Genomic DNA, 53,337 nt, shown 5'->3' with positions numbered 1-53,337 from the left:
TCTCGTCACCGCCCACATAGGAACCGGAATAGTCTGGTTCCGATATGCCGCACCCTGCCAGCATCAAGCCAAAAGCGACCGGAAAAAATTGCCGAAACATGCGCACCTCCGCTGCCATTCGATCAGTCGGAATTAGCGGGAAAACCTTAATATGATGGATATATCCAGTGGTTTTATATCCTTCAAATACTGTCCATCATGCCCATGCAAGGGCGGAAACTTGTCGGGCAAAACTTGAAGCGCGTTCGCGTTGCCCAAGCTGTTTCGCAAGAGCAGCTTGCCTTCGATGCTGGCGTTGATCGCTCCTATCTCGGCGGCATCGAACGCGGGGAGGAAAATCCGAGCGTCGATACGCTGGAGAAAATCGCCCGCATATTGGGCATCGAATTGCTCGAATTTTTCCAGCCGGTGAATGACGCTGGCCAGCAAAAGGGATTGCGGCCCGGTCGGAAGCCCGCCAGCTAGACCAACTGGGCCACAACCCGTGCTAGCTGTGGCGACAGGCGGCAAGCACCATCTTTGCGCAAGATGAAATCGGCCCCGGTGAACGTGCGGGATTGCACAAAATCCAATATGGCGGCGTCAACGCGAGGGCGTTCCGGTTCCAGCATGTCGAGAATATAGCTGACGCTGGTTCGCTTTTGCCGGTGCATGATGCCGAGAAGCGGGCTGTAGCCATCGGCGATGGCTATGACCTGCAATTTGCTGTGTATGACCGCATAGCCATAGTTGAGCATGGCGTTAATCGGGTCGGTAGCGCGGCGATTTTCCGGTTTGCATTCGTGGACCGAACTGCGACCCCGATAGGTCAGCCAGCTATCCGGCACCGGATATCGTTTCGAGATTTTCCATTGCGGACGCAGGTGCCGCCAAGCGCGAAAATAGAGCGAGGCGCATTCGCCCTCAATCGCTCGCACCTGCTGTAAATCGTCCAGTGGCCTCCCAAGCTCCGCAATCCCGCGTTCGGCCCTCGCGATAGCGGCATCGGTATCCACGGTTTGCGGCAAATGCCCCGAAAGGGTGGCGATGCTGTTCCTCAGCTTCCCCGCGATCAAATCTTGCACGAACGCCATGCGCCGTTTCGGGCAGGCCAATGTTTCGCGTTGCCAGTCGATCTTGGTTTGATCCGCAGCAAAGCCATCGCCGCTCGCCACAATTGCCACGTCGCCGGAAGCCTTGATCCGGGCGAGCGCAATGGATTGCTCGGCCAGCCAATCCAGCACGTCGAAGGATAGCGAGCCGCTGCCGTCCAAAAGGACAATGATACGCGGCAATTCCAAATCGCCTTTGAAATAGCGACGGCATTCCTGCTTTTGGGGATAATGGGTGAACCCATGTTTGATAATCAGCGCGCCTTTTTCGACGCGAAGGGAATTGCCGTGACCGGCCAATATCAGCGAATTGGAATTGCGTTCGCGAAGCCGTCGCGGCTTTTGCAATTCCTCCAATTCGGCAAGCCAGTTTTCGGCGCGAATTGCCCATTCGTCGGCAACGTCGCGGGCGTGAATATTGGCGGCATATAGCATTCACGATTTTTAGCAGAATCGCGTGTAATTGTCGCTGGAATTAACCTGTTTTCTGGGCGTTAAATGCACATATTCGACCCTAATTCTCCGCTCAGGACCAATTGGCAAAACGCTGATGACGTGGCCTTTGCCGCGTGGGAATCGGCGGGCCATGAACATCGGGAAAAATATCGCGATAGCGGTCAATCGCCTGCTCGATCAAAGTGGCTGGAACGCGAGCGGCTTGGAATATTGACGGATGCCTTAGCAGACGGCGAATTCATCGCTTTGGGCATTTCACCGGATGACAATTCTCTCGATATTCGAGAAATTCCCCAAAATCTGTTCTTGTCGGCAGAATTGGAAATTGATGCCGTTAATTCGGCAATAGGGGGCTTGGGCCGTGAATTCCGCGATGTCCGAATTTGCCGTGCGCCGCCTGCAAATCCTTTGGAAGCATCGAAGGCAAACTCTTCGGGTCGTCCCACCCTGATAATGATAGCGAAAGTTGCATGGGACGCTTTGAAATCGGCAAATCCCAATTTTCTAAACGTGCCTAAATCGACGCAAAACATCGAGATTCAGGAAATGGCGGCGACGATGTTTCCGGCGCAATTTCCCGGCAAATGCAGAATTGGCGAAAGCACAATCCGGCGTCATCGCAGGACGCATCCCGATCTGTTCACCTGATCGAAACAGACCATAATCATTTGAGCAATTTCGGACTCTCCTAACGGCCCCGGCAACGGCCGCAAGCTCCCAGAAGTGCAGCGAATGATTCGCTGCGAAGTAGGGAGTCTAACGTGGCCAGAACACGAGATTTTCGTGCAGAATATCGGCGCCGCATTGCCAATGCGGCCAAGCGCGGTTTGAGCCGGTCACAGGCGCGAGGCCATGCGCGCGCCAACGAAGCGCCAGTCCGATTGACGTGACCCCCTGATTTTCCTCCACGAACGATTAGAGTCTGGCCTGAAGGAAGGACAGACGATGAAGCGTGCAAGGTTTTCAGAAGAGCAGATCATTGGGGTGCTGAAGGAGGCAGAAGCGGGCGCGAAGACCGCTGATCTCGCCCGGCGGCACGGTGTGTCTGAAGCGACGATCTATAACTGGAAGGCCAAGTATGGCGGCCTAGAGGTATCCGAGGCCCGGCGCCTGCGAGAGCTCGAGAGCGAGAACGCCAGGCTCAAGCGGCTTCTGGCCGATGCAATGCTGGACCAGGCTGCGTTGAAGGATCTTCTGGCAAAAAAGTTTTGACGCCCGCCGCGAAGCGGGAAGCTGTCGCTCATCTGCAGGCGTGCCACGGGATGAGCGAACGGCGGGCGTGCCGTGTCATCGATGCCGATCGCAAGAGCGTGCGCTATCGTTCCACCCGGGACGATGACACTGCTCTGCGCGAGAAGCTGCGCGGGCTGGCCAACCAGCGTCGACGGTTCGGCTATCGCCGTTTGCATATCCTGCTGCGCCGGGAAGGCGTGATGATCAACCGGAAGAAGACCCAGCGGCTCTACAAGGAAGAAGGTCTGGCGGTGAGGCGGCGACGCAGCCGCAAGCGTGCTGTCGGCACGAGGGCACCTGCTCCGGTGCTGGCACTGGCGAACCAGCGCTGGAGCCTCGACTTCGTTCATGACCAGATGGCGTCGGGCAGGCGATTCCGCGTTCTCAACGTGGTCGATGACGTGACCCGGGAGTGCCTGGCAGCGGTGCCCGACACCTCGATCTCGGGGCGCCGTGTCGTGCGCGAGCTGACCGAGCTGATCGCACAGCGCGGCAAGCCGGGGATGATCGTCAGCGATAATGGCACCGAGCTCACCAGCAATGCCGTGCTCGCATGGTGCGGCCAGAGCGGCGTGGAGTGGCATTACATCGCCCCGGGCAAGCCGATGCAGAACGGCTACGTGGAAAGCTTTAACGGTCGCATGCGCGACGAGCTGCTGAATGAGACCCTGTTCATGAGTCTTGCCCATGCTCGGGTCGAGATCGCTGCCTGGGTCGAGGATTACAACCGGGAGAGACCACACTCGTCCCTTGGCTACGCAACCCCGGCGGCGTTCGCCGCTGAACTGAATAAGCAATGGCCTGCTTCGCTACGCCCTCCGGGCTCCGCTACGCAGCCCATTGCTTCAACCGCGCTGATGCGCAAAACAACCGCCCGGCTCTAATCTCAGCTGGAGGAAAGCTGGGGGTCACGTCACGCTCAAGAAATGAGCGATTCGGGTGCCGCCGAACGAGGTTTGCCGAGACGGTGTGGTCAGCAGCGATAATTCCGGCGGCAATCACTATACCCCCCGGATGAAGTCCGGGGTGACGAGACTGTTGAAGACTGGCGCGGGGTCGATACGTGCGGTAGTCGCAATCGGGCATGACGCTGACCCGCCTTTCGCTGACCGATTTTCGCAATCATGCCGGCGCGGACATGGCGGCGGGGGCGGGGCTGGTGGCGCTGCACGGCGACAATGGCGCGGGCAAGACGAACATATTGGAAGCGATCTCGCTGCTCGCGCCCGGCCGCGGGCTGCGCCGCGCGCCACTGTCCGACATGGTGCGCGATGGCGCGAACGGCGGCTTCGCCATTTTCGCCGAGGTTCTCGCCGGGGCCGACCTGCCGCCGGTGGCGCTGGGGACGGGGATTGAGCCCGCGCATCCGGGACGGCGGATCGTGCGGATCAACGGCGCACCGGCCGCGGCGGCTTCGCTCGGCGAGTGGATCGCGATCCTGTGGTTGACCCCGGCGATGGACCGGCTGTTCGTCGAGAGCGCGGGCAACCGGCGGCGTTTCCTCGATCGCCTCGTTCTCGCGCTCGACCCGCGCCACGCGCAGCACAGCAACCGCTACGAAGCGGCGCTGCGCGCGCGCGGCAAGCTGCTCGCCGATCCGGGGCAGGCCGATCCGCAATGGCTCGCCAGCCTCGAGGCGCAGCTTGCCGAGCATGGCGCCGCGATCGACGCCGCGCGGCTGGCGACGCTCGCGGCGCTGTCAGGCGAACTCGCCGACCAGCCCGACGCGCCGTTCGCGCGGCCGCTGCTGACATTGGTCGACGGTGAGGGACGCGCGCGAGAGATGCCCCACGATGTCGAGGCGCTCAAAGCCCTGTTCGCTGCGCGCCGCCGTATCGATGCTGCCGCGGGCCGCGCGACCGCGGGGCCGCACCGCGACGACCTCTCCGCCGTCCACGCCGCGACCGGGCGCGCGGCGGCGCGCTGCTCGACCGGCGAGCAGAAAGCGATGCTGCTGTCGCTCGTCCTCGCGCACAGCGACTGCGTCGCGCGCGGGCGCGGGGCGCGGCCGGTGCTGTTGCTCGACGAGGTGGCGGCACACCTCGACCCCTCGCGCCGCGCGGCGCTCTACGAACGGCTCGCGGGGCAGGGCGGGCAGGCGTGGCTGACCGGGACCGAGGCGGCGCTGTTCGCCGACATGCCGGGGCCGGTGACGCGGTTCCGGATCGCCGGCGGGCGGATCAGTCCTTCGGCTTGACCGTGACCCAGATGCTGATCGGCGCTGCGAATTTCCCCGGCGCGGGTTTGCCGACGTCGATGCGTTCGGCAGTGACGAGCTCGCCGGTGGCGAGCGTGAAGCTGGCCCATGGTTTCGGCATCCGGTTGAAGCTCATTTTCTGGAGTGGCCCGCCGGTGGCGGTGTTCATGATCGTTGCTGTGATTCCCATGCCGCGCGGGTAGCGAGGGGGAAGCGATTCTGTCCAGCGCGAAGGAAAGGAATGACGGGAGACGACCGGAAGCTGACAAGATATCCTCCCCGGCACGGGGAGGGGGACCATGCGAAGCATGGTGGAGGGGCACCCTCGGTTTACGTTTCGATCCAGAAAAGGCGCGCCATGACCCACCTGCCCCTCCACCACCTTCGGCGGTCCCCCTCCCCGTGCCGGGGAGGAGCGGCATCGTCCGCTTCCCACCCCAAAGCCGCCGTCGCGGTCAGAGAATCTCGCGCACCCGGTCCTGCGGGCGGCAGTAGCGGACGCCCTTTTCGGTCTCGACGAAGGGGCGGTCGACATAGGCGGGGTTGCCGGTCATCGCGGCGATGATTGCGTCCTCGCTCGCGTCCTTCAGTCCGCGCTCCTCGGCGTCGGTGCCGCGCAGGCGAAGCGCCTCGCGTGCGGTCAGACCGGCGTCGCGGAAAAGCTGGCGCAGCTTGTCCGCCGTATAGGGGGTCTTCAGATATTCGACCACCTCGACCTCGACGCCGGGGGTCTCTTCGAGAATCGCCAGCGTCTTGCGCGAGGTGCCGCAGGCGGGGTTGTGCCAGATGACTGCCTTCATGCCCCCGCCCTAACGACAGCTTACCGCAGCGTAAACCCGCTATTCATGGCATATATGGCACATCTGCCCGCATGAAGGGGAACCACCAGCTTGCCTTTCCCGGCCCGGATACGATCTATGAGCGGATCGAGGGACCGCCAGAGGCGGCCAATGCGGGGTTGCTACTCAAGTGAATGAACTGATCGATCGGCGGACATTGCTGGCTGGCTTGGCGGGCGCGGGGGCGCTCGCCGCGACGTCGGCGCGGGCCGCCCAATTGCCCGACTGGATGGCGCAGCCGTCGACGCCGGGAACCATGCCGCCTCCGGCGCCCGTACAGGCGCCGGTCGACTATCTTGCCGTCGCGCGCAAGCAGTTGGCGCTGCAATCGCGCTCCATCCACCAGACCGACCGCGTCGGTATCGTCGATTTCGGCCTGCCCTCGTCGCGCCCGCGCTTCGCGCTGATCGACATGGCGGCGGGCAAGATCGAGATGTTCCCGGTGACCCACGGGCGCGGCTCGGACCCGCAGCACGACGGCTGGCTCAAGCGTTTCTCGAACGCGCCGGGTAGCCTGGCCTCGTCGCGCGGTGCCTATCGCACCAGCGATTATTATTGGGGCGCGAACGGCTCCTCGATGCGGCTCGCGGGGCTGGAGGCCGACAACAGCAACGCCGACATGCGCGCGATCGTCATCCACGGCGCCTGGTATGCCGAACCGGCGCTGATCGCGACGCAGGGCAAGCTGGGGCGCAGTGAGGGCTGCTTCGTCTTCGGTGAGGAATTGCTGCCGATGGTGCTCTACAAGCTGGGGCCCGGGCGGCTGCTCTTCGCCGACAAGCTGAGCGCGCCGCCGCCGATGCCGAGCTTCCCGATGCCGACAGAGCCGCTGCCGGGGACCGAGAATATCATCCGCACCAGCGCGAGCAGCGGGACGATGCCGAAGACGGCGGATTAAATCACAGGATCGTCATTGCGAGCGCAGCGAAGCAATCCAGAGCACGCGTAAACCGCTCTGGATTGCTTCGCTGCGCTCGCAATGACGAGGCTAATCAATAAATCCCGCTATCGCCCAGCTTGCCGGCCTGTGTCGCCGCCGGCGTCACCGGCGCCGTCGGCACCACGACCGGCGGATTGGGCGAGATCACCACCGCCGCGGCGCGGCCGGGTTTGGCGAAGCTCGCGACGACGGGGGCGTCGCGGCCATAGATGTCGGCGAGCTTGGTGATGCCGCCCTTGGCGCCCGGAACCACCGTCCAATAGGCGACATAGACGGGGAAGGGGTCGTCGAAGCTGAACTTCGTCGTCTTGCCGCTGGCGATCGCCTCGCCGAATTCCTCGGGGCTCTTGCCGGCGAAATAGACCGCCATCAGGCCCGAGAAATGCAGCGCGCGCTCGGTGCGGATGCAGCCATGGCTGAAGGCGCGCGCGGCGGCGGCGAACGCGCCCTTTGACGGCGTGTCGTGAAGATAGATGGCGTGCGGGTTGAGCATCTCCATCTTCATCACGCCGAGCGCATTGTTCGCGCCCGGCTGCTGGACGACCGACAGCGTCTTGCCGCTGCCCGTCCAGGTATAGCCCTGCGCGCGGGCGCGCGCCGGATTGTTCGCGATCGTCGCGCCGATGCCTTCGGCGATAATGCTCTTGGGCAGCGTCCAGGTCGGGTTGACGATGATGCCGGTTGCCATCGGGTTGAGCTGCGGCGTCGGGGTCGACGGCTTGCCGACGACCGCCTTGTGCGTCGCGATCACCGTGCCGCCATGGATGACGCGGGTCAGATATTCGGGGACGTTGCTGACGACATAGCGCTCGCCGAGATCGCGGGGCATCCAGCGCCAGCGTTCCATGTTGACGCGGATCGCATTGGCGTCGGCGGGGGTTTTCGCGCTCTTGAGCGCGGTCTTCAGCACCGCGAAATTAGGATGCACCGGGTCGAGCCCGGCGAGCGCCGCGGGGACCGAATTGGAGGTCAGCGCCGAGGTCAGCAATGCGACCAGCGGCTCGGTCTCTGCGTCGCTGTCGGTCATGAACCACTGCTTGCGCGCCACGTTCGGCGTGCGGCCGTCGCGCAGGTGCGTCGCAAGTAGCAGGAAGCTGTCGGTCGCGACCTGATCGAGCTTGTCCTGATCGCCGCCGTCGATCGCGGCCTGCAGCGCGTCGGGATTATAGTCCTTGGCGAAGAGTCCTTCGTCGCCGACGGTCTGGATGAAGCCGAGCAGCGCCTTGGCGTTTGCCTTCGACCAGTCGGGCAGGTTGGCCTGTGTCATCGTTTCGACGACGGGGGCGTCGTCCTTGACCTTGTCGGGCTGCAGGACGACCGAATCCTCCTTGACGTTGGTCTGCGCGACCGCGGGGGCAGCAAGCAGCGTCAGGGGGAGGAGCAGCGCCGCGGGGTGGCGCAGGGCGAGGGGGGAGTTTTTGACCATGGCGAAGGCCATAGCCAAAAACTTTCCCTAGTTAAAGTGAGCTAGGGCACACGCAACGGGTGGTAGGACGAATTCGGTCGCAAACGTTCGTCATTCCCGCGAAGGCGGGAATCCAGCTTTGCGCCAGCGCCGGAACGAGCTGGATTCCCGCCTTCGCGGGAATGACGGAAATGGGTGGATGCGGAGGGTAGGCTTTAAGCCTGGCCCTCTTCATCCTGTCGTGCGAGCCATTCCTCCAGCCATTTGATCGTGTAGTCGCCGTGGATCACGTCGGGGTCGGCGAGCAAAGCCTGATGCAGCGGAATGTTCGTCTTGACCCCGCCGATCACCATTTCCCCGAGCGCGCGGCGCATCCGCATCATGCAGCTTTCGCGGCTGCGGCCATAGACGATCAGCTTGCCGATCATGCTGTCGTAATAGGGCGGGATCGAATAGCCGGCGTAGAGCCCGCTATCGACGCGGACGTGCATGCCGCCCGCGGCGTGATAGCTTGTCACCTTACCCGGCGAGGGCAGGAAGCTGCGCGGATCCTCGGCATTGATGCGGCATTCCATCGCATGGCCGCGGAATTCGAGATCCTCCTGGCGGACCGACAGGCCCGCGCCGCCCGCGATGCGGATCTGTTCGCGGACGAGGTCGAAGCCGGTGATCATCTCGGTCACCGGATGCTCGACCTGGATGCGCGTGTTCATCTCGATGAAGAAGAATTCGCCATTTTCCCACAGGAATTCGATCGTCCCGGCGCCGCGATAACCCATCTTCGCCATCGCGTCGGCGCAGATGCCGCCCATGCGCGCGCGCTCCTCGGCCGAGATGATCGGCGAGGGGGCTTCCTCGAGCACCTTCTGATGGCGGCGCTGGAGCGAGCAGTCGCGCTCGCCGAGATGGATCGCGTTGCCGTTGCCGTCGCCGAAGACCTGAAATTCGATGTGGCGCGGATTGCCGAGATATTTTTCCATGTAAACGGTCGGATCGCCGAAGGCGGCCGCCGCTTCGCTCGACGCCTGGCCCATCAGGCTTTCGAGGCTGTCCTCGTCGGGAACGACCTTCATGCCGCGCCCGCCGCCGCCCGACGCGGCCTTGATCAGCACCGGATAGCCGATGTCCTGCGCGAGCTTCTTGGTCTCCTCGCTGAACGTCACCGCGCCGGGCGAACCCGGAACCACCGGCAGGCCGAGCTTGACCGCGGTGCGCTTCGCCTCGACCTTGTCGCCCATGGTGCGGATGTGCTCGGGCTTCGGCCCGACGAAGATCATGTTGTGCGCTTCGATGATCTCGGCGAAGCGCTCGTTCTCCGACAGGAAGCCGTAGCCGGGGTGGATCGCGTCGGCGCCGGTGATCTCGGCCGCCGAGATGATCGCCGGAATGTTGAGATAGCTGTCCTTTGCCGCGGGCGGCCCGATGCAGACGGCTTCGTCGGCGAGGCGGACGTGCATCGCGTCGGTGTCGGCGGTCGAATGGACCGCGACCGTCTTGATGCCCATTTCGTGGCACGCACGGTGGATGCGCAGCGCGATCTCGCCGCGGTTGGCGATCAGGAGTTTTTCGATAGCCATCGGGTGAATCAGCCGATGGTGAACAGCGGCTGGTCGAACTCGACCGGCTGGCTGTTCTCGACATGCACGGCCTTCAGCGTGCCCGCGGCGGGGGCGACGATCGGGTTCATCACCTTCATTGCCTCGATGATCAGGATCGTGTCGCCGGCCTTCACGGCCGATCCGGGCGCGGCGAAATTGGGGGCGCCGGGTTCGGGCGCGAGATAGACGGTGCCGACCATCGGCGACTTCACCGCGTCGGCGAAAGCGTCGGCGGCGGGGGCCGGTGCGGCCGCAGGGGCCGGAGCCGCGGGGGCGGCAGCGGCAGGCGCTGCGACGGGAGCGGGCGCATAGGCGACGGGCGCCGCGGCGGCGGTCAGCGTGCGCGCGACGCGCACCTTGCGGTCGCCGTCCTCGACCTCGATTTCCGAAAGCTGCGTGTCGTCGAGCAGCTCGGCGAGCGCGCGCACGAACGCCGGATCGATGTTGATGCCATTGTCTTTATGGTCACCCATGAGAATTTTCCTGTTGTTGCGGCCCCGGTCTGGCGGTGCCTGACCCCTGTTCTGATGGCGCCCCTCTTGTCAGAGACGGGCGGCGGCGTCCAGCGCCAGCGTATAGCTTTGCGCGCCATGGCCTGCAAAATGCGCGGCGGCGGCCATGCCGACATAGCTCACATGGCGGAACGGCTCACGCTGCATCGGGTCCGACAGATGGACCTCGATCACCGGCACCTTGATCGACTTGATCGCGTCGTGGATCGCGATCGAGGTGTGGGTATAGCCGCCCGCATTGAGCAGCACCGCCTTGGCGCCCTCGACATAGGCCTCGTGCAACCAGTCGATCAGCACGCCCTCGTGATTGGTCTGCCGACATTCGACGCGGAGCCCGAGTTCGGCGGCCCGCGCCTCCAGCCGCGCGTGAATGTCGTTCAGCGTATCATGGCCGTAAATCTCGGGCTCGCGGGTGCCGAGCAGATTGAGATTGGGGCCGGAAAGGACATAGACGAGCGGCGTTTCGGACAAGATGTGGCCTTTCGGAAAGGGACGGATCAGCGTTCGCGATCCTGATAGCGAAAAACACCCAATATCGCGATCCGGTCCTCGTGAATCTCGTATGCGATCTTGAAATGATATTTGATCGTCACGATGCGCCGGAACGGCCGGTCCGGAACCTGCATGCCCGAGCGCGGATAGTGCCCGAGTTGGTCGATCGTGCGATATATGTCCGACAGGATGTTCGGAAGCGACTCCGGGGCGATATTTTCATAATGATCGACGATGGCGCGCAGATCGGCTTCCGCCTCCTTGCGGAAAAGGATCGCCGTCATGCCGAGAAGGGGCGGCCAAAAATCCTGGCAATGTCGTCGGGGTCCGAAAATTCGGGCGCCGGATCAGCGGCACGGCGATCGATTTCGGCGAGTTCCCCGTTGGAGAAATCGAAGCGTTCCGACATCGAATCCATCAGCGCGGCCAACGCCTGCTCGACCGTTTCAAGCTGATCGGCGGGCAGTCGCTGTGCGAAGGAAAAGAATTTTTCGAGCGATGTCATACCATGATCATAAAGGAAAAAAGCTGCGCCGGATATGGCGTTTTCCGCGAAAGCCGGTAAGCGGTGCGCCATCATGTCCCTCATCACCATCATCCTCAACGGCGAACCGCGGCAGGTGCGCGCAGGCAGCATCGCCGACCTCGTCGCGTCGCTGGGGCTCGACGTGAAGAAGGTCGCGGTCGAGCGCAATCGCGAAATCGTGCCGCGCTCGACGCTGGCCGATGTCGCGCTCGCCGAGGGCGATGTGCTGGAAATCGTTCATTTCGTGGGCGGCGGCTAATGGCCGTCGCGCGCATCATACCCAATCGCTACACGGATGATCCGAAGGCGGGGGCGGGCTTCTTCAACGAGGTGCTGGGGCTGGAGACCGCGATGGCGATGGATTTCATCACCATCTATCGCTCGGCCGCGCAGCCGATGGCGCAGATCAGCATTCTCAGCGAAGACCCGTCGGGGCTGCGTCCCGCCTATTCGGTCGGCGTCGACGATGTCGACGCGGTCCATGCGCGCGCCGTCGAAGCGGGGCACGAGATCGTCTATGCCCTGCGCGACGAGCCATGGGGCGTCCGCCGCTTCTTCGTTCGCGACCCGCTCGGCGACATCGCGAATATCGTTCAGAACAAGGATTGAATGTGGACAAGATCGACAGTTGGAGCGTTGCCGGACGGACCTTCACGTCGCGGCTGATCGTCGGTACCGGTAAATATAAGGATTTCGAGCAGAACGCCGCCGCGGTCGAAGCCTCGGGGGCCGAAATCGTCACCGTCGCGGTGCGCCGGGTCAATGTGTCGGACCCGAATGCGCCGATGCTCACCGACTATATCGATCCGAAGAAAATCACCTACCTGCCCAATACCGCGGGCTGCTTCAACGCCGACGATGCGATCCGCACGCTGCGGCTGGCGCGCGAGGCCGGCGGCTGGGATCTGGTGAAGCTGGAAGTGCTGGGCGAGGCGAAGACGCTTTATCCGAACATGCGCGAGACGCTCGAGGCGACCGAGGTGCTCGCCAAGGAAGGCTTCCTGCCGATGGTCTATTGCGTCGACGACCCGATCGCCGCGAAGCAGCTCGAGGATGCGGGCGCGGTCGCGGTCATGCCGCTCGGCGCGCCGATCGGGTCCGGCCTCGGCATCCAGAACCGCGTGACGATCCGCCTGATCGTCGAGGGCGCGTCGGTGCCGGTGCTCGTCGATGCCGGCGTCGGCACCGCGAGCGATGCGGCGGTCGCGATGGAACTCGGATGTGACGGCGTGCTGATGAACACCGCGATCGCGGAAGCCAAAGACCCCATTCGCATGGCGCGCGCGATGAAGCTCGCGGTCGAGGCGGGGCGCGACGCCTATCTGTCGGGCCGCATGGGACAGCGGCGCTATGCCGATCCGTCGAGCCCGCTCGCGGGGTTGATCTGACCTTCTATCGTCATCCCGGCGAAGGCCGGGATCCCGCCGGTGCGTCAGGACGCGAGGGTGAGATCCCGGCCTGCGCCGGGATGACGGATGAGAGCTAGGGCACCCGCTTGACCGGCGGCGCGATCCAGCTTCCTTCGAGCGCCGGGCGGCGCGGGAGGTAGAGGCGCAGGTTCATGCTGAACGGCCCGTCGGGGGCGGGCAGCCAGTTGGCTTCCTTGTCGGCGCCCGGATTGTCCTTTTGAATATAAAGGTCGAGCGAGCCGTCGGCGTTGAAGGTCAGCTTGTCGCGGTCGCCGATCGCGAAGCGGTCGATCGGGTTGGCGACGAAGAACTGGTCGGCGCCATACATGGTCAGCGACCAGAAGGCGTCGGCGGGCGGAATCTGATCCTTGTCGAAATGGAGGACATAGCGCGACGCGCCGGTCAGCGGCTTGCCGTCGCCGTCGAGCGGCGCCATCGGATAAATGGCTTCCTCGGGCGGCAACGCGCCGAGACCGGCAAAGGCGACGAAGGCGCGCTGGAGATAATCATTGCCATAGACGCCGAGCGCATTGCCCATCGCGACCCAATTGTTGCGGGTGAGCGCGACGCCCTTTCGCCGGTTCACGATCCGCTGCCACGCATCGGCGGCGGCGCGCGTCAGCCCGCGCTGCACCGCCGGATCGGCGGCGGCGAGGTCGAAGCTCTGCCCCGGAACCAGCCCGACGCGCTCGATCCGCGCCAGTACCGCATAGTCGCTGGCGTGCGGCGGATTGTGCTTCAGCGTTTCGGCGAACAGCGCGAAGAAGGCGGCGGGGGTCATGTTCGCGACCTGCTCGACCGGCGGCGTCTTCATGTCGATCGTCGGATCAGACTTCAGCGCCGCGGGCGCCTGCGGCTTGCCCCAGCCCGACAGCGGCGTCGCGGCATAGCTCGCCTGGAGGGCGTGAACATGGTCGTAATCGGCGGCGCCGTTGGTCTGGATGCGGCCGATGATCCAGCCCATCTCGGTCGGGCTGCGCACCATCCGCATGCCCTTCGGCAGCGTCCCCTGCCAACGCGGCCCGACGAGCGCGACGATGCCGCCGTCATTGCCGGTGGTGCGCGTGCCGAGCGCGGCGAACACGTCGGTCCACATGTCCATGATCGGCACGACATGATAACGGCCCGCCGTTTTCGGCAGGGTGATGATCAGCGGCTCCTTGCCGACATCGAACCACAGCGGCGAATAGAGCGTGTCGGCATTGGGGCGCACGACGTCCTTGAAGGTCGCGTCGGGATAGGTCCGCATATGCCCGAACCGGTTCATCGGCGCGCGCATCCGGCCTTCGCTCGCGTTGGTCGACACGCGGCGCGTGGTTTCCATCAGCACCATCGGATAGGCGTAGGTATAGGCCTCGAGGCCGATGGCATAGGCGTCGTCCTCGCTGACCGGCGCGGCATAGGCCGCGCCGGTCACGAAGGCGGCCGCCATTGCCAGAAGGGCAAGCAGGCTTTTCATCGAATCACGCTCCTGTGGAATGTTGATGAGCGGGCCATAGGGGCGGGTGGTTCATCAGTCTGTCATCGCGCCGACAATCTCTTGGGGAACTTGCGGTTCGCGTTTAGACCGGGGCGGCAATAACAAGGCTCGTCATTGCTTCGCTTCGCTCGCAATGACGAATTAGGGGGTGCGTGCATGGTAGCGAGCCAAGGAGCATGGTCGCGCGAGGACCGTCTCGCCGCGCTTCGCCTCTGCCCGCTGTTCGCGGGCTGGCCCGAGGCGCGGCTTGCCGAGGTCGCGGCGATCGCGCGCGCCGAGCCATATCGGCGTGGCGCCGAAATCTTCGCGCGCGATCCCGAACGGCGCGAGGCGTTCGTCATCGCCGCGGGCGAGGTCGAGGTCAGCCGCGCGTCGGCGGCGGGCAAGAAATTCGTGCTGAGCCTGCAGGGGCCGCACGAAATCCTTGCGATCGTCCGCCTGCTTGCCGAGCCGCCGATCCATTATGTCTATACCGCTTATGAGGACAGCGTGCTGCTGCACCTGCCGTGCGACGGGCTGGCGGCGATCCTCGATGCCGATCCCATTCTCTGGCGCGACATCGCGTTGTTGATGTGCGCGCGGCACGGCGACAGCCTGCGTCAGCTCAACAATCAGAAGCTCGGCTCGCTTGAACAGCGGATGGCGGCGACTCTCGCCGATCTTGCGCGGATTCACGGTGTTGCGGGCCCCGCGGGGATCGAACTGGCGCTGCGCCTGCCGCAGGAACAGCTCGGCGCGATGCTCGGCGTGACGCGACAGAGCATCAACAAACTGCTGCGCGGGTTCGAGGCGGCGGGGCTGATCGCGGTCGACTATAATCGCGTCACGATCCTGAGCCCGGCGGCGCTCGACGACATCGCCGCGAGCGGATGATCCCTGCTTCGGGGCCGTTGGTCCCGCAAGGGGGAACAAGCGGGGCGCTGCCTCGTTGATCCGGCAAGAGGCGCACCCCTTTCGCCTCTGAAAAACCAAGGAGAAACCCCGTGGGTGAACTGACGGACAAGGCCAAGGGCCTCGCCAACGAAGCTGCCGGCAATGTGAAGCAGGCGGTCGGCAAGGCGACCGACAACGAACGGCTGCGCGCCGAAGGCGTGGCGCAGGAGCGCAAGGGCGAAGCCCAGAATCTGAAGGGCAAGGTCAAGGGCGCGCTCGGCGACAAAATCTGACGATCGCGTATCGTCACGCAGCGAAAGGCCCCGGAGTTCCGGGGCCTTTTATTCTAGGGCAGAGTAGCATTTTCTTCGTCACCCCGGACTTGATCCGGGGTCCCGCTCAGCGACGGTGACAAGCGGGACCCCGGATCAAGTCCGGGGTGACGAAGATGTCTCAGGACACGGATTTAACGCTCGATGTGCCCGCGTCTTATTTCCCGCCTGACGCGACCAGATCGACGTCGGTCATGCCGCCGTCGCGGCGCGCGAAAACGACATAGGCGAGGTCGCCCTTGGTGCCGCCGAGCATATGCTCGTTGCCGCGCACGCGGTGGTCGCTGGTGTAGCCGGCGCGCACCGCCATCGTGTGATAATAGTCGAGCACGCCCTGGATCGAGGCGGCGGTCTGGAAATTGACGACGCGGATGTTGCACTTGCCGCCGGCAACCCCCGCGGCCTCGCGCAGCGTTGCGCGCGGATAGACTTTGAACGCAGCGGGCAGGCGGTCGGCCCATGCATTGCCATAAGTCAGCTTGGCGTCGCAGCTTCCCTTCTGCTGCTCGCGTGCCAGCGCGCCGATCGTGACCGGACGCTTCGCGGCGCAATCGCCATTGCAGCCTTCCTCGAACGGCAGAGCTTTCGGCGCGGCGAGCAATTTGCCCGCGGCCTGCGCCGCCGCGGCTTCGGCGGCGGCCGCCGCCTTGCCCGCCGCGATGCCGGGGACGCCGCCGTCGACGGGCCGGTTGCCCGGCGCCGCGGCGTTGCGGTTCGCCTGGCCGGTCAGCTTGGGGTCGACCATGATCTTGTCTTCGAGCGCGCCCTTGACCGCCGGGTCGCTGTCGGTCAGCCCGTCGTCGAGCGGCTGAAGATCAGCCTTGGCGGCCGGATTGTCGCGGCAGCCCGCCAGCGGCACCGTCGCCGCCACCATCAGGCCCGCGATCAGCCATTTGCCCCGCACGATCATAGCTAACACTCCCTTAATATCTCGCCCGGAATGCCCGATCCTGGTTAAAAAGGCCCAAATAAAATGCGTTAACGGGTAAGACTTTGTTAGCCCAAAACTGTGCCGGAGCGAGACGGAATCTTTCGTTCCCCGTCACCCCGGCGAAGGCCGGGGTCTCGCCGCTGCTGTAGGACGCGATGGTGAGATCCCGGCCTTCGCCGGGATGACATGGGAAGAGATTCAATCGGCGAACTGCCCCGATCCGGTCTCGCGCGGCGCCGTGCGGATCAGCCGCGAGGTTTCGACCGCGGCCTGGCGGTGGACGACCGCCAGGCGATAGACCGGGTCGGTCACCATCGCCATGAAGGCGCCGCTGTTCGGATATTCGGCGACGAACATCGCGTCCCAATGTTCGCCGTCGGGGCCGATCACCATCGCCTCCATCGCGCCGCGCCAGACGATGCGGCCGCCGAGCCGCTCGAACACCGCCCCGCTGTCGCGACCGTAGTTCGCATAGGCCTCCGCCCCGCTGAGGTTCGCGCCTGCGAGCGGGTGATCGGCGGGATAGGTCGCCTTGTCCTTGAAGCGGACGAGGTTGAGCATGTGGATCACCGTGTTGCGCGGCAGCGCCTTGAAGGCGTCGAACTGCGCGCGCTCTGGGTCGACGTGGCGGTCGGTCATGGCTGGAACTCCTTGCGTTTCGCGCGCCAGGCGTCGGCGCTTTGCGTCCAGGCGTCGACCGGGGCATTCTCGAACGGGGCGGGGAGGCGGGTCGGGCCGCTGTTCGTCGCGCCGAGCCGCTTCGCCAGCGCCTGCGAGCGCGTGTTGGCGGGATCGATGCTATGCATCAGTTCGGGCCATTTCAGAAATTCGACCGCGAAGTCGCACGCCGCGACTGCGCCCTCGAAGGCATAGCCCTTGCCGGCGAATTTCGCCCGCACGCCATAGCCGATTTCGGGCGCGGGCCAGCCGTCGGGCTCCCACGGGCCGAGGCGGCCGACCCATTCGCCGCTGTCGCGCTCGATCACTGAGAACATCGAAAAGCCGCGAATGTGCCATGCGCCGGCCAGCGTGCACCATTGGCGCCATGCCGCCGAGCGCGGGCAGGTGCCGCCGATGAAGCGCATCGTCTCTTCTTCGGCGCACATGCCGGCAAAGGCGTCGAAATCCTCGGTTGCGGGCGGGCGCAGGATCAGCCGCTCGGTCACGAGCAGGGGGCCGTTCAACATGTCTCTTCTCCCGCAGCGATGGACCGCTGTTTGTGCGGCAAGCGGGATCGCGGGGCAAGGCCCACGAAAAATTTGAGGGCGCCGGTGGTTAGACCGGCGCCCTCTCCATCACGTGGTGCGGGCGGAGGGGTCTCGGACCCACACCCGCGACGGGTTCCTGTCGCTTAGCGGCAGCGATATTTGTCCTTGTCGATCTCACGGCCGAGCAGCGCGCCGCCCGCGGCGCCGAGCACGGTGCCGAGCAGCTTGTCGCCATTGCCCGCGATCTCGTGGCCGGCGAGGCCGCCGACCGCGCCGCCGATCAGGAGGCCGGTCGTGCCATTGTCCTTCTTGCAGCGGTAACGGCCGTCGCTGCCGCGCCAGATGCGCGTGTTGCTGTTCACGCGCTGGTCGCGCGAGGCGTAATAATTGCGGTTATGCTTGCGCTTCTTGTAATAATCCGCCGACGCCTCGGCCTGATGATAGCCGGGGACGGCCGTCGACACGCCGGCATAGGCGGGCGCGGTGCCGACGACGCTGGCCGCGACGAACAGGCCCATCATGCCTTTGGTCAAGATACGCATTATTCAAATCCTTTCCTGGTCTCGGCGCCTCCGTTCCGAACGGAACCGGGCGCTTCGAGGAGAGAACGAGCCGGGTCCGAAAGCCGTTGCATGAACCTGAGGCAACGAGACGAAGCGAGGGAATCCATCGACGAACCGAAAGGGCCTTGAAGGTGGCGCGCGGCCATGCGACATCTAGAAACATGCTGAACATCGCCTCGATCGTCATCGGCGTCATCGCGCTGATTCTCGCCATTCCCGCCTTCATTCCGCTGCTCGGCTGGGCGAATTGGGTGGTCGTGCCGATCGCGGTCGTCGGGCTGGCGCTCGGAGCGATGTCGAACCGGACCAGCGGGCGCAATCTCAACATCGTCGTCATCGTCATCGGCGTCGTTCGCCTGATGCTCGGCGGCGGCATCATCTGATCGAAGGATCATGGCACCTTCCTCCGCCCCCGCGGGGAGCGATCGGGGCGGCCTGCCCTATGCGCTCGCCGCCTATACGATCTGGGGCTTTGTCCCGCTGTTCTTCAAACTGCTCGAAAGCGTCCCGGCGGTCGAGGTGCTGGCGCAGCGCATCATCTGGTCGCTGCCGCTCTGCTTTCTCATCATGGTCTTTCGCCGCCAGATCTCCGGCTATCTCGCGGCGCTCCGCGACCCGCGCGTGCTGCGGATGCTGCTTGCGAGCGCGCTGCTGATCGCGGTCAACTGGCTCGTCTATATCTTCGCGATCTTCACCGGCCACGTCCTTGCAGCAAGCCTCGGCTATTATCTCAATCCGCTGATCAATGTGATGCTGGGGATGCTCTTTCTGGGCGAACGGCTCGGCCGGCTGCAACTCGTCGCGGTCGTCATCGCAGGGATAGGGGTCGCGATTCTGCTCGCGGGCGCGCTCGACACGCTGTGGATCAGCCTGACGCTGGCGCTGACCTTCGGTTTCTATGGCCTGATCCGCAAGATCGTGCCGGTGGGCTCGCTGCCCGGCCTCGCGATCGAGACGACGCTGCTGATGCCTTTGGCGCTCGCGGCCGCCGGCTGGTATCTGTGGGTCGGCGACGCGCGCGGTTTCGGGGCGGACAGTTCGATCAGTCTGCTGCTGATGGCGGGCGGGATCGTGACCGCGGTGCCGCTGCTGCTGTTCGCGACCGCGGCGCGGCGGATGAGCTACGCCGCGCTCGGCTTCGCGCAATATCTGGCGCCGACGCTGCAATTCCTGCTCGGCCTGTTCGCGTTCCACGAACCGCTGAAACCCGTGCAACTCGCTTGCTTCGTGCTGATCTGGATCAGCATCGCGGTGTTCAGCTTCGACATGTGGAGGAAGATGCGCGCCGAGCGGATGGGCGGATCGATCTGAGCCTGTTACCTCAATTCGTCATGCCGGACCCTTCGACAGGCTCAGGACAGGCTTGATCCGGCATCCATTCTTACCAACGCAGCTCTAAATGGACCCCGGATCAAGTCCGGGTGACGGAAGGGTTAAGTAAGTTTCCAGCCCAGCGTTTCGCCCGCATGGAAAGGCACGACCTCGCCGATCCGCTCCGGCACGAGCGTTTCCCCGCGCTCCAGCGTGATCGTCCCGCCATTGAGCGGCAGACCATAGAAATTCGGCCCATGCTCGCTGGCGAACCCTTCGAACCTGTCGAGCGCGCCTTCCTCGTCGAACACCGTCACATAGGATTCGAGCGCGTAGGGTGCGTTGAAGATGCCCGCGCAGCCGCAGGCAGCCTCTTTCGTATGCACCGCGTGCGGGGCGCTGTCGGTGCCGAGGAAGAATTTCGGCGATCCCGACACCGCCGCCGCGCGCACCGCGAGCCGGTGCTGCTCGCGCTTGGCGACGGGCAGGCAATAAGCGTGCGGGCGGATGCCGCCGACGAGCATCGCGTTGCGGTTGATATGGAGATGCTGCGGCGTGATCGTCGCGCCGATATTGGCGGGCGCGTCCTTCACGAAATCGACCGCTTCGGCCGTGGTGATATGCTCGAAAACGATCTTGAGGGTCGGCAACGCCTTGACCAGCGGCGCCAGCGTGCGATCGATGAACACCGCCTCGCGGTCGAAGATGTCGACGTCGTGATCGGTGACTTCGCCGTGGATCAGCAGCGGCATCCCGATCTCGGCCATGCGTTCGAGCACACCCATGATGTTCGCGATGTCGGTGACGCCGTGCGCGCTGCCCGTCGTGGCATGGGCGGGGTAGAGCTTCGTCGCGGTGAACACGCCCTCGGCATGGCCGCGCGCCAGCTCGTCGGCGTCGCTATGATCGGTGAGGTACGCGACGATCAGCGGCGTGAAGTCGAATTCCTTCGGCACTGCGGCGCGAATGCGGTCGCGGTAGGCGATGCCTTCCTTTGCGGTCGTCACCGGCGGTGACAGGTTCGGCATGACGATCGCGCGCGCGAACTGGCGCGCGGTATGGTGCGCGACCTGTTCCAGCATCGCGCCGTCGCGCAGATGGACGTGCCAGTCGTCGGGAAGGCGGATCGTCAGGCGGTCGGTCATTCGTATCTCCTCCCTCCCGCAGGTGGGAGGGGGCGTTCAGAGGCGCGTGACTCTGAACGCGGGTGGGCGAGTCCGTGGCGGCGCTTAGCTGAAGTTGACGTCCAGGCCCACCCCAAACCCCTCCCGCAGGCGGGAGGGGCTTTAAGTTGTCGGCACGCCGCCCTATTTTCCGTTTATGCCCAATACCACCCTCAACGATCGCGCGCTCCTTCGACTTTCGGGCGAGGATGTGCGCGGCTTTCTGCAAGGCCTCGTCACCAACGATGTTTCGGGCAATCTGCCGGTGTGGGCGGCGCTGCTGACCCCGCAGGGGAAAGCGCTGTTCGATTTCCTGATCTGGGGCGACGAAGAGGATGTGCTGATCGATTGCGAGCGCGCCGCCGCCGACGATCTGACCAAGCGCCTGACGCTCTATCGCCTCCGCCGCGCGATCACGATTGCGCGTGAGGACGGGCTCGGCGTCCACTGGGCGAAGGAAGGCGATCTCGGCGTCGTCGATCCGCGCCTGTCCGACCTTGGCCAACGCTGGCTTGCGCCCGCAGGGGAAGGGGAGGGTGCCGATGCCGCCTGGCAGGCGCACCGCCTGTCGCTCGGCGTTACCGAGGGGCGCGCCGAACTCGGTGACGGCACGACGCTTTGGCTCGAATGCAACGCCGCCGAACTGAACGGTGTCAGCTTCACCAAGGGCTGCTATGTCGGGCAGGAGAATACGGCGCGAATGAACTGGCGGCAGAAGGTCAATCGGCGGCTGGTGGTCGTGCCGATCGGCGAGGCCGACGACAAGCGGCAGGTTGTCACCTGGCCTGAGCTTGGCTGGTCGGTCGAGCATCGCCGAGTCGAAAATATCGACCCCGCCGCCGCGCCTGGCTGGATGCGCGAAGCGCTCACCGCCGATCGGGGGGCATGACACCTTCCTCGTCACCCTGAACTTGTTTCGGCATGACAAAGGATGAAGGGGGTCGCGAGCCGGTCGCACACCGATATTCACATCGACCCACTACCCCCAGTCGCGGTTCATGACAGGTGCAGGCGGGCGCGGTAGATTTACCGCCATGCGCGCCCTTCTGATCGCTTCGGCGCTCGCCGCCGCTCTCCCGGTTGCTCCGGTCCTCGCCGCCGATCCTCCGCTCGTGCCGATCGCGCCCGAGGAAGCGGCCGCCCCCTCGCTATTGGTGCCGCTCGCCCCGGATTCGCCGTGGACTGCGCGCTTCGCGGCGGCCGCGGATGACTTGTTGCCCGCGCTGCGATCGGGCGAGGAAAGCCGCTGGGGCCCGCTGCTCGGCGGGCCGTGGCTGAGCGCGCCCGACCGCGCGCGCGTTGCCGCCTTGCTGCGCGACCGCGACGGCCCGTTCGGCCAGGCGCTTTCCGGGCAGGCTGGCACTCGCCGCATCATCCTGGGGTGGCAGCCGCCCGCGACGTTGAACACCGCGGATCGCGCCGCGATCGCCGCGCGACCCGAGGCCGAGGCGATCGTCTGCTGGGCTGCAGAGGGTGCCGCCGATACCGGATGGCCGCGCACCGCACGCGAAGCGGACAATGCGCCGGTGCGCCCCTATGCGTGCGCGCGCATCACCTATTCGGTGCGGGACGGCGCGCCGCGCTGGCGCGCCTTCGTCGAGGGCTGATTTAACCATTCCCCAATCATGATCTGCGACAAGCGCGCCATGTTGCAGCGTTTCATCTCCTTGGCCGGTATCATTGCGGTGGGCTCGATCGGCATAGCCAATATCGCGGGCCGTCAAAGGGCCGAAGGGCCCGCGGCGCCCGCGCCGGACCCCTATGCCGGCGAAAGCAACTGGACGACGCGCGGGCGGGACGCCGCTGCGGCGTCCGCCAAGGCTGCCGCCTCGCGGCCGAGCGAGGTTCGACTCCGGCGCGCCTCCGATTCGCATTTCTATGCCGACACGGATGTGCAGGGGACGCAGATCCGCATGCTCGTCGACAGCGGCGCCTCGCTCGTCGCGCTGACGCGCCGCGATGCGGAAGCGATCGGGATCGACGTCGACCGTCTGCCGGTCGCGGGCATGGCGCAGACGGCCGGCGGGCAGATACCGATGCGCATCACGATGCTCGACCGCGTCGAGGTCGACGGCATCGAGGTCCGCAACGTCGAGGCCGCGGTGATCGACGCCGACATGGGCGTTTCGCTGCTCGGCCAGAGCTTCCTCGCCAAACTCGACGCGGTGAATGTCGAAGGGGATATGATGACGCTGCGGTGAGGCGGGGTGTGCTTGGGGTGGGAAGCGGACGCTACCGGCTGTCCCGATGCCGCGAACTTGCCATGGTATTAAAGCGCGCTTCGCCAATCTCCGAAGCATGGCGTGATGCGAAGCGGTAGACGAAAAGTGCGATCACAGCGGTGCTGAGCAGGATCAGTCCCGGCACAACAAGACCTTCAGGCCAATCCGCATCTCGCGAAAGAAATATCGCTGCAGCGATACCGCAAACTGCAACTACGGTTGTTCCGCTACGCGCTGGGCTCAAGTCGTGATCGGCCTCGTTGTTACGAGGGGCTGAGACGCACCATGCGATAGACAGAATGCACCATCCAAGATGAACGTCGTTGCTCAAGTCTCTCAGTTGATCTGTAACCGGCATACGCGTCGTCATATAAGCAATGAGCAACCAAGCGCCTGTCGCCATCAAAAAGAGGCATTGGATGATGGGCCTCCAGAACTGCCTGGTGCCGAGCTTCCGAATTAAGCCACCCATTGCGCTCCTCGCCTGTCAGTCAGCAAGTAACATGCACCACTTCGCCGATGTCCGCAATCGGTCGCAAACCGTCTTTAGGCACCCGAGCCGCCGACGGCGTTGCTCTTGCCAAACCCCGGCGATTTCCCCACATCGCTGCCATGAACGCTCCCCATCCCCCGCTGAAGGCCGCGATCGTGCCGGTCACCGCTTTCCAGCAGAATTGCACTTTGCTGTGGTGCACTGAAACCAACAAGGCGGCTTTCGTCGATCCCGGTGGCGACCTCGACAAGCTCCGGGAAGCGGTCCGGCAGACCGGGGTCGAGGTCGAGAAGATCCTCGTCACGCACGGTCATATGGACCATTGCGGTCAGGCCGGGGTGCTCGCGAAGGAACTCGGCGTGCCGATCGAGGGGCCGCACGAGGACGACCGCTTCTGGATCGAAAAGCTGAGCGAGGACGGCGCGCGCTTCGGCATGGAGGGCGAGCCGTTCGAACCCGACCGCTGGCTCGTCGACGGCGACAAGGTGACGGTCGGCAATCTTCAGATCGACGTCATCCACTGCCCCGGCCACACGCCCGGCCATGTCGTCTTTTATCACGGGCCTTCGAAGCTCGCGATCGTCGGCGACGTGCTTTTCCAGGGATCGATCGGCCGCACCGACTTTCCGCGCGGCAATCACCAGCAGCTTCTCGATTCGATCACGCAGAAGCTGTGGCCGCTCGGCGGTGACACCATCTTCCTGCCCGGTCACGGTCCGCACAGCAGCTTCGCGCAGGAACGGCGGACGAACCCCTATGTCGCCGATGGGGTGGTGGGGACCTGAAGATAGCCCTCCCGCAAGCGGGAGGAGCGATCATCAATTCGGTGCGACCACTTCCGTATGCACGGCCTTCGCCGCGCCGAAGCTCACCGGGGTCGTATAGACGACGGTCAGCGCGGTGATTGCGAGGCCGAGCTGGGTCAACATGGTGATGATAGTGCCAATCATGCGGCCCCAGCGCATCCCGTCCATGCCGAGCGCGTGGAGGATGCGGCCGACCAGATAGAGCGCGCCGGCCGCCCAAAGCGCCATCGACGGCCCCAGGCCGAGCTCGACGAGCGCGAGCAGGATCAGCACGAAAGCGGTATTCTCGACGAAATTGCTGTGCGCGCGCATCCGCCGCGTGACGGCTTCGTTGCCGCCGTCGCCGACGAAGACCTTCTCCCGCGTCCGCACCCGCCCGACGCGCACGCTGAGCCAGAGATTGAGCAGCGCCGCGGCCGCGGCAATGGTCAGGCTGATCGGCAAGATGATCATATAGTCCCCCCTGTTGGCCGGGATTCCGGCAAGGACGGAGATGTGGCATTGACGGAGGGGCAGGGCAAGGCCGCTTCCTGTTCGCGGGAGCGTCGATCGCCCCTTTGCCTCGGGGGTTGCCTTTGCGGGCAAAAACGCTATAGCCGCGCCCGATCCGGCACCCGACACCAACAGGCGTTGAGGCACCCACCGGCGGAAGATTTCCGGCCGCTTTTCAGGCGGTAACAGGTCTTCGGCGCGGTGGGCGGGCCAGTCATTTCCGGCAACGGAGGTGACATGTTCGGGTTCGCCGATTCGATTGAACATATAGGAATGCAGGAAATAACATGGCCGTCCCCAAGCGAAAAACCTCGCCCTCGAAGCGCGGCATGCGTCGCAGCCACGACAGCCTGAAGGTCGAAGCCTTTCAGGAATGCCCCAATTGCGGCGAGCTGAAGCGCCCGCACAACCTGTGCAACGCCTGCGGCCATTATAACGGCCGCGAAGTGGTGGCTGGCGCCTAAGCCAAGCCGGAGAGCGCCAGAAAATGAGCCTGACACCGCGAATCGCGATCGATGCGATGGGCGGTGACGTGGGCGTTCGCGTGATGTGCGCGGGCGCGGCGATGGCGCGCCACCAGCACGACGGTCTGCGCTTCCTGCTCGTGGGCGACGAGACGCGGATCAAGACCGCGCTCGACAACCACCCGAACCTGCGCGCGGCGTCGGAGATCATCCACACCGACAAGGTCGTCTCCGGCGAGGACAAGCCCAGCCAGGCGCTGCGCGGCGGTCGCGGCAGCTCGATGGGGCTCGCGATCGACGCGGTGAAGCGCGGTGACGCCGGCGGCGCCGTTTCGGCGGGCAATACCGGCGCGCTGATGGCGATGGCGAAGGTCGCGCTGCGCACCATGCCGGGGATCGACCGGCCGGCGCTCGCGGCGCTGCTGCCGTCGCTCGGCGACAATGACGTCGTCATGCTCGACCTCGGCGCCAACACCGATTGCGACGCGAACAATCTGGTCCAGTTCGCGGTCATGGGTGCCGCCTATGCCCGCACCGCCATGGGCCTGGAAAAGCCGCGCGTCGCGCTGCTCAACATCGGCACCGAAGAGCTCAAGGGCACCGACGAAATCCGCGACGCCGCCGCGCTGCTGCGCGAGGCCGAGGGGCTGCCGATGCAGTTCGCCGGCTTCATCGAGGGCGACAAATTGTCGCGCGGCGAGGTCGATGTCGTCGTCCACGACGGTTTCTCGGGCAATATCGCGCTCAAGACGATCGAGGGAACGGCGCGCTTCGTTACCGACCTGCTGCGCCGCGCCTTCACCTCGTCGGTGCGTTCGAAGATCGGCTTCCTGATCTCGCGCCCCGCGACCGAATTGCTGCGCCACCATCTCGATCCCAACAACCATAATGGCGCGGTGTTCCTGGGGCTCAACGGCGTCGTGCTGAAAAGCCACGGCAGCGCCGATGCGAAGGGGGTCGCGAATTGCGTCCACCTCTGCGCCGAACTCATCGAAAAGGATATCACGCGTCAGGTGACCGAGGATCTCGCCAATTTCCGTGGGAGCGCCGCGGCATGACCCTGCGCGCGATTTTGTCCGGCACCGGCTCGGCTTTGCCGCGCACGCGCGTCTCCAACGCCGAACTCGCGACGCGCGTCGATACCAGCGACGAATGGATCGTCGAGCGCACCGGCATCCGCTTTCGCCATATCGCCGAACCCGACGAGACGACCGCGACGCTGGGCGCTGCCGCAGCGAAGGAAGCGCTGGCGGCCGCCGGGCTCGACGCGGCCGATATCGGCCTGATCATCGTCGCCACCGCGACCCCCGACAATACGTTCCCCGCCAGCGCGACCAAGGTGCAGGCGCTGCTCGGCGCGCCCGACTGCATCGCATTCGACGTCGCCGCCGTCTGCTCGGGCTTCCTCTATGCCCTTTCGGTCGCTGATTCGATGCTCCGCACCGGCGCCGCGCGGCACGCGCTGGTGATCGGCAGCGAGACGTTCAGCCGCATCCTCGACTGGGAGGATCGCACGACCTGCGTCCTGTTCGGCGATGGCGCGGGCGCGGTCGTCCTGTCGGCCGAGGAAGTCACCGACGATCGCGGCATCCTCGCGACCCGGCTCCACGCCGAGGGCAAATATTGCGACATGCTCTACGTCGACGGCGGTCCGTCGACGACCGGCACCGTCGGCCACGTCCGCATGCAGGGCCGCGAAGTGTTCCGCCATGCCGTCACCAACCTGGCATCGGTGCTGGGCGAGGTGATGGAAGAGGTCGGCCTTGCCGCCAGCGACATCGACTGGGTTGTGCCGCATCAGGCGAACAAGCGGATCATCGACGCGACCGCGAAAAAGCTGGGCCTGTCCGCCGAGCGCGTCGTGTTGACCGTCGACCAGCACGCGAACACGTCGGCGGCGTCAGTGCCGCTCGCGCTCGACCTCGCGGTCCGCGACGGCCGCATCAAGCGCGGCGACCTTGTCGTGCTCGAGGCGATGGGCGGCGGCTTCACCTGGGGCGCGGCGGTCCTGCGCGTCTGATTCCAGCGATTCTCCCCCGCTTGTGGGAGGGAATATGTTCACCGCATCAACTCCTCGCTCCATCCAATTCAGTTTGGAGGATTTATTCGCTTTTGTTACATAGGGAGCGGGACTCGTGTCGGTGGGGGCCTTCCGGGAACCTTTGGGTTGCATCCGCTTCAGGAGGGGAAGGGAAGAAGATGACGTCAGGGACGCTTACGCGCGCCGATATCGCGGCGAAGATCAACCAGCAGATCGGCTTGTCGCGCAATGAATCGGCGACGATCGTCGAATCGATATTGGACCATATGTCGGACGCGCTCGCCAATGGGCAGAATGTGAAGATTTCGGGCTTCGGCACCTTCGTGCTGCGCGACAAGGCGCAGCGGATCGGCCGCAATCCCAAGACCGGGATCGAAGTGCCGATCCTGCCGCGCCGGGTGATGACCTTTCGCGCCAGCCAGTCGATGCGTGCTCGCGTCGCCGGTAAATAGCCTGGGTATGGCGCATGGCTGATTCCGACCATGGCGCGGGTGGAAGCGCGGACAGGGGCAAGGCGGCGAGCGCGATGCTCGCGATCGGCGAACTCGCCGATCGCATCGGCGTGCCGACGCATGTCCTGCGTTATTGGGAAACGCGCTTTCCGCAGCTCCGCCCGCTCCAGCGGTCGGGGCGGCGGCGCTATTACCGCGCCGAGGACGTCGCGCTGGCCGAACGCATCCACCATCTGCTGCATGTGAAGGGCTTCACGGTCGAGGGCGCGCGCAAGGCCTTGTCGCAGCCCAATGGCGTCGTCGCTGCCGAGGTTGGCGCCCCTTCGGTTGCCACGCCGGCTTCCGTCGCATCATCACATGGGGTTCCGGTGGATGCGCTGATCGCGCTGCGCCGGCGGCTTGCCGAGGCGATCGGGTGAGCGCCGCGCCTGGGCGATATTCGATTGTGACATCTCCCAATCTCGTCATCCCCGCGAAAGCGGGGACCCAGAGCGTGCGTCGGCTAACCCCGCTTCTGGGTTCCCGCTTTCGCGGGAATGACGAAGGGTAGGAAATAATTCGGTCGCCACCCAATGCCGACAGTCAACGTCAATCATCATCCATCGCCGGCGCGAGCGCCGGGTCGAGGTCGCGCGGGCGAACGAAGGCGGTGATCCGCGCCTGATTGACGTCGAGCGCCGACCAGTCGGCGATGTCGAGCTCGAGCCGGACCAGCGCCGAGGTCGGCAGCTTTTCCTCGACCGCGGCGCGCAAATTCCCGTCGCCCTCTTCGGGCGCGAGCATCAGCGCGAGATCCTCGAGCCCCGGATTATGCCCCGAAATCAGCAGATGTTCGGCGTCCTTGCCGGTGTCGCGCAGCACGTCGATCAGCGTCGCCGCCGAGGCGAGATAGATACGCCGGTCCCAGACCGGCTCGATCGCGTCGAGGCCCGCGGCGGGCTGGAAGATGTCGAGCGTTTCGGTGACGCGCACCGCGGGCGAGGCGACGATACGGTCGACCGGCATCGCGTGCCGCTTCACATATTGGCCGATCAGTTCGGCGCCGCGCCGCCCGCGCGCGTTGATCGGCCGGTCGAAATCGCGCTCTACAGCCACGTCCCAACCCGATTTCGCGTGCCGCAGGATGGTCAAACTCTTCAAGATCGCTCCCCGCCTGTCCCCTCGTTCCCGGCCTTCTGCCGCAAACTCATGACGGTGAAAAGGCAGGATATGCGCTTTTTCGCTGCTGCACATTGGCGGCCGCGACGTGGTTCACCGCCTCGTCGAGCGGCAGGCGGCGGATCGGGGTGCCCTCGGGAAAGGCGCTCAGCAGCCGCGACGGGAAACTCGGCGACAGCATCACGAACTGGCCGAAATCGTCGGCGCGGCGGATCAGGCGGCCGAAGGCCTGGCCGATGCGGGCGCGGATGACGCTGTCGTCATAGGCGCTGCCGCCCTGCGCCGCGCGCCGCGCCGCGTGCAGGATCGTCGGGCGCGGCCAAGGCACCCCCTCCATGATCACGAGCCGCAGCGAATCGCCCGGCACGTCGACGCCGTCGCGCAGCGCATCGGTGCCGAGCAGCGAGGCGTGCGGGTCGGCGCGGAAGATGTCGACGAGCGTTCCGGTGTCGAGCGGATCGACATGCTGGGCATAGAGCGGCAGCCCGGCGCGCGCGAGCCGGTCGGCGATCCGCGCATGGACGATGCGCAGCCGCCGGATCGCGCTGAACAGCCCCAGCGCGCCGCCCCCCGATGCCTCGATCAGCCGGCTGTAGGCACCCGCGAGCGCGGGAAGGTCGCCGCGCGCGATGTCGGTGACGATCAGCACTTCGGACTGGCGTGCATAATCGAACGGGCTCGGCACCGCGAAATGCCGTACCCCGCCGCCCAAATGCCGCGCGCCGGTGCGGATGTCGGCGTCGGTCCATCCCGATCCGCCGCGCCCGCCGCCGCGCAGCGTCGCGGAGGTCACGAGTACGCCTTGCGCCGGACGATACACCACCTCCGCGACCGGCCGCGCGGGGTCGAGCCAGTGGCGGTGGAGCCCCAGATCGAACTCGCGCCCGTCGTAGCGATCGACCGCGAGCCAGTCGACGAAATCGGGATCGGCGGGGCCGCCGACGCGCCCGAGCAATGACAGCCATGCGCCGAGCGTGTCGATCCGCGTGCCGAGGCTCGCCCGCGCGCCGTCAACCCGCGCGCGCGCCTGGCCGTCGAGCCAGTCGGGCGGGTCCTCGACCAGCGCGTCGAGCCGTTTGCCGAGCGCCAGCAGCGGCCGCAGCAGCGCCTCGACCGCGTCGCTCGCACCCGCCGCCGCCGCGACCAGTTCGGGATCGGGGTCGGCCAGTTCGGTTTCGAGGCCATAGCCCGCGTCGGCGGTGCGCGTGTCGACGCTGCGTGCATAGACCTGTCCGCGCACCGCGACGAGCAGCCGCTCGATCGCGCCCCATGGCTCCTTCTCGGCAATCCGGGCGAGCCAGCCTTCGCCGGGCAGTTCGCCCGCCGCGGCGATCGCCGCCTGGATCGCGCGCTCGCCCGCCTCGTCATAGCTCGCGACGTCGGCGAGCCGCGCCGCGAGCCCGCGCCGCCGCCCGCGCGACTTGCCTTCGGGGCCGAGCACCCAGCGGCGAATTTCCAACGCTTCCTGTCCGGTCAGCGCCGCCGCGAACATCGAATCGGCGGCATCCCACAGATGATGCCCCTCGTCGAAGATCAGCCGCGTCGCGGGCGCGCCGCCCCCCTCCTGCGAACTTGGGCGCGGGCGGGCGGCCTGCACCATCGTCAGCGCGTGGTTGGCGATGACGATGTCGGCCTGCGTCGCGGCGCGCGCCGAGCGTTCGATGAAGCATTTGCGGAAATGCGGGCAGCCCGCGTAAATGCACTCGCCGCGCCGGTCGGTCAGCGCCGTGGTGCCGTTGCGACGGAAGAGGGCGGGGAGCCAGCCGGGCAGGTCGCCCCCCACCATGTCGCCGTCGCGCGTATAGGCCGCCCAGCGCGCGACGAGCTGCGCGAGGATCGCCGCGCGCCCCGAAAAGCCGCCCTGCAGCGCATCTTCCAGATTGAGCAGGCAGAGATAATTCTCGCGCCCCTTTCGCACGACGACCTTCTCGCGGTGCGTCGCGGCGTCGGGATAGAGCTTCTCGGTCTCGCGCGAAAGCTGGCGTTGCAGCGCCTTGGTGAAGGTCGAGATGCAGACTGCGCCCGCCGACTGGTCGATCCATTGTTTCGCGGGGGCGAGATAGCCGAGCGTCTTGCCGATTCCGGTGCCCGCCTCGGCGACCAGCATCTCTGGCGCGTCCTTGCGCGCGCGTGGGCCGAAGATCGCGGCGGCGGCGCGGGCATAATCCTGCTGCCCCGCGCGCCGCTCGGCGCCGTCGCCGGTCAGCCGGTCCAACCGCGCCGTCACGTCGTCGGGATTTACCGTCACCTGCCTTGGCTGCGCGCGCGGCGGCGCTTCCTCCCATTCGGGCAGGCGCGCGAACAGCCAGCGATCGGCCTTGCCCGGCGGATCGAGCCGCGATTGCAGCAGCGAGGCCCACGGCCAGCGCTGGCGGCCGAGCGCCTGGAGAGCGTGCCACGCCCCCTCGCGCTCGGGCCAGTCCGGGTCGTCGAGGCTCGCGAGCATCGCCGCCGCCGCCTGCGGCAGAAAGACGGCAATGTCATCCTCGCGCGTGGGCGGCGTCAGCCCGAGCGCGGCGGCGATTCCCGCAGGGGTCGGCACTGCGAAGCGCGCGGGATAAAGGAAAGCGAACAGTTCGAGCAGGTCGAGCCCCGACAATTCGGGATAGCCGAGCCGGTCGCCGGTCAGCGTGGCGCCCAGCAGCAGGTGCGGTGTCGCCGCCACCGCCGCGATCGCCTCGCCGCGCCCGACCCGTTGCACGCGCCCGCCCGCATCGGCGATCCAGATGCCGACATGGCTCGCATGGAGTGCGGGCAGGGCAAGGGGATCGACGCGGGGGAGCATGGCCCCACGCTAGGGACAAAAGAGGAACGCGGCAAGCGTGCGGATGACCGCCTCATTTCGTCATCCCCGCGAAAGCGGGGACCCAGGGTGGGGTAGGCCGACGCACGCTCTGGGTTCCCGCTTTCGCGGGAATGACGATGTTTGGGTATGGTTGGTTGGGTTAATTGAGCCCCCGCCGTCCGAACATCGGCGCGCGCTGGTTCAGAAACACCGGCGGCGTATCCATCACCGCGCTCCGCCGCGCGGCCTCCAGCGCCTTGAACAGCGCCCCGTGCGTCAGCTCATAAGGAAAGCGCACCCCCATGCGGTCGAATTCGGACCACATGACGACGGCATAAGTGACCTCGCCCGCATAATGGATTTCGCAGCGCGAGCGTGCCGGCATGCTCGCCCCGTCGATTCGCGCCCCGCCCTCGGACAGGTCGGCGATGCGGCCGCCGACGAAGTTGAGGACGCCGTTGACCATGATCTCGATCGAGACCGGAGTCCGCTTGTGGCTGCGTGCCGTGGGGGCGCGAAAATTCGTCATGGGGGGAAGCTAGGCCCGACATGGTAAATTTTCCGGTAATGATGATCTCACAACCGGGATGTGCCCCATGTGGGCACTTTTGCCTTCGAATTGGCCGATCTTGCCGCTATGGGCGCAGCCATGACTGACCTGCACCTGCATCCTTCGCTGCGCGAGCCCGCGCAAACGTCCAAGGCCTGGCCGTTCGAGGAAGCGCGCAAGCTGATCAAACGCTATCCCGACGGCAAGCCGGGGGGTGAGGCGGTGCTGTTCGAGACCGGCTACGGCCCCTCGGGCCTGCCGCACATCGGCACCTTCAACGAAGTGCTGCGCACGACGATGGTCCGCCGCGCCTATGAGGCGCTGACCGGCGGCGCGGCGACGCGGCTGGTGGCGTTCAGCGACGACATGGACGGGCTGCGCAAGGTTCCCGACAATGTGCCCAATCAGGCTATGCTGCGCGAACATCTCGGCAAGTCGCTCACCGCCATCCCCGATCCGTTCGGCAAGTATGAGAGTTTCGCGCATCACAACAATGCGATGCTGCGCGAATTTCTCGACCGCTTCGGCTTCCAATATGAGTTTGTGAGCTCGACCGAGCGCTACAAGTCGGGCGCGTTCGACGTGGCGCTGAAGAATGTCCTGCGCCACAATCAGGACATTCTCGACATCATGTTGCCGACCTTGCGGGCCGAGCGCGCCGCGACCTATTCGCCGATCCTGCCGGTCAGCCCCAAGTCGGGCATCGTGCTCCAGGTGCCGGTGACCGTCGTCGACGCGGACGCCGGGCTCGTCTCGTTCGAGGACGAGGGCGAGACGATCACGCACAGCATCCTTTCGGGCGGCGCGAAGCTGCAATGGAAGGTCGACTGGGCGATGCGCTGGGTCGCGCTGGGCGTCGATTATGAGATGTACGGCAAGGATCTGACCGACAGCGGCATCCAGTCGGGCAAGATCGCGAAAGCGCTCGGCGGCCGCAAGCCCGAGGGGCTGATCTATGAGATGTTTCTCGACGAAAAGGGCGAGAAGATTTCGAAATCGAAGGGCAACGGCCTCAGCCTCGAACAATGGCTCGATTACGGCAGCGAGGAAAGCCTCGCTTTCTTTGCCTATCGCGAGCCCAAGGCGGCGAAGCAGCTTCACATCGGCGTGATCCCCAAGGCGGTCGACGAATATCTTCAGATGCGCGGCAATTATCCGGCGCAGGACGGCGACAAGAAGCTCGGCAACCCGGTGCACCACGTCCATGTCGCGCGCGGCGAGGATGTGCCCGCGGCCGAACTGCCGGTGACTTTCGGCCTGCTGCTCAACCTCGTCGGGGTGATGGGCGCCGATGCCTCGAAGGACCAGATCTGGCGCTACCTCGGCCAATATGTCGCGGGTGCGAATGCGGACGCCTATCCCGAACTCGACCGGCTGATCGACAATGCGATGGCGTATAACCGCGATTTCGTCGCGCCGACCTTGCAGCGCCGCAAGCCGCAGGGCGGTGAGGGGGCGGCCCTGAAGGCGCTCGACGACAAGCTCGCCGCGCTTCCTGCCGATGCCTCGGCCGATGATATCCAGAACATCGTCTACGAGATCGGCAAGGATGAGGCCTATGGCTTCGAGAATCTTCGCGATTGGTTCAAGGCACTCTACGAAACCCTGCTCGGGTCGAGCGCGGGGCCGCGCATGGGCAGCTTCATCGCGCTGTTCGGCATCGCGAATACGCGGCGGTTGATTGCGGAAGCGTTGGACTAGGGAAATCCTGTAATCCGTTCGTGCTGAGCTTGTCGAAGCACCGTTCTTTTTTCTTTCGACGCCGAAAGAAAGAACGGCCCTTCGACAAGCTCAGGGCGATCGGCTCTTGGAACGCATGTTGCGAATGAAGGGGCTAGATTGATGATCGACATCTTCACCACCGGCGGAACGATCGACAAAGTCTATTTCGACGCGCTCAGCGAGTTCCAGATCGGCCCCGCGGCGATCCCCGACATGCTGCGCGAGAATAATGTCCACGTCCCGCACCGCGTCACGCAACTCATGCGCAAGGACAGCCTCGAGCTCGACGACGCCGACCGCGAGACGATCCGCGCCGCGGTCGCCGCGAGCGATGCGGACTGCATCCTCGTCACCCACGGCACCGACACGATGGTCGTCACCGGGCGCGTGCTCGCGGGGATCGCGGGCAAGACGATCGTGCTCACCGGGGCGATGCAGCCCGCGTCGGTGCGCGCGAGCGACGCCGAATTCAACGTCGGCTTCGCGCTCGCCGCGGTGCAGACGCTGCCGCCCGGCGTCTATGTCGCGATGAACGGGATGATTTTCGACCCCGCGACGACGGTGAAGGACCGCGCCGCCGGACGCTTCCGCGCCGGGACCTGAATTTCCTTTCGCCTGTGATCGAGATCATGCGACAAGGCCGCCGGGTCGTGTGACAAGAACAGCGGGCGACGAGTCGCCCCACTTCTATCTGGACAGCCAAGGGAAGGGACGATCACATGAACAGCCACAAACTCGCCAGTCTCATCGCCGCTTCGGCGACCGCGGTCGCGCTTTCGGGCGCCGCGCTCGCCGCCGACCCGGCGCCGCACGCCAAGCGCGTCGGCGCGAGCGACACGGTCAAATGCTATGGCGTCAACAGTTGCAAGGGCACCTCGGACTGCAAGACCGAGGCAAGCTCGTGCAGCGGCGACGCCGGGTGCAGCACCGCGGGCAATAGCTGCGCGGGCGCGAACAGCTGCAAGGGCAAGGGCTTCAAGAAGCTCGCCGCGGGCAAATGCCTGACCGACGGCGGCAAGATCGCGGTCTGACGACAACGGACGGGTCCGGCCGGCGCCGGACCCGAACCGCCGACGGAGAGCGAGCGTGCGCGCCGAGGACAGCAGGACAGTGCCATCGCCGGGCTTTGGCCTCGGCCTGCGCCCCGACCATTATTCCGATTTTCTGGCGGGACCGCAGCCGGTCGAATGGCTGGAGATCATCTCCGAAAATTACATGGTGCCGGGCGGGCGCCCGCTCGCCATGCTCGACCGCATCCGCGCCGACTATCCGATGGTGATGCACGGCGTGTCGCTGTCGATCGGGTCGGACGAGCCGCTGGACAGGGCCTATCTCGCCGATCTCAAGGCGCTGGCGGAACGGGTCGAGCCGCTGTGGATTTCGGACCATCTCTGCTGGACCGGGATCGACGCGCACAACAGCCACGATCTGCTGCCGCTCCCTTATGACGCGCCGGCGCTGCAATGCGTCGTCGACAATATCGGCCGGGTGCAGGACTTTCTCGGCCGCCGCATCCTGATCGAGAACCCGTCGAGCTACGTCACCTTTCGCTCGTCGGATCGCAGCGAGTGGGACTTCCTCGCCGACATGGCCGAGCGCGCCGACTGCCTGTTGCTGCTCGACGTCAACAATATCTATGTCAGCGCGCGCAACCACGGTTTCGACCCGCTCGACTATCTGGCCGGCTTGCCCGCTGGCCGCATCCAGCAGATCCATCTCGCGGGGCACAGCGACATGGGCGATTATGTCATCGACACCCACGACGCCGACGTCTGCGACGCGGTGTGGAATCTTTATGCGCGGGCGATCGCGATGTTCGGGCCGGTGGCGACGATGATCGAGCGCGACGACAATATTCCGCCGCTCGCCGACGTCATCGCCGAACTGGACCGAGCGCGGACGGTCGCCGCGCGGGTGCTGGAGGGTGCCGATGCCTGAGCCGCTGCGCGAGGTTCAGCGGCGCTTTCTCGCGGCGATCGTCGATGGCGATGCGGATGCCGGGGCGCTGATCGTCGACGACGCGCGTGTCGGCGCGGCGAAGCGGCTTGCCATCTATCGCAACAATTACCGCGCCAGCCTGACCGGCGTGCTCGCCGATCATTACGAGCGGCTGCACGCCTGGCTCGGCGACGAACAGTTCGATAATGTGGCGTGCGCCTATGTCGCCGCCCACCCGTCGACGACGCGCAACCTCCGCCATTATGGCGGCGGTTTCGCGGCCTTCCTGGCCGAGCATTTTCCCGACGACGGCGAACTTGCCGAACTGGCGCGGCTCGACTGGGCGTTGCGCGCGGCGTTCGACGCGCCCGATGTTCCGGCGCTCGATGCCGTGCGCGTGACCGGGCTGGGCGAGACGTGGCTCGATCAGCCGCTGAGGCTCCATCCGTCCGCGAGCTTGTTGTCGGCGCGCTTCAACGTCGCGGCGCTATGGCGCGCGCTCGATGACGGGGAGGAACCGCCCGAGCCGGTCGAGCTCACGGAACCCATCGCATTGCTCGTCTGGCGGAACGGCCTGCAGCCGCATTTCCGCAGCCTGTCCGAAATCGAGGCGAGAGCGCTCGCGCGGCTCGAAGCGGGCGCGACCTTCACCGGGCTCAGCGCCCATGTCATCGAAGCGGTCGGAGAGGCCGCCGCGATGGAGGAGCTTGCCGGCTGGCTCGGCCAATGGCTCGCTGATGGGGTGCTGGCGGAACACCGGCATTATTGAAAACCTGTTCCCCCGCGAAGGCGGGGGCCCATCTCCGTCCGGTGCCATTTTGGACCCACCGGAGATGGGTCCCCGCCTTCGCGGGGACACACAAGTCATGCTAACCCTTCGCCGTCACCTGCCGCAGTACCGCGCGATAATGCGGCGCGATCGTCATCGCCGCATGTTGCCCCTGCCGGCCGAGCATCGCGTGGACCGCGGGCAGACGATAGCAGGGGACGCCCATGAACAGATGATGCTCGGCGTGGTAATTCACCCAATAGGGCGCGACCGTCGCCCGCGCGATCCAGCCCGCGTGCGTCGTGCGCGCATGGGTGAAGGGATCCTCGCTCCCGGTCGTCGTGCACGCATGTTCGGCGATGTTGCGGATGCGGAGGAAAAGCTGAAAGGTCGTCGCGAGCGCGGCGATCCACAGCAGCCAGGGCGTCCAGCCATAGAGCAATAGCGACGCCGCGAGCAGCACCGCCTGCACCAGCAGAAAGCGCCCGACCGCGCGGGTCACCGCCATCGCGCCCGCGACGTCGACCGTCGGTGACGTCACGCCGTCATCCGACTGCTTGTTGAACGGTGTGCCCGCCTTGGTGCTCGCTCCCTTCTTGTCGCCCCGCTCGCCGCGCAGCATCGCCTGCAGGCCTTTGAAGGCATAGCCGAACTGCGCCATGCGCTGCTTGAAGAAGGTCTGCCCGGTCAGGTCGCGCAATATCTTGCGCCCCAGGCTGGCGCGCGTGGTCGGGAAGGGTTTCGACAGCGACAGGTCGGGGTCTTCGGGCTGCTGCGTATATTTATGATGCTGCAGATGATAGGTGCGATAGGCGATCAGGTCCGATCCGGCGGCCGATCCGGTCAGCCATTGGCCGAGGAAATTATTCACTTTTCTGTTGGGGTGCAGCAGGCCGTGCGCAGCCTCGTGCATCAGGATTGCCAGGCCGAGCTGGCGCCCGCCGACGATGATAATCGCGAGCAGCCAGGCGAGCGGATGACCGCTCCACGCCGCGAGTCCGACCGCCGCGATGCTGACGATCCACGCATGGCCGACCAGCCAGACGCCGCGCCAGCGCGAGGGGGCGGTGATCGCGGCCCATTCGGTGCGATCGAAGAAGCGGGTGGGCGGCAGGAGGCGGACAGCGGACATGATCCACCCTAACAAGTTGCGAACCGAAACCCAACCCCTTCCGTTTCAGGAGGAAAGCCGGCGTGGATAGAATTCGCGCAGAGGCGCGGAGACCGCAGAGAAGAAAGGAGAATAGTTCACGCGGAGACGCGGAGGGGCTGGGCCGATAGGTCCAATTTCGCGCACGCGCTCCGTTTTTTCACAACGTTTGCAGGGGATGGCCGCTTCGCGGCGAACGCTGTCTCTCCGCGTCTCCGCGTGAACCGAAATCTCTACGATCTTTGCGCCTCTGCGCGAATCTCATGAAACGGCCAGCATGGCCTTCTTTCCTATTGGCTCCCCGGCTTTTGCCGGGACGCAAAATCATGCCGCGCTTCTCACACCCTATTGCCACCCATAATGGCACAGCAATGGGGGCAATCGGCGGTCGGCGGTAAGGATTTGGTAACCCGCCTGCGGACAGAGGGATGGTTGGACCAGACGAGCGGGATGGGCGGAATTTGGGGGTTCGATTCAACATCGTACGGCCGGCGGCCAGCGATTTGCCCGAAGGGGAATCGTTGCTCGCGACACCGGAGTTCGTGGCGCGCCTGATGCGTGTCGCGCAGCTCTGGCACTATGTCCTCATCGCCCGCGTGCTGGCTTTTTTCGCCTTTGCCTTCTTTCCCGGCGTTGCGGGTTTTCTCGCGCGTCCGTCGCTGTGGCTGGTCATGGCCGCCGGCCTTGGTTGCGACCTTGTCCTGACGGTCCTCGGCCAGCTTTCGCGAGTCCGGCCGCCGCCTTCGGGCCGCTGGCTGCGGCGCGGGGTCGGGGCCTGCTTCGCGCTTCTCATCACCGGAACGATGCTGCATTCGGCGGCGATGTTCGCCGCGACCGCGGCGCACGACGGCCGCCTCTATTTCGATGCCTTTTCGGCCATCAAGCTCGGCTCGATCCTCGTTGCCGCCGCCGCCGCGGCGATCGTCCGTCCGGCCTTTTTCGCCTTTGCCGGAGCGATGGCGCTCGGCGGCGCGATCGGCATCGCGTCGTGGCCGTTCGGGGTGGCGGGGCTCGTCTTTCTCGGGCTCCTCATCGTCATGTTGCGCGAGGATGTCCGGCACCAGCGCCGCGCGACGCACGCCAGCCGGCGGACGATCAGCGAGCAGCAGCGCGCGCTTGGGCTGATGCGCGATTTCGAGCGGGCGGGGCGTGGCTGGTTCTGGGAAACCGACCGTTATGGCCATCTCGTCTATATCTCGCCGCCGGTCGCGGCGAAGCTGGGCATCCCGCAATCGGAGCTTTTCGGCCGGCCGTTCACCGACCTGATCCGCAAGCGCGTCGGCAATGACGAGAGCGAGGAGCGGACGCTGGGATTCAGCCTGTCATCGCGGACGCCGTTCAACGAACTGACCGTCCAGGCGGCGGTGTCGGGCGAGGAGCGCTGGTGGTCGATCTCGGGCCATCCGATCAGCAACGAGCTCGGCAATTTCCAGGGTTTTCGCGGCAGCGGCACCGACCTCACGGACAAGAAAAGGTCGGAGCGCGAAATCAACCAGCTCGCGCGCTACGACACGCTCACCGGCCTCGCCAACCGCCTCCACATCACCGACCTGCTCGAACGCGCGCTTCGCAACCATATGGGGCAGGCGCAGCCGTGCGCGCTGCTGCTGATGGACCTCGACCGCTTCAAGGCGGTCAACGACACGCTGGGTCACCCGGTCGGCGACCAGTTGCTGCAACAGGTCGCGGGGCGCCTGACCCAGATCGTCGGCGACAAGGGGCAGGTGGGGCGGCTCGGCGGCGACGAGTTCCAGATCGTGCTGCCGCAGATCGTCCAGCCCGAGAAACTGGCGGGGATCGCCAATGCGATCATCCTCAGCCTCGCCAAGCCCTTCGCGATCGAGGGCGAGCAGGTGCGGATCGGTTCGTCGATCGGCATCGCGGTGTCCGAAGGGCAGGGGGTGTCCTCGTCGGCGCTCGTCCGCAACGCCGACCTCGCGCTCTACGCGGCCAAGGATGCGGGGCGCGGCGTCTATCGTTTCTACGCCGATGCGATGCACAATCAGGCGAGCGAGCGAAAGGCGATCGAGGATGCGCTGCGCGACGCGCTCGCAAGGGACGAGCTGACCTTGCTCTATCAACCGATCGTCGACGTGAAGCGCGAGCATGTCACGGGGTTTGAGGCACTGATCCGCTGGCGGCGCGAGGGCGGCGAGGTTGTCAGCCCGTCGAAATTCATTCCCATCGCCGAGGAATCGAACCTGATCGTCCCGATCGGCGAGTGGATCATCCGCACCGCTTGCGCGACGATCGCGCGGCTGGGGCCCGGCTACCGCGTCGCGGTCAATGTCTCGCCGCGCCAGTTCGCCAACGAAAAGCTGCCCGCGACGATCCTGAACGCGGTCGCGGCGGCAGGGATCGAACCCGGCCAGCTCGAGCTCGAGATCACCGAAGGCGTCTTCCTCGACGAAAGCCCGGAAAATCTGGAGATGTTCCAGAAATTGAAGCGCACCGGCGTTCGCCTCGCGCTCGATGATTTCGGCACCGGCTATTCGGCGCTCGGCTATCTGAAGAAGGCGCCGTTCGACAAGATCAAGATCGACCAGAGCTTCGTGCTCGGCGCCGCCGACAAGAGCAGCATGAACGCCGCGATCATCTCGTCGATCGTCGGCCTCGCGACCGCGCTCGACATGGAGACGACCGCCGAGGGGGTGGAGACGCACGACGATCTCGCGCTCGTCCGCGCGCTCGGCTGCAGCCACGTCCAGGGCTATATCTATGGGCGTCCGATTGAATTGGGCGAGGTGCTGGCGCTGCTGCGCGAGGGCGGCGGGCGCGTCGTCGCGCGCGGCTTCAAAAGCGCGCGCGAACCCCGGATGCGGACCTTCCGCAGGATTCAAGTGGAAAGCGGCGGCTACCACTACGAAGCCATCGTCCGCAACCTGTCGTCGCGCGGCGCGCTGATCGAGGGGCTGTGGAACGTGCCCGAAGGCACGCCGTTGACGCTGGAGCTGACCCCCGACGTCCGGCTCGATGCCGAGGCGCGCTGGTCGGCGGGCAATCGCGTCGGGGTGCGCTTTGTCGAAGCGATCGACATGACGATCTTCGCCGGACCCCCGGCGCAGCCGAGGGCATTCAAGCAGCGCGCCTATCGCGCGGCGTGACGTCGCGTTACTCCGCGACCCGGCCGCGCGCCATCACCCAATCGACCGATTCGAGGGTGCGGACGTCGGTCAGCGGATCGCCGTCGACCGCGATCATGTCGGCGGACATGCCGGGCGCGATGCGGCCGATCTCGTCCTCCATCGACAGGAGCCGCGCCGCGATGGTGGTCGCGCTCGCCAGCGCCTCGCGCGGGGTCAGCCCATATTTGACGAGCAGCGCGAATTCGCCGGCGTTGCGGCCATGCTCGAACACCCCGGCGTCGGTGCCGAAGGCGATCGGTATCCCCATTTCCTTGGCGCGCGCCATCGCCTTGCCGACATCGCTCAGCGTCATCCGTACCTTTTCCTCGACCGTCGGCGTATAGATGCCTTTGCCCAGCCGTTCGCGAATGCCCTCGAACGCCATCAGCGTCGGGACCATATAGGTTCCATTCGCCTTCATCACCTTGAGCGCCGCCTCGTCGGCGAAGGTGCCGTGCTCGATGCTGTCGATCCCCGCCGTCGCGGCCGATTCGATCCCGCGCGCGCCATGCGCGTGCGCCATGACCTTCAGGCCCAGCGAATGGGCGGTGGTGGCGATGCTTTCCATCTCCGCATTGGAGAAATGCGCGCCGAGCCCGCGGCCCTGCTGCGACAGGACACCGCCGGTTGCGGTGATCTTGATGACGTCGGCCCCCGCGCGCGAGGCCTTGCGGACCTTCTCCGCGCATTCGACCGCGCCGGTGCAGGTATAGCCCTGATCGAGTACCGCGTGAATGTCCTCGCGAAAGCCCGTCGTGTCGCCATGCCCGCCGATGATCGCCAGCGGCGGCCCGGCGGCAATGATACGCGGCCCCTCGATATAGCCCTCGGCGGTGCCGCGGCGGAGCGAGAAGGCGGTATATTGCGCCGACCCCGCCTCGCGCACCGTGGTGAAGCCGGCGCGCAGCGTGACGCGCGCATTCTTGGCGCCGACGACGACGCCCCATTCGTCGGGATCGACCGCTTCGCTGCGATAGTCGCCGCCGGGATCGCCGGTCAGATGGACGTGGAGATCGATCAGGCCGGGAAGCAGCGTCTTGTTGCCCAGGTCGACGACCTCGGCACCTGCGGGCGGCGCGGCGCGGCCAGGCGCGATCGAGACGATGCGGCCGTCGGTGACGGTGACCGTCGACGGCCCCTCGGCGGGCTTGCTGGCGTCGGTGATGAGGTGGCCGGCATAGACGATCGTGGTTTTCGCGATGGCGCTGCTACCCATCAGCGCGACCGCCGCGGCGGCGGCGAACCCAAGTTTACGCATGATCTCTCCCCTGTCGTGCCGGCATCGTGACGCGCGGAAGGAAGGAGGGCAAGCGCATAAAAAGAGGGGGCCGGAAATCCGACCCCCTCAGTTTCTCTTCTGACAACCGAAAGGATATTACCAGAAGAAGTCGTAGATCACGTCGACCACGCGGCCGCTGTAGACGTCGACGAGAAGCGCATCGTCATAATAGCGGATCCAGCGATAGTCGCCGTAGGCCGGGGGCAGGCGATAGTACCAGGGATCGTTGATCCAGTAGCGCTGCCCATAGAAAAGCGACCCGAGCGAAAAGCCGATGCTGAACCGTGTATAGCTGCGTCCGCGATACGGGTTGTAATAGCGCGGCATCCGGTAATAGCCGCGATTGTGGTCGCGGTAGCTGCGCCAGTCGTAGCGGCGATCGTTCCGCCACTGACGGTTCCAGTTCCTGTTGTCGGCGCGCCTGTCGCGATAGCGGCGATCGATCCGGTTGTCGTTGTTGCGATCCCAGCGGCGGTCGAGCTGGCCGTTGCGGTTCCGGTCGTAGCGACGATCGACCTGCCCGTTGCGATTGCGGTCGTAGCGGCGGTCGACCTGACCATTGCGGTTCCGGTCCCATTGGCGATCGACGCGGCCGTCGCGGTTGCGATCATAGGCGCCGCCGCGCTGGCTTTGCCACTGCTGTGGCGCCGGGCGCTGAACCGGCGGCTGTTGCGCGCGTTGACGGTCGCCGCGTTGACCCTGCCACTGGCGCGGGGCGGTGTTGCCGCGCTGGCCGTTCCAGCCATTGCGGTCGCCACGCGGTGTGCGCTGAACCTGCGGTTGCTGGACCGGACGCTGCTGGACTGGGCGCGCCTGCGGTTGCGACTGGCGCTGCGGTTGTTCGGCACGCTGGCCGCCGTTCCAATTGCCGCCGCGTCGGCCTTCCGAGCCGCGCGAGCCTCGGTCGCCGCGCTCGCGCTGGGCGATCTGGATGCGCTCGCCGTTCGCCTGGGCGGCGGCGGGCGCGATGGGGGTCAGGATTGTCGCGGCGATCAGCAAGCCTCCGAACATCTTCTTCATCTTGAGGATACTCCAATGTCCCATACGGCACCCGGCCGATCGGGAAGATGAATCGAAATTTACCGGGGGCAAGATGCATCATCGCTGAACCCGGTTGTTGCCTGCGGTTCAGCTAGATGAACGATCAGCGTTCGTGCGGAGCCTTGAGCGCCGGCACAGCGCGCGCCGCGTCGGCGGGGCGAATACCCGGCGGCGGCGCGGCGGCGATGCGTTCCTCGCCGCGCAGCACGCGGCCGGCGCGGCGGATCGCGCCGCGGATGCGGGGATAGGTGCCGCAGCGGCAGATGTTGGTCATCGCCGCGTCGATCTCCGCGTCGCTGGGATTGCTGTTCTTCCGGAGCAGCGCGGCGGCGGCCATGATCATTCCCGACTGGCAGAAACCGCATTGCGGCACCTGGTCGGCGACCCACGCTTGCTGCACCGGATGGCTGCGATCGCGGGTCAGCCCCTCGATCGTCGTGACGAAGCGGCCTTCGCATTCGGCGATGGTGACCATGCAACTGCGAATCGCCTCGCCGTCGATATCGACGGTGCAGGCGCCGCATTCGCCGGTGCCGCAGCCATATTTGGTACCCGTCAGGTTCGACGCGTCGCGCAGCGCCCACAGCAGGGGCGTTTCGGGGTCCATGCGATATTCGACCGGGCGATCGTTGACCGAGAATTTCGTCATGCCGCCGGTCTTAGCCGAACGGGTGGATTAGTCACGCCAGCTTGTGTCGATCTTGTCGACCTTGCGGACCATCGCGTCGAATTCGGGCTTGCCCGCCTGGCCGGGGATGGCGGCCATGTAGAGGTCGCGCTGGTGGACCGCGATCACCTCGTCGGGGACGGTGATCGGCTTGCCCATGCTCATCGTCGCAAGCTGGATTTCGCAGGCGCGCTGCAGCGCCCAATATTTGATGAAGGCTTCGGTCAGCGTCTTGCCCATGACAACAGGGCCATGATTCTTCAGCATCAGGATGCGCTTGTTGCCGAGATTCTCGACCAGCCGCTCGCCCTCCTCCTCGCGCACCGTCACGCCCTCGAAATCATGATAGGCGAGCTGGCCGGCGAAGTTGCAGGCATAGAAATTGACCGGCTGGAGCCCGCCCTCCAGCGCACACACCGCCGTCGTCGCGGTGGTGTGGGTGTGGATGATCGCGTGCGCGTCGGGCAGGATGCGGTGGAACAGGCTGTGCTGGACGAAGCCGGCCTTGTTGACGTGCCAGGGGTTATCCTCGTCGACCTTGTTGCCGTCGATGTCGATCTTGATCAGGCTCGATGCGGTGACCTCGCTGAAATGCATGCCATAGGGGTTGATGAGGTAGCTGCCCTCCTCGTCGGGGACCTTCACGGTGATATGGTTGAAGATCATCTCGTCCCAGCCCATCATCGCGAAGATGCGGTAGCAGGCGGCAAGTTCCTGCCGCGCGGTCCATTCGGCTTCGCTATATTTGCTGTTGCGCTTGAGCTGGGTCGCCATGGCCTGTCCCTTTGATGTTAGTTTCGTCCTGCTACTTATGCCACAGGCGTGGGGCGGGGCACAATCCCGCCCGATGGCCTTCTGCGGCGTTCGTGCCGCATCTCGCCGCGCGGGGGCTTGCATTTCGGCGCGAATCCCTTTAGTTGGCGCTGCATCGGAACGTCGCGCTTTCGCGGCGCTCTTTTTATTGCCCGAATATCGGCGATTTACGGCGGGCCGGATCATCCGGTGGCCCGGATCGTTTTGACGAACAGGAGACGACACGGCGTATGCAGATCATCGTTCGCGACAATAATGTCGACCAGGCCCTTCGCGCGCTCAAGAAGAAGCTGCAGCGTGAGGGCGTGTATCGCGAAATGAAGCTGCGCCGTCACTACGAAAAGCCCAGCGAAAAGCGCGCCCGCGAGCGTGCCGCCGCCGTCCGCCGCGCCCGCAAGATGGAGCGCAAGCGGATGGAGCGCGACGGTATCAAGTAGGACCGTCTTCCCTTCGGGATCCTGATTCGAGAAAAGGGCGCCGCGGCAACGCGGCGCCCTTTTTCGTGTGCGAAGATGGGGGGCGGCAAAGGGCTGGTCGCGATCGGAAGCGGGCCTATCTTCTCCCCTCCCGCAAGCGGGAGGGGCTGGGGGTGGGCAGCGACGGTGCAAGGGCCCACCCCGCTGCGACTAACGAACAAAGTTCGTAAGTCTCGCTGCCCCTCCCGCTTGCGGGAGGGGGAAATAGCGCCATCCTTCAACGTCCGCTCGCCACCCCAAACCGGACATCAGGGTTGCCGGTCGGGGATAATTGCTCTGGACCCTGCCGCCCGCATCCGCCTATAGGCGTCGCCGATATTTTCGCTCTGCCGGACCATCTCCGGCTGGGCAGGGGAAGGACAATGAGATGAGCGTCACGACGGTTCCGCTGCGCCCGGTGAGCAAGGGCGGCCTCTGGCTGATGTGGATCGGCCTCATCGCGTTGCTCGTCGCGGGCACTGGCTTCGCCTGGTGCCAAACCGTCGTGCGCGAGTTCGAGGTGGTGAAGGCCGGCGAGGGCAAGAGCCCGACCGACGGCGATATCGTACTTATCAAATATACCGGCCGCCTCGGCAACGGGACGGTCTTCGACCAGCAGGAGCAGGCGCCGATGCCCGTGACCGGCGTGGTCCAGGGCTTCAGCGAAGCGCTCAAAAAGATGCAGAAGGGCGGAAAGTACAAGATCGTCATTCCGCCGAAAAAGGGCTATGGCGCGGAGGCCAAGGGCCCGATCCCCGGCAACAGCACGCTTTATTTCGACGTCGAATTGCTCGATTTCAAATCCGAGGCCGAAGTTCGCGCGATGCAGCAGATGATGCAGCAACAGCAGATGCACCAGCAGGGCGCGCCGGGCGCTCCGGCTCCGGCGCCGCAGCCGTAATTTGATCGTCGTCCCCCATCGCGGGGGCGACGGGCTTTAGGCTAAGGAAGCCGCCGCTTTCGCCTGCACCCCTGCGTTGCGCTCGGCTTCGCGTTCGAGCGCGACCTTGATCATCGCGACGATCGGGTCGGCGAGGAACAGCCCCATGATGCCGAGCAGCGCGCCGAACAATATCTGCGCGCCGAGGACGAGCGCGGGAGCCAGGTCGACGGTCTGTTTCGCGACCATCGGGACGATCAGATAGCCGTCGACCGTCTGGACGATGAAATAGATGGCGATGGCCCACAGGCCGGCGTCGGTCCCGGCCGAAAAACCGACGAGCACCAGCAGCACGCCCGAGACGATCGCGCCGATATTGGGGATGAAGGCGAGCAGGCCGGTGAGCAGTCCCATCAGCGCCGCCATCGGAATGCCGACCGCGAGGCAGGCGAGCCAGGTGCCGATCCCCTCGACGATCATCCCGAGCAGCCGCCCCGCCATCAGCCGGCGCAGCGTGAAGCCCATGCGCGCGGTGGTGATATAGAAATTCTCGCGGCTCTTCATCGGCAGCATCCACGCGACGCCGCGTTCATAGAGCCGCGGCTCGATCGCGATGAAGATGCCGAGCACGACCACCATGACGAGGCTGGTCAGCGCGCCGAGCACCGTGCCGACCGCGGCGGTGACGCGCCCGACGGTGCCCGCGATATTCTCCGTGATCGTCTTGGTGTCGAGCTGGACGTCGCCCATGCCGTGCGCGCTCGCCCACGCCGCGATGCGCTCGACCTGGCCCATCACGACCTTTTGCAGCGTTGCGGCCTGATCGGCGATCTGCGAGCCCGCGAACATCACTGTCCAGACGAGAAAGGCGACAAGCGAAAGGCAGACGATCAGCAGCCGCCAGCCGCGGCCGATCGGCAGGACGCGGCCGATCAGGCGGGTGCCGCCGTCGAGGATCGCCGCAACGACGATCGCCGCGAAGATGAGCAGGATCGGCTGGATCAGCACGATGCAGACGCCGATGGCGAAGGTGAGACCGAGCCAGACGCCGGCTTTCAAAAGCTCGGTGCGGACGAGCTGGCTGCGAATCTCGGTGGGGCCGGGGGCTTCCCTATGCTCGTCCCCATGCTCGTCGGCGCGCGGCGCGGGGGAGGTGGACGCCTTGGCACGCGTCGTGCTCGTCTTTCTGGTCGTTCCCTTCGCCGTCGCCATGCCGTCGCTCCCTATTTCGCATTTCCATCATGCGCGGGGCGCAAGTTGGTTCCGGCGCGGTCTGCGCGCAACGCGCCGAACCAGCTCAGCGGATTATACCATTCAGCGGTGCCGTCGGTCGAAAAGCTGATGATCTCCGCGCGGCCCGCAATCGCATCGAACGGCACCGGGCCGCCGAGCCCCTTCTGGCTGACGGCGACGCGGCTGTCGGCGCTGCCGTCGCGGTTGTCGCCCATCAGGAACAGGTGACCGGCGGGCACTTTGATCGGCCCATAATCGTCGGTCATGTAGCCGGGCCCCATGTCGATCGTGTCGAAGGTCGCGCCGCCGGGCAGCGTTTCGCGCACGATGGGCAGTTCGAGCACGTCCTTGCCGCTGGCGTCGCGGGTCAGGAAGCGGCCGAGGCTGCTGTCGGGGCCGGGCATGTTGGCGTCGACCGGGACCGAGAGCATCGGCTCGACCTCGCGCTTGATCGGCTTGCCGTTGATGATCAGCGCGCCGCCCCGCAGCTCGATCGTGTCGCCGGGCAGGCCGATCACCCGCTTGATATAATCGACGCGCGTCACCGGATGCTCGAGCACGACGATGTCGCCGCGCGCGGGCAGCTTGCCGAACCAGCGGCCGGGCGTTTTCGGCGCGAGGTGGAAGCTCGCCGAGGCATAGGACCAGCCATAGGGATATTTGCTGACGATCAGCCGGTCGCCGTTGCGCAGGATCGGCATCATCGAATCGGACGGGATATAGAAGGGCTTGGCGACGCAGCTATGGATGCCGAGCACGAGGATCAGGATCACCACGATGTCGCGGATCAGCTTGCCCCAGCCGCCGTCTTCCTGTTCCGCCTTGTTCTTCGCCATGCTCAGTCCTTGATTGCCTCGATGATGACGAAAGCCTGCGCCCAGGGATGGTCGTCGGTCAGCGTCAGGTGGATATACGCTTTGTGCCCCGGCGGGATCATCTCCGCGAGCCGCGCGGCCGCGCCGCCGGCCAGCGCCAGCGTCGGCGCGCCCGAGGGGGCGTTGACGACGCCGATGTCCTTCATGAACACGCCGCGTTTGAAGCCGGTGCCGACCGCCTTGGAGAAAGCCTCCTTGGCGGCGAAGCGCTTGGCATAGGTGCCCGCGCGCGTGAACGGCCGCCGCGCCGCCTTGGCGCGCTCGATGTCGGTGAAGACGCGCTTTTCGAAGCGCTCGCCGAAACGGTCGAGCGAGGCTTGGATGCGCTCGATATTGCAGAGGTCGGAGCCGAGGCCGATGATCATGCGCCGCGGTCTCCGGTTTCGCGGCGCGTGGCGTAGCGCCAGCCCGCCCAGGCGGCCAGCTGCGCAGTAAGCGTCGCGCTGATCGCGATGAGAAGGACTGGCGGAATCTCGACTTGTCGGCCGCTTGCCATATCCCATCCGAGCTTCGCCAGCAGTAGCGCGCACAACAGCGTGCCCCCGATCTTCAGGACGCCCGACACCATCAGGAGCGCGTGTCCGGGGGCGCTCACCCCCGCGCCTCATCCATAAGCTCGCGCATCCGGCGCACCGCGTCTTCCAGCCCGGTGAAGATCGCCTCGCCGATCAGATAATGACCTATGTTGAGTTCGGCGAGTTGCGGGATCGCGGCGACGGGCACGACATTGTCGTAGGTCAGCCCGTGGCCTGCGTGCGGTTCGATGCCGTTCTTCCATGCCAGCGCCGCCGCGTCGGCGAGGCGGCGGAGTTCGGCGGCGCGATCCTCGCCCTCGGCATGGGCATAGCGGCCGGTGTGGAATTCGACGACCGGCGCCTTGAGGCGCATCGCCGCCTCGATCTGGCGCGCGTCGGGTTCGATGAACAGGCTGACGCGGATGCCGGCGTCGTTCAGCCGCGATACGATCGGCGCGAGATGATTATGCTGCCCCGCGGCGTCGAGGCCGCCCTCGGTCGTGCGCTCCTCGCGCTTTTCGGGGACGATGCACGCGGCGTGCGGCGCGTGGCGGAGCGCGATCGCGACCATCTCGTCGGTCGCCGCCATTTCGAGGTTCAGCGGCAGGCTGGTCGCGGCCTGGATGCGCGCGAGGTCGTCGTCGCGGATGTGGCGCCGGTCTTCGCGCAGATGCGCGGTGATGCCGTTGCCGCCGACCGCCGCGACGATTTCCGCCGCGCGCACCGGATCGGGATGGTCGCCGCCGCGCGCGTTGCGGATCGTTGCGACATGGTCGATGTTGACGCCGAGGCGCAGGCGGCTGGACGGCGGCGTGCTCAATTCGCGCGGCTCCCCGGCTTGATCGCCGGCGTCCCGGCAAGCTCGGGCGGCAGTTCGTCGGCCGCATAGGTCGGGAAATTGATCGCGACGAGCGGATAGAAGGGAACGCCGAGATCGATATTGCTCCCCGCCGAGCGATCGACCAGCGCGGCCTCGGCGAGAATCTCGCCGCCTGCGGCGCACACCGCCTCCATCGCTTCGCGCGACGAGAGGCCGGTGGTGACGACGTCCTCGACCATCAGCACTTTGGCGCCGGCGGGGATGGCGAAACCGCGGCGCAGTTCGAAGGTGCCCGTCGGGCGCTCGACGAAGATCGCGGGCTTGCCGAGCGCGCGGCCCATCTCATGGCCGATGATGACGCCGCCCATCGCGGGCGAGACGACCAGATCGATCGCCTGGCGAAGGTCGCGCGGCAGCTTGGCGGCGAGTGCGGCGGCGAGCCGCCCGGCGCGCTCGGTGTCCATCAGGACGCGCGCGCACTGCAGATAATATTCGCTGTGGCGGCCCGAGGAGAGCAGGAAATGCCCCTGCAACAGCGCATCGGCGGCGCGGAACTCGGCCAGGATTTCATCGTCGGTCATGGGAGAAGGGTCTTTTGTTCCTGTTGACCCGCCTGCGAGGGGCGGGTTTCGGTGGCGAAGATTTGCCAGCCGGAAAATAGTGTTAGAGATGCTTGAGGCAAGCGGCAAGCGGGTCTATAGCGCCCGCGAGATTCAGCCTTGGGGACGGCTGCCGTGACGCATGTCCGGTGTCCGCACAAAGGGGTTGGGGCATCGATAAGAACAACAGGCAACGGGCGGCACTATCCTTATGAAGAGCTTGAAATCCCTTGTAATCGCAGCGGCTTTGTCGCTCGGCGCGGTGGGCGCCGCGCAGGCACAGGCACCGGCGGCGGCACCCGCCGCGGCGCCGGCGGTCCCGACGACGGCGACTCCGGCTCCGGCTCCGGCAGCGCCCGATGCGGCGGCGACCACCGCGGCGCCCGCACCGGCCGACGCCGCCAAGGCGGCCGCGCCCGCCGGCGATGCGACCTATGTGCCCATGAAGCCCACCGCCGGGATCGGCCAGCCGGTCGACGGCGACATCAATTTCCAGCCGCAGGTTACCCCGATCGGCGAGCAGGCCTATACGTTCAATCACTATATCCTGCTGCCCGTCATCACGGTGATCACGCTGTTCGTGCTCGGCCTGCTGCTCTGGGTGATCGCGCGCTACCGTGCCGGCGCGAACCCGGTGCCGTCGAAGACGACGCACAACACCTTCATCGAAGTGATCTGGACCGCGATTCCCGTGCTGATCCTCGCGGTGATCGCGGTGCCGTCGATCCGCCTGCTCGCGGCGCAATATGAGCCGCCGAAGAAGGATGCTCTGACGATCAAGGTCACCGGCTATCAATGGTATTGGGGCTATGCCTACCCCGACCAGGGCATCGCCGAATATGTCTCGAAGATACTGCCCGAGGATCAGGCGAAGGCGCGCGGCGAGCCCTATCACCTCGCCGTCGATAACCGCATGGTCGTTCCCGTCGGCCGCCAGGTGAAGCTGATCATCACCGGCTCCGACGTGATCCACAGCTTTGCGGTCCCGGCTTTCTGGACCAAGATGGATGCGGTCCCCGGCCGCGCCAACGAAACCACTTTCACGGCGACCAAGGTCGGTGTCTATTACGGCCAGTGTTCGGAGCTTTGCGGCGTTGACCACGGCTATATGCCGATCGCGGTCGAGGTCCTGCCGGTCGACAAGTGGAAGGCCTGGGTCCGCTCGAAGGGCGGCAATCCCGACGGTCCGGCGCCCGCCGCCGCGGCTCCGGCCGCGCCCGCGACCGCCGGTCCGGTCCCCGCGACCACGACCGCCGCGCCGGCTCCCGCGCCTGCCGCCACCGCACCCGAAGCAGCGCCGGCTGCGGCTCCCGCCGCCGCGCCTGCCGCCAAGAATTAATCCAAGGGGTCCGACAGATGACCGATATCGCAGCGACTGCACCATCCCATGGCCACGATCATGCGCATGATCATGACCACGACCACACGCCGGGCTTCTTCGTCCGCTGGTTCATGTCCACGAACCACAAGGACATCGGCACGCTCTACCTGATCTTCGCGATCATCGCCGGCATCGTCGGCGGCGTGCTGTCGGGGATGATGCGCCTCGAACTCGCCGAACCGGGCATCCAGTATCTCCACGGCTGGGCGCAATTCTTCGACCCCGCCGCGACCGAGGTGCAGGCGAAGCATTTCTGGAACGTGATGATCACCGCGCACGGCCTGATCATGATCTTCTTCATGGTCATGCCGGCGATGATCGGCGGCTTCGGCAACTGGTTCGTGCCGCTGATGATCGGCGCGCCCGACATGGCCTTCCCGCGGATGAACAACGTCAGCTATTGGCTGACCACCGTGGCGTTCGTCATGCTCGTCGCCTCGATGTTCTTCCCCGGCGGCAGCGGCCTTGGCGCCGGTACCGGCTGGACGCTCTATGCGCCGCTGTCGACCAGCGGCTCGGTCGGCCCCGCGGTCGACATGGCGATCTTCTCGGTCCACCTTGCGGGTGCGGCGTCGATCCTCGGCGCGATCAACTTCATCACCACTATCTTCAACATGCGCGCGCCGGGCATGACCCTGCACAAGATGCCGCTGTTCGTGTGGTCGGTGCTGGTCACCGCCTTTCTGCTGCTGCTGTCGCTGCCGGTTCTGGCCGCTGCGATCACCATGCTGCTGACCGACCGCAACTTCGGCACCACCTTCTATGACGCGACGGGCGGCGGCGATCCGGTGCTCTACCAGCATCTCTTCTGGTTCTTCGGCCATCCCGAAGTCTACATCATGATCCTGCCGGGCTTCGGCATCGTCAGCCAGGTCATCTCGACCTTCTCGAAAAAGCCGGTCTTCGGCTATCTCGGCATGGCTTATGCGATGGTCGCGATCGGTGTCGTCGGCTTCATCGTGTGGGCGCACCACATGTTCACCGTCGGCATGAACGTGAACCTGAAAATGTACTTCACCGCGGCGACGATGGTCATCGCGGTTCCGACCGGCATCAAGATCTTTTCGTGGATCGCCACCATGTGGGGCGGCTCGCTGAGCTTCAAGACGCCGATGGTCTGGGCGCTGGGCTTCATCTTCATGTTCACGGTGGGCGGCGTGACCGGCGTCGTGCTCGCCAACGGCGGCGTCGACACCAACCTGCACGACACCTATTATGTCGTCGCGCACTTCCACTATGTGCTGTCGCTGGGCGCGGTCTTCTCGCTCTTCGCCGGCTTCTATTACTGGTTCCCGAAGATGTCGGGCCGGATGTACAGCGAGACGCTGGGCCAGCTCCACTTCTGGATATTCTTCATCGGCGTGAACATCCTGTTCTTCCCCCAGCACTTCCTGGGCCAGCAGGGCATGCCGCGCCGCTATCCCGACTATGCCGAAGGCTTCGCCTACTGGCATTATATCTCGTCGGTCGGTTATGCGATCATGGCGGTCGGGATGCTCTTCTTCTTCGTGAACCTCGTCTATTCGCTGTTCGCGGGCAAGAAGGCCGCCGACAATCCGTGGGGCGAGGGTGCGACGACGCTCGAATGGACGCTGTCGAGCCCGCCGCCGTTCCACCAGTTCAACGAACTGCCCCGGATCGCGTGACGTCTATCGCCTGAACGGTTCCGCCCCCTGCCGGATGTCGGCGGGGGGCGTTTCCCTGAAGGCCGGAGTTGAGATGGCGCAGAGCCTGACCCATGGCGAAATGTCGCTGCCTGCCGATTGGCGCGACCTGTTCGCGCTGACCAAGCCGCGCGTGATGTCGCTCGTCGTGTTCACGGCGCTTTGCGGCCTGCTCGCGGCGCCGGGCAGCGTCCATCCGGTGCTCGCCTTCTCCTCGATCCTCGCGATCGCGCTGGGGGCAGGGGCGTCGGGGGCGCTCAACCAATGGTATGAGGCGGGGCTCGACGCGAAGATGAAGCGCACCGCCGGGCGGCCGCTTCCCGCCGGGCGCCTCGACCCGCAGACCGCGCTCCACTTCGGGGTCGGGCTCGCCGCCTTCTCGGTCTTTC

The 53,337-nt window shown here is 65.7% G+C and carries 64 protein-coding genes (2 of these 64 only partly in view); 32 read left to right on the top strand and 32 right to left on the bottom strand.

The genetic code is table 11. The annotated features are described in order from the left end of the window. Positions 1-100 carry the beginning of a hypothetical protein gene (locus NP825_RS12505; protein WP_257543884.1) on the bottom strand. The gene continues 350 nt to the left of window position 1, outside the view, so 100 of the gene's 450 nt are visible here — the first part of the coding sequence; its start codon is at positions 98-100; its stop codon lies off the left edge, out of view. Between the two features lie 98 nt (positions 101-198). On the opposite strand from NP825_RS12505, the gene NP825_RS12500 reads away from it, so the two are divergent. Further along, complete coding sequence (locus tag NP825_RS12500; protein ID WP_306996771.1) at positions 199-465, top strand: helix-turn-helix domain-containing protein; 267 nt, start codon at positions 199-201, stop codon at positions 463-465. Here the strand turns inward: NP825_RS12500 and cas1 are convergent. Next, a complete protein-coding gene (cas1, locus tag NP825_RS12495; RefSeq protein WP_257543882.1) occupies positions 462-1,526 on the bottom strand; it encodes a CRISPR-associated endonuclease Cas1 in 1,065 nt (354 codons plus the stop codon). The two genes, NP825_RS12500 and cas1, sit on opposite strands and share 4 nt — an antisense overlap. A gap of 63 nt (positions 1,527-1,589) precedes the next feature. Between cas1 and NP825_RS12490 the strand changes: the two genes are divergently transcribed. From NP825_RS12490 to recF, 3 genes are all read left to right on the top strand, one after another. Then, positions 1,590-2,195, top strand: coding sequence for a hypothetical protein (locus tag NP825_RS12490; RefSeq protein WP_257543879.1), 606 nt, complete (start codon positions 1,590-1,592; stop codon positions 2,193-2,195). A 297-nt stretch (positions 2,196-2,492) separates the two neighbouring features. Then, a protein-coding gene (locus tag NP825_RS12485; RefSeq protein ID WP_257543877.1) for an IS3 family transposase occupies positions 2,493-3,664 on the top strand; the annotation gives its coding sequence in 2 pieces (ribosomal slippage) (positions 2,493-2,745 and positions 2,745-3,664; 1,173 coding nt in all). Between the two features lie 200 nt (positions 3,665-3,864). Continuing rightward, on the top strand, positions 3,865-4,977 hold the full coding sequence (recF, locus tag NP825_RS12480) for a DNA replication/repair protein RecF (RefSeq protein WP_257543875.1): 1,113 nt from the start codon (positions 3,865-3,867) through the stop codon (positions 4,975-4,977). Here the strand turns inward: recF and NP825_RS12475 are convergent. Together NP825_RS12475 and NP825_RS12470 are read right to left on the bottom strand one after the other, a co-directional pair. Beyond that, complete coding sequence (locus NP825_RS12475; protein ID WP_257543873.1) at positions 4,961-5,167, bottom strand: hypothetical protein; 207 nt, start codon at positions 5,165-5,167, stop codon at positions 4,961-4,963. The two genes, recF and NP825_RS12475, sit on opposite strands and share 17 nt — an antisense overlap. Before the next feature lie 265 nt (positions 5,168-5,432). Then, positions 5,433-5,777, bottom strand: a complete 345-nt coding sequence (locus tag NP825_RS12470) for an arsenate reductase family protein (protein ID WP_257543870.1) — start codon at positions 5,775-5,777, stop codon at positions 5,433-5,435. A gap of 169 nt (positions 5,778-5,946) precedes the next feature. Between NP825_RS12470 and NP825_RS12465 the strand changes: the two genes are divergently transcribed. Continuing rightward, positions 5,947-6,714 carry a murein L,D-transpeptidase catalytic domain family protein gene (locus NP825_RS12465; protein ID WP_257543868.1) on the top strand — a complete coding sequence of 256 codons (768 nt, stop codon included), beginning with the start codon at positions 5,947-5,949 and terminating at the stop codon, positions 6,712-6,714. A gap of 94 nt (positions 6,715-6,808) precedes the next feature. On the opposite strand, the gene NP825_RS12460 is transcribed toward NP825_RS12465, so the two are convergent. The 6 genes from NP825_RS12460 to NP825_RS12435 form a co-directional block, all read right to left on the bottom strand. Then, positions 6,809-8,182 (bottom strand): L,D-transpeptidase family protein, encoded by a 1,374-nt coding sequence (locus NP825_RS12460; RefSeq protein WP_257543866.1) that lies wholly within the window; start codon positions 8,180-8,182, stop codon positions 6,809-6,811. 194 nt (positions 8,183-8,376) lie between these two features. Then, the gene (gene accC / locus NP825_RS12455) at positions 8,377-9,738 is read right to left on the bottom strand and encodes an acetyl-CoA carboxylase biotin carboxylase subunit (RefSeq protein WP_257543864.1); all 1,362 of its coding nucleotides are present in this window, start codon (positions 9,736-9,738) and stop codon (positions 8,377-8,379) included. A gap of 8 nt (positions 9,739-9,746) precedes the next feature. After that, positions 9,747-10,232: an acetyl-CoA carboxylase biotin carboxyl carrier protein gene (gene accB, locus NP825_RS12450; RefSeq protein WP_257543862.1), complete on the bottom strand. Its 486-nt coding sequence runs from the start codon at positions 10,230-10,232 to the stop codon at positions 9,747-9,749. A gap of 69 nt (positions 10,233-10,301) precedes the next feature. Further along, positions 10,302-10,742 (bottom strand): type II 3-dehydroquinate dehydratase, encoded by a 441-nt coding sequence (locus NP825_RS12445; RefSeq protein WP_257543860.1) that lies wholly within the window; start codon positions 10,740-10,742, stop codon positions 10,302-10,304. A gap of 26 nt (positions 10,743-10,768) precedes the next feature. Continuing rightward, positions 10,769-11,047 (bottom strand): type II toxin-antitoxin system RelE/ParE family toxin, encoded by a 279-nt coding sequence (locus NP825_RS12440; protein WP_257543858.1) that lies wholly within the window; start codon positions 11,045-11,047, stop codon positions 10,769-10,771. Then, positions 11,044-11,268, bottom strand: a complete 225-nt coding sequence (locus tag NP825_RS12435) for a hypothetical protein (protein ID WP_257543855.1) — start codon at positions 11,266-11,268, stop codon at positions 11,044-11,046. The genes NP825_RS12440 and NP825_RS12435 overlap by 4 nt, the downstream gene beginning before the upstream one ends. Before the next feature lie 73 nt (positions 11,269-11,341). Here NP825_RS12435 and thiS point away from each other — a divergent pair, with 73 nt between their 5' ends. The 3 genes from thiS to NP825_RS12420 are packed head-to-tail and all read left to right on the top strand — an operon-like array spanning position 11,342 to position 12,677. Next, on the top strand, positions 11,342-11,548 hold the full coding sequence (gene thiS / locus NP825_RS12430) for a sulfur carrier protein ThiS (RefSeq protein ID WP_257543853.1): 207 nt from the start codon (positions 11,342-11,344) through the stop codon (positions 11,546-11,548). Continuing rightward, positions 11,548-11,898, top strand: coding sequence for a VOC family protein (locus NP825_RS12425; protein ID WP_257543851.1), 351 nt, complete (start codon positions 11,548-11,550; stop codon positions 11,896-11,898). The genes thiS and NP825_RS12425 overlap by 1 nt, the downstream gene beginning before the upstream one ends. Positions 11,899-11,900: 2 nt before the next feature. Continuing rightward, positions 11,901-12,677: a bifunctional sulfur carrier protein/thiazole synthase protein gene (locus NP825_RS12420; RefSeq protein WP_306996760.1), complete on the top strand. Its 777-nt coding sequence runs from the start codon at positions 11,901-11,903 to the stop codon at positions 12,675-12,677. Positions 12,678-12,771: 94 nt separating this feature from the next. On the opposite strand, the gene NP825_RS12415 is transcribed toward NP825_RS12420, so the two are convergent. Further along, a complete protein-coding gene (locus tag NP825_RS12415; protein WP_257543849.1) occupies positions 12,772-14,157 on the bottom strand; it encodes a DUF1254 domain-containing protein in 1,386 nt (461 codons plus the stop codon). 177 nt (positions 14,158-14,334) lie between these two features. On the opposite strand from NP825_RS12415, the gene NP825_RS12410 reads away from it, so the two are divergent. Both NP825_RS12410 and NP825_RS12405 read left to right on the top strand, forming a co-directional pair. Beyond that, entirely contained in the window at positions 14,335-15,051 is a 717-nt protein-coding gene (locus NP825_RS12410; RefSeq protein WP_257543847.1) for a Crp/Fnr family transcriptional regulator, read from the top strand. Positions 15,052-15,161: 110 nt separating this feature from the next. Then, a complete protein-coding gene (locus NP825_RS12405; protein ID WP_257543845.1) occupies positions 15,162-15,344 on the top strand; it encodes a CsbD family protein in 183 nt (60 codons plus the stop codon). Between the two features lie 196 nt (positions 15,345-15,540). Here the strand turns inward: NP825_RS12405 and NP825_RS12400 are convergent, their stop codons facing one another. The 4 genes from NP825_RS12400 to NP825_RS12385 form a co-directional block, all read right to left on the bottom strand. Next, complete coding sequence (locus NP825_RS12400; protein ID WP_257543843.1) at positions 15,541-16,293, bottom strand: hypothetical protein; 753 nt, start codon at positions 16,291-16,293, stop codon at positions 15,541-15,543. A 219-nt stretch (positions 16,294-16,512) separates the two neighbouring features. Beyond that, positions 16,513-16,953, bottom strand: a complete 441-nt coding sequence (locus tag NP825_RS12395) for a DUF1330 domain-containing protein (RefSeq protein ID WP_257543841.1) — start codon at positions 16,951-16,953, stop codon at positions 16,513-16,515. Further along, complete coding sequence (locus NP825_RS12390; RefSeq protein WP_257543839.1) at positions 16,950-17,501, bottom strand: GNAT family N-acetyltransferase; 552 nt, start codon at positions 17,499-17,501, stop codon at positions 16,950-16,952. Before NP825_RS12390 ends, NP825_RS12395 begins: the two co-directional genes overlap by 4 nt. 164 nt (positions 17,502-17,665) lie before the next feature. After that, positions 17,666-18,064 carry a glycine zipper 2TM domain-containing protein gene (locus tag NP825_RS12385; RefSeq protein WP_257543837.1) on the bottom strand — a complete coding sequence of 133 codons (399 nt, stop codon included), beginning with the start codon at positions 18,062-18,064 and terminating at the stop codon, positions 17,666-17,668. 182 nt (positions 18,065-18,246) lie between these two features. Between NP825_RS12385 and NP825_RS12380 the strand changes: the two genes are divergently transcribed. Both NP825_RS12380 and rarD read left to right on the top strand, forming a co-directional pair. Next, the gene (locus tag NP825_RS12380) at positions 18,247-18,468 is read left to right on the top strand and encodes a hypothetical protein (protein WP_257543835.1); all 222 of its coding nucleotides are present in this window, start codon (positions 18,247-18,249) and stop codon (positions 18,466-18,468) included. A 10-nt stretch (positions 18,469-18,478) separates the two neighbouring features. Next, positions 18,479-19,396, top strand: a complete 918-nt coding sequence (rarD, locus tag NP825_RS12375) for an EamA family transporter RarD (protein WP_257543833.1) — start codon at positions 18,479-18,481, stop codon at positions 19,394-19,396. A gap of 122 nt (positions 19,397-19,518) precedes the next feature. On the opposite strand, the gene pyrC is transcribed toward rarD, so the two are convergent. Further along, a complete protein-coding gene (gene pyrC / locus NP825_RS12370) occupies positions 19,519-20,541 on the bottom strand; it encodes a dihydroorotase (protein ID WP_257543830.1) in 1,023 nt (340 codons plus the stop codon). Positions 20,542-20,716: 175 nt separating this feature from the next. On the opposite strand from pyrC, the gene NP825_RS12365 reads away from it, so the two are divergent. From NP825_RS12365 to NP825_RS12355, 3 genes are all read left to right on the top strand, one after another. Next, complete coding sequence (locus tag NP825_RS12365; RefSeq protein ID WP_257543828.1) at positions 20,717-21,448, top strand: folate-binding protein YgfZ; 732 nt, start codon at positions 20,717-20,719, stop codon at positions 21,446-21,448. 145 nt (positions 21,449-21,593) lie between these two features. Beyond that, positions 21,594-22,166: a hypothetical protein gene (locus tag NP825_RS12360; RefSeq protein ID WP_257543826.1), complete on the top strand. Its 573-nt coding sequence runs from the start codon at positions 21,594-21,596 to the stop codon at positions 22,164-22,166. An 18-nt stretch (positions 22,167-22,184) separates the two neighbouring features. Continuing rightward, positions 22,185-22,760 (top strand): TIGR02281 family clan AA aspartic protease, encoded by a 576-nt coding sequence (locus NP825_RS12355; RefSeq protein ID WP_257543824.1) that lies wholly within the window; start codon positions 22,185-22,187, stop codon positions 22,758-22,760. Positions 22,761-22,791: 31 nt separating this feature from the next. On the opposite strand, the gene NP825_RS12350 is transcribed toward NP825_RS12355, so the two are convergent. Next, the gene (locus tag NP825_RS12350) at positions 22,792-23,151 is read right to left on the bottom strand and encodes a hypothetical protein (protein ID WP_257543822.1); all 360 of its coding nucleotides are present in this window, start codon (positions 23,149-23,151) and stop codon (positions 22,792-22,794) included. Positions 23,152-23,393: 242 nt separating this feature from the next. Between NP825_RS12350 and NP825_RS12345 the strand changes: the two genes are divergently transcribed. Then, positions 23,394-24,059 (top strand): MBL fold metallo-hydrolase, encoded by a 666-nt coding sequence (locus tag NP825_RS12345; protein ID WP_306996751.1) that lies wholly within the window; start codon positions 23,394-23,396, stop codon positions 24,057-24,059. Positions 24,060-24,092: 33 nt separating this feature from the next. Here NP825_RS12345 and NP825_RS12340 read toward each other — a convergent pair whose 3' ends face one another. Next, the gene (locus tag NP825_RS12340) at positions 24,093-24,533 is read right to left on the bottom strand and encodes an MAPEG family protein (protein ID WP_257543820.1); all 441 of its coding nucleotides are present in this window, start codon (positions 24,531-24,533) and stop codon (positions 24,093-24,095) included. Positions 24,534-24,859: 326 nt separating this feature from the next. Between NP825_RS12340 and rpmF the strand changes: the two genes are divergently transcribed. The 5 genes from rpmF (at position 24,860) to NP825_RS12315 (ending at position 27,948) form a co-directional block, all read left to right on the top strand. Continuing rightward, positions 24,860-25,036 carry a 50S ribosomal protein L32 gene (rpmF, locus tag NP825_RS12335; RefSeq protein ID WP_053553947.1) on the top strand — a complete coding sequence of 59 codons (177 nt, stop codon included), beginning with the start codon at positions 24,860-24,862 and terminating at the stop codon, positions 25,034-25,036. 23 nt (positions 25,037-25,059) lie between these two features. Continuing rightward, positions 25,060-26,094 carry a phosphate acyltransferase PlsX gene (gene plsX / locus NP825_RS12330; protein WP_257543810.1) on the top strand — a complete coding sequence of 345 codons (1,035 nt, stop codon included), beginning with the start codon at positions 25,060-25,062 and terminating at the stop codon, positions 26,092-26,094. After that, complete coding sequence (locus NP825_RS12325) at positions 26,091-27,056, top strand: beta-ketoacyl-ACP synthase III (protein ID WP_306996735.1); 966 nt, start codon at positions 26,091-26,093, stop codon at positions 27,054-27,056. The genes plsX and NP825_RS12325 overlap by 4 nt, the downstream gene beginning before the upstream one ends. Positions 27,057-27,235: 179 nt before the next feature. Next, positions 27,236-27,529 carry an integration host factor subunit alpha gene (locus NP825_RS12320; protein ID WP_257543808.1) on the top strand — a complete coding sequence of 98 codons (294 nt, stop codon included), beginning with the start codon at positions 27,236-27,238 and terminating at the stop codon, positions 27,527-27,529. A gap of 14 nt (positions 27,530-27,543) precedes the next feature. Continuing rightward, positions 27,544-27,948 carry a MerR family transcriptional regulator gene (locus tag NP825_RS12315; protein ID WP_257543806.1) on the top strand — a complete coding sequence of 135 codons (405 nt, stop codon included), beginning with the start codon at positions 27,544-27,546 and terminating at the stop codon, positions 27,946-27,948. Positions 27,949-28,117: 169 nt separating this feature from the next. Here the strand turns inward: NP825_RS12315 and NP825_RS12310 are convergent, their stop codons facing one another. The 3 genes from NP825_RS12310 to NP825_RS12300 all read right to left on the bottom strand — a co-directional run bounded on the left by NP825_RS12310 (position 28,118) and on the right by NP825_RS12300 (position 32,001). Next, the gene (locus NP825_RS12310; protein WP_257543803.1) at positions 28,118-28,669 is read right to left on the bottom strand and encodes a histidine phosphatase family protein; all 552 of its coding nucleotides are present in this window, start codon (positions 28,667-28,669) and stop codon (positions 28,118-28,120) included. Between the two features lie 46 nt (positions 28,670-28,715). After that, a complete protein-coding gene (locus tag NP825_RS12305; RefSeq protein WP_257543801.1) occupies positions 28,716-31,472 on the bottom strand; it encodes an ATP-dependent DNA helicase in 2,757 nt (918 codons plus the stop codon). A 160-nt stretch (positions 31,473-31,632) separates the two neighbouring features. Beyond that, positions 31,633-32,001 (bottom strand): PilZ domain-containing protein, encoded by a 369-nt coding sequence (locus NP825_RS12300; protein ID WP_257543799.1) that lies wholly within the window; start codon positions 31,999-32,001, stop codon positions 31,633-31,635. A gap of 120 nt (positions 32,002-32,121) precedes the next feature. On the opposite strand from NP825_RS12300, the gene NP825_RS12295 reads away from it, so the two are divergent. The 5 genes from NP825_RS12295 (at position 32,122) to NP825_RS12275 (ending at position 36,451) form a co-directional block, all read left to right on the top strand. Then, on the top strand, positions 32,122-33,723 hold the full coding sequence (locus tag NP825_RS12295; RefSeq protein WP_257543797.1) for a lysine--tRNA ligase: 1,602 nt from the start codon (positions 32,122-32,124) through the stop codon (positions 33,721-33,723). A 141-nt stretch (positions 33,724-33,864) separates the two neighbouring features. After that, the gene (locus tag NP825_RS12290) at positions 33,865-34,347 is read left to right on the top strand and encodes an asparaginase domain-containing protein (RefSeq protein WP_257543795.1); all 483 of its coding nucleotides are present in this window, start codon (positions 33,865-33,867) and stop codon (positions 34,345-34,347) included. A gap of 116 nt (positions 34,348-34,463) precedes the next feature. Beyond that, the gene (locus tag NP825_RS12285; RefSeq protein WP_257543793.1) at positions 34,464-34,775 is read left to right on the top strand and encodes a hypothetical protein; all 312 of its coding nucleotides are present in this window, start codon (positions 34,464-34,466) and stop codon (positions 34,773-34,775) included. 55 nt (positions 34,776-34,830) lie between these two features. Beyond that, a complete protein-coding gene (locus NP825_RS12280; protein ID WP_257543791.1) occupies positions 34,831-35,682 on the top strand; it encodes a DUF692 domain-containing protein in 852 nt (283 codons plus the stop codon). Beyond that, on the top strand, positions 35,675-36,451 hold the full coding sequence (locus NP825_RS12275; protein WP_257543788.1) for a DUF2063 domain-containing protein: 777 nt from the start codon (positions 35,675-35,677) through the stop codon (positions 36,449-36,451). Before NP825_RS12280 ends, NP825_RS12275 begins: the two co-directional genes overlap by 8 nt. Before the next feature lie 100 nt (positions 36,452-36,551). Here the strand turns inward: NP825_RS12275 and NP825_RS12270 are convergent, their stop codons facing one another. Then, positions 36,552-37,583 (bottom strand): fatty acid desaturase family protein, encoded by a 1,032-nt coding sequence (locus NP825_RS12270; RefSeq protein WP_257543786.1) that lies wholly within the window; start codon positions 37,581-37,583, stop codon positions 36,552-36,554. A 539-nt stretch (positions 37,584-38,122) separates the two neighbouring features. On the opposite strand from NP825_RS12270, the gene NP825_RS12265 reads away from it, so the two are divergent. After that, on the top strand, positions 38,123-40,705 hold the full coding sequence (locus NP825_RS12265) for an EAL domain-containing protein (RefSeq protein ID WP_257543783.1): 2,583 nt from the start codon (positions 38,123-38,125) through the stop codon (positions 40,703-40,705). Between the two features lie 7 nt (positions 40,706-40,712). Here NP825_RS12265 and NP825_RS12260 read toward each other — a convergent pair whose 3' ends face one another. The 4 genes from NP825_RS12260 to NP825_RS12245 all read right to left on the bottom strand — a co-directional run bounded on the left by NP825_RS12260 (position 40,713) and on the right by NP825_RS12245 (position 44,487). Beyond that, positions 40,713-41,984, bottom strand: coding sequence for an amidohydrolase family protein (locus tag NP825_RS12260; protein WP_257543781.1), 1,272 nt, complete (start codon positions 41,982-41,984; stop codon positions 40,713-40,715). A 117-nt stretch (positions 41,985-42,101) separates the two neighbouring features. Next, positions 42,102-43,025 carry an RcnB family protein gene (locus tag NP825_RS12255; RefSeq protein WP_257543779.1) on the bottom strand — a complete coding sequence of 308 codons (924 nt, stop codon included), beginning with the start codon at positions 43,023-43,025 and terminating at the stop codon, positions 42,102-42,104. Between the two features lie 124 nt (positions 43,026-43,149). After that, a complete protein-coding gene (locus NP825_RS12250) occupies positions 43,150-43,695 on the bottom strand; it encodes a (2Fe-2S)-binding protein (RefSeq protein WP_105998231.1) in 546 nt (181 codons plus the stop codon). 27 nt (positions 43,696-43,722) lie between these two features. Then, entirely contained in the window at positions 43,723-44,487 is a 765-nt protein-coding gene (locus NP825_RS12245; RefSeq protein ID WP_257543775.1) for a class II aldolase/adducin family protein, read from the bottom strand. A gap of 269 nt (positions 44,488-44,756) precedes the next feature. On the opposite strand from NP825_RS12245, the gene rpsU reads away from it, so the two are divergent. Continuing rightward, positions 44,757-44,963 (top strand): 30S ribosomal protein S21, encoded by a 207-nt coding sequence (rpsU, locus tag NP825_RS12240; RefSeq protein WP_003047635.1) that lies wholly within the window; start codon positions 44,757-44,759, stop codon positions 44,961-44,963. Positions 44,964-45,369: 406 nt separating this feature from the next. Next, positions 45,370-45,882 carry an FKBP-type peptidyl-prolyl cis-trans isomerase gene (locus tag NP825_RS12235; protein ID WP_257543773.1) on the top strand — a complete coding sequence of 171 codons (513 nt, stop codon included), beginning with the start codon at positions 45,370-45,372 and terminating at the stop codon, positions 45,880-45,882. Between the two features lie 36 nt (positions 45,883-45,918). Here NP825_RS12235 and NP825_RS12230 read toward each other — a convergent pair whose 3' ends face one another. The 6 genes from NP825_RS12230 to pyrE are packed head-to-tail and all read right to left on the bottom strand — an operon-like array spanning position 45,919 to position 49,885. Further along, positions 45,919-47,073 carry an AI-2E family transporter gene (locus tag NP825_RS12230; protein WP_257543771.1) on the bottom strand — a complete coding sequence of 385 codons (1,155 nt, stop codon included), beginning with the start codon at positions 47,071-47,073 and terminating at the stop codon, positions 45,919-45,921. 11 nt (positions 47,074-47,084) lie between these two features. Beyond that, positions 47,085-47,930 (bottom strand): signal peptidase I, encoded by an 846-nt coding sequence (gene lepB / locus NP825_RS12225; protein WP_257543769.1) that lies wholly within the window; start codon positions 47,928-47,930, stop codon positions 47,085-47,087. 2 nt (positions 47,931-47,932) lie between these two features. Next, complete coding sequence (gene acpS / locus NP825_RS12220; RefSeq protein WP_257543766.1) at positions 47,933-48,334, bottom strand: holo-ACP synthase; 402 nt, start codon at positions 48,332-48,334, stop codon at positions 47,933-47,935. Next, positions 48,331-48,564 (bottom strand): hypothetical protein, encoded by a 234-nt coding sequence (locus NP825_RS12215; RefSeq protein ID WP_257543764.1) that lies wholly within the window; start codon positions 48,562-48,564, stop codon positions 48,331-48,333. Before NP825_RS12215 ends, acpS begins: the two co-directional genes overlap by 4 nt. Beyond that, positions 48,561-49,304 carry a pyridoxine 5'-phosphate synthase gene (locus NP825_RS12210; protein ID WP_257543761.1) on the bottom strand — a complete coding sequence of 248 codons (744 nt, stop codon included), beginning with the start codon at positions 49,302-49,304 and terminating at the stop codon, positions 48,561-48,563. Before NP825_RS12210 ends, NP825_RS12215 begins: the two co-directional genes overlap by 4 nt. Beyond that, a complete protein-coding gene (gene pyrE / locus NP825_RS12205) occupies positions 49,301-49,885 on the bottom strand; it encodes an orotate phosphoribosyltransferase (RefSeq protein ID WP_257543759.1) in 585 nt (194 codons plus the stop codon). Before pyrE ends, NP825_RS12210 begins: the two co-directional genes overlap by 4 nt. Before the next feature lie 229 nt (positions 49,886-50,114). On the opposite strand from pyrE, the gene coxB reads away from it, so the two are divergent. From coxB to NP825_RS12190, 3 genes are all read left to right on the top strand, one after another. After that, entirely contained in the window at positions 50,115-51,242 is a 1,128-nt protein-coding gene (coxB, locus tag NP825_RS12200; RefSeq protein ID WP_257543757.1) for a cytochrome c oxidase subunit II, read from the top strand. A gap of 17 nt (positions 51,243-51,259) precedes the next feature. Continuing rightward, the gene (ctaD, locus tag NP825_RS12195) at positions 51,260-52,930 is read left to right on the top strand and encodes a cytochrome c oxidase subunit I (protein ID WP_257543755.1); all 1,671 of its coding nucleotides are present in this window, start codon (positions 51,260-51,262) and stop codon (positions 52,928-52,930) included. Positions 52,931-53,003: 73 nt separating this feature from the next. Beyond that, on the top strand, positions 53,004-53,337 hold the start of the coding sequence (locus tag NP825_RS12190) for a heme o synthase (protein WP_257543752.1). It continues 578 nt past the right edge of the window; 334 of the gene's 912 nt are visible here — the first part of the coding sequence; the start codon lies at positions 53,004-53,006; its stop codon lies off the right edge, out of view.

Source organism: Sphingopyxis sp. DBS4, from assembly GCF_024628865.1.
Classification (GTDB): domain Bacteria; phylum Pseudomonadota; class Alphaproteobacteria; order Sphingomonadales; family Sphingomonadaceae; genus Sphingopyxis.
The sequence above is the reverse complement of the archived record's forward strand: the minus strand, read 5'-3'. Positions and strand labels throughout refer to the sequence as shown.

Excerpts from the sequence above, each read along its gene's own strand:
- pyrC (WP_257543830.1), bottom strand. The coding sequence starts at position 20,541 with ATGACCGACCGCCTGACGATCCGCCTTCCCGACGACTGGCACGTCCAT.
- thiS (WP_257543853.1), top strand. The coding sequence starts at position 11,342 with ATGTCCCTCATCACCATCATCCTCAACGGCGAACCGCGGCAGGTGCGC.
- NP825_RS12290 (WP_257543795.1), top strand. The coding sequence starts at position 33,865 with ATGATCGACATCTTCACCACCGGCGGAACGATCGACAAAGTCTATTTC.
- cas1 (WP_257543882.1), bottom strand. The coding sequence starts at position 1,526 with ATGCTATATGCCGCCAATATTCACGCCCGCGACGTTGCCGACGAATGG.
- NP825_RS12500 (WP_306996771.1), top strand. The coding sequence starts at position 199 with ATGCCCATGCAAGGGCGGAAACTTGTCGGGCAAAACTTGAAGCGCGTT.
- coxB (WP_257543757.1), top strand. The coding sequence starts at position 50,115 with ATGAAGAGCTTGAAATCCCTTGTAATCGCAGCGGCTTTGTCGCTCGGC.
- NP825_RS12440 (WP_257543858.1), bottom strand. The coding sequence starts at position 11,047 with ATGACGGCGATCCTTTTCCGCAAGGAGGCGGAAGCCGATCTGCGCGCC.
- NP825_RS12365 (WP_257543828.1), top strand. The coding sequence starts at position 20,717 with ATGCCCAATACCACCCTCAACGATCGCGCGCTCCTTCGACTTTCGGGC.
- NP825_RS12275 (WP_257543788.1), top strand. The coding sequence starts at position 35,675 with ATGCCTGAGCCGCTGCGCGAGGTTCAGCGGCGCTTTCTCGCGGCGATC.
- recF (WP_257543875.1), top strand. The coding sequence starts at position 3,865 with ATGACGCTGACCCGCCTTTCGCTGACCGATTTTCGCAATCATGCCGGC.
- NP825_RS12340 (WP_257543820.1), bottom strand. The coding sequence starts at position 24,533 with ATGATCATCTTGCCGATCAGCCTGACCATTGCCGCGGCCGCGGCGCTG.
- NP825_RS12385 (WP_257543837.1), bottom strand. The coding sequence starts at position 18,064 with ATGCGTATCTTGACCAAAGGCATGATGGGCCTGTTCGTCGCGGCCAGC.
- NP825_RS12350 (WP_257543822.1), bottom strand. The coding sequence starts at position 23,151 with ATGACGACGCGTATGCCGGTTACAGATCAACTGAGAGACTTGAGCAAC.
- NP825_RS12285 (WP_257543793.1), top strand. The coding sequence starts at position 34,464 with ATGAACAGCCACAAACTCGCCAGTCTCATCGCCGCTTCGGCGACCGCG.
- NP825_RS12295 (WP_257543797.1), top strand. The coding sequence starts at position 32,122 with ATGACTGACCTGCACCTGCATCCTTCGCTGCGCGAGCCCGCGCAAACG.
- pyrE (WP_257543759.1), bottom strand. The coding sequence starts at position 49,885 with ATGACCGACGATGAAATCCTGGCCGAGTTCCGCGCCGCCGATGCGCTG.
- rarD (WP_257543833.1), top strand. The coding sequence starts at position 18,479 with ATGGCACCTTCCTCCGCCCCCGCGGGGAGCGATCGGGGCGGCCTGCCC.
- NP825_RS12320 (WP_257543808.1), top strand. The coding sequence starts at position 27,236 with ATGACGTCAGGGACGCTTACGCGCGCCGATATCGCGGCGAAGATCAAC.
- NP825_RS12235 (WP_257543773.1), top strand. The coding sequence starts at position 45,370 with ATGAGCGTCACGACGGTTCCGCTGCGCCCGGTGAGCAAGGGCGGCCTC.
- NP825_RS12325 (WP_306996735.1), top strand. The coding sequence starts at position 26,091 with ATGACCCTGCGCGCGATTTTGTCCGGCACCGGCTCGGCTTTGCCGCGC.
- NP825_RS12460 (WP_257543866.1), bottom strand. The coding sequence starts at position 8,182 with ATGGTCAAAAACTCCCCCCTCGCCCTGCGCCACCCCGCGGCGCTGCTC.
- rpsU (WP_003047635.1), top strand. The coding sequence starts at position 44,757 with ATGCAGATCATCGTTCGCGACAATAATGTCGACCAGGCCCTTCGCGCG.
- NP825_RS12255 (WP_257543779.1), bottom strand. The coding sequence starts at position 43,025 with ATGAAGAAGATGTTCGGAGGCTTGCTGATCGCCGCGACAATCCTGACC.
- NP825_RS12300 (WP_257543799.1), bottom strand. The coding sequence starts at position 32,001 with ATGACGAATTTTCGCGCCCCCACGGCACGCAGCCACAAGCGGACTCCG.
- NP825_RS12425 (WP_257543851.1), top strand. The coding sequence starts at position 11,548 with ATGGCCGTCGCGCGCATCATACCCAATCGCTACACGGATGATCCGAAG.
- NP825_RS12345 (WP_306996751.1), top strand. The coding sequence starts at position 23,394 with ATGAACGCTCCCCATCCCCCGCTGAAGGCCGCGATCGTGCCGGTCACC.
- NP825_RS12230 (WP_257543771.1), bottom strand. The coding sequence starts at position 47,073 with ATGGCGACGGCGAAGGGAACGACCAGAAAGACGAGCACGACGCGTGCC.
- plsX (WP_257543810.1), top strand. The coding sequence starts at position 25,060 with ATGAGCCTGACACCGCGAATCGCGATCGATGCGATGGGCGGTGACGTG.
- NP825_RS12270 (WP_257543786.1), bottom strand. The coding sequence starts at position 37,583 with ATGTCCGCTGTCCGCCTCCTGCCGCCCACCCGCTTCTTCGATCGCACC.
- NP825_RS12355 (WP_257543824.1), top strand. The coding sequence starts at position 22,185 with ATGATCTGCGACAAGCGCGCCATGTTGCAGCGTTTCATCTCCTTGGCC.
- NP825_RS12380 (WP_257543835.1), top strand. The coding sequence starts at position 18,247 with ATGCTGAACATCGCCTCGATCGTCATCGGCGTCATCGCGCTGATTCTC.
- accB (WP_257543862.1), bottom strand. The coding sequence starts at position 10,232 with ATGGGTGACCATAAAGACAATGGCATCAACATCGATCCGGCGTTCGTG.
- NP825_RS12490 (WP_257543879.1), top strand. The coding sequence starts at position 1,590 with ATGCACATATTCGACCCTAATTCTCCGCTCAGGACCAATTGGCAAAAC.
- accC (WP_257543864.1), bottom strand. The coding sequence starts at position 9,738 with ATGGCTATCGAAAAACTCCTGATCGCCAACCGCGGCGAGATCGCGCTG.
- NP825_RS12410 (WP_257543847.1), top strand. The coding sequence starts at position 14,335 with ATGGTAGCGAGCCAAGGAGCATGGTCGCGCGAGGACCGTCTCGCCGCG.
- NP825_RS12360 (WP_257543826.1), top strand. The coding sequence starts at position 21,594 with ATGCGCGCCCTTCTGATCGCTTCGGCGCTCGCCGCCGCTCTCCCGGTT.
- NP825_RS12435 (WP_257543855.1), bottom strand. The coding sequence starts at position 11,268 with ATGACATCGCTCGAAAAATTCTTTTCCTTCGCACAGCGACTGCCCGCC.
- NP825_RS12415 (WP_257543849.1), bottom strand. The coding sequence starts at position 14,157 with ATGAAAAGCCTGCTTGCCCTTCTGGCAATGGCGGCCGCCTTCGTGACC.
- NP825_RS12315 (WP_257543806.1), top strand. The coding sequence starts at position 27,544 with ATGGCTGATTCCGACCATGGCGCGGGTGGAAGCGCGGACAGGGGCAAG.
- ctaD (WP_257543755.1), top strand. The coding sequence starts at position 51,260 with ATGACCGATATCGCAGCGACTGCACCATCCCATGGCCACGATCATGCG.
- NP825_RS12400 (WP_257543843.1), bottom strand. The coding sequence starts at position 16,293 with ATGATCGTGCGGGGCAAATGGCTGATCGCGGGCCTGATGGTGGCGGCG.
- rpmF (WP_053553947.1), top strand. The coding sequence starts at position 24,860 with ATGGCCGTCCCCAAGCGAAAAACCTCGCCCTCGAAGCGCGGCATGCGT.
- NP825_RS12470 (WP_257543870.1), bottom strand. The coding sequence starts at position 5,777 with ATGAAGGCAGTCATCTGGCACAACCCCGCCTGCGGCACCTCGCGCAAG.
- NP825_RS12475 (WP_257543873.1), bottom strand. The coding sequence starts at position 5,167 with ATGGGAATCACAGCAACGATCATGAACACCGCCACCGGCGGGCCACTC.
- lepB (WP_257543769.1), bottom strand. The coding sequence starts at position 47,930 with ATGGCGAAGAACAAGGCGGAACAGGAAGACGGCGGCTGGGGCAAGCTG.
- NP825_RS12250 (WP_105998231.1), bottom strand. The coding sequence starts at position 43,695 with ATGACGAAATTCTCGGTCAACGATCGCCCGGTCGAATATCGCATGGAC.
- NP825_RS12305 (WP_257543801.1), bottom strand. The coding sequence starts at position 31,472 with ATGCTCCCCCGCGTCGATCCCCTTGCCCTGCCCGCACTCCATGCGAGC.
- NP825_RS12260 (WP_257543781.1), bottom strand. The coding sequence starts at position 41,984 with ATGCGTAAACTTGGGTTCGCCGCCGCCGCGGCGGTCGCGCTGATGGGT.
- NP825_RS12395 (WP_257543841.1), bottom strand. The coding sequence starts at position 16,953 with ATGACCGACCGCCACGTCGACCCAGAGCGCGCGCAGTTCGACGCCTTC.
- NP825_RS12390 (WP_257543839.1), bottom strand. The coding sequence starts at position 17,501 with ATGTTGAACGGCCCCCTGCTCGTGACCGAGCGGCTGATCCTGCGCCCG.
- acpS (WP_257543766.1), bottom strand. The coding sequence starts at position 48,334 with ATGATCATCGGCCTCGGCTCCGACCTCTGCAATATCGAGCGCATCCAA.
- NP825_RS12245 (WP_257543775.1), bottom strand. The coding sequence starts at position 44,487 with ATGGCGACCCAGCTCAAGCGCAACAGCAAATATAGCGAAGCCGAATGG.